General features: G+C 68.3%; 52 protein-coding genes (2 of these 52 running past the window's edge). 18 read left to right on the plus strand and 34 right to left on the minus strand.

The features are described 5' to 3' along the window. The 6 genes from EOW66_RS05810 to ccoN all read right to left on the minus strand — a co-directional run. On the minus strand, positions 1 to 143 hold the start of the coding sequence (locus tag EOW66_RS05810; RefSeq protein ID WP_128155503.1) for a FixH family protein. Its footprint begins 313 nt before the window's first position; the window shows 143 of its 456 coding nt (coding positions 1-143); its start codon is at positions 141 to 143; its stop codon lies off the left edge, out of view. A gap of 10 nt (positions 144 to 153) precedes the next feature. After that, complete coding sequence (ccoG, locus tag EOW66_RS05815) at positions 154 to 1,596, minus strand: cytochrome c oxidase accessory protein CcoG (RefSeq protein ID WP_128155504.1); 1,443 nt, start codon at positions 1,594 to 1,596, stop codon at positions 154 to 156. A gap of 267 nt (positions 1,597 to 1,863) precedes the next feature. Beyond that, positions 1,864 to 2,757 (minus strand): cytochrome-c oxidase, cbb3-type subunit III, encoded by an 894-nt coding sequence (ccoP, locus tag EOW66_RS05820; RefSeq protein WP_128155505.1) that lies wholly within the window; start codon positions 2,755 to 2,757, stop codon positions 1,864 to 1,866. A 12-nt stretch (positions 2,758 to 2,769) separates the two neighbouring features. Then, positions 2,770 to 2,985: a cbb3-type cytochrome c oxidase subunit 3 gene (locus EOW66_RS05825; RefSeq protein ID WP_121533778.1), complete on the minus strand. Its 216-nt coding sequence runs from the start codon at positions 2,983 to 2,985 to the stop codon at positions 2,770 to 2,772. Positions 2,986 to 2,996: 11 nt separating this feature from the next. After that, a complete protein-coding gene (gene ccoO, locus EOW66_RS05830) occupies positions 2,997 to 3,725 on the minus strand; it encodes a cytochrome-c oxidase, cbb3-type subunit II (protein WP_128155506.1) in 729 nt (242 codons plus the stop codon). A 12-nt stretch (positions 3,726 to 3,737) separates the two neighbouring features. Beyond that, positions 3,738 to 5,339 carry a cytochrome-c oxidase, cbb3-type subunit I gene (gene ccoN / locus EOW66_RS05835; RefSeq protein WP_128155507.1) on the minus strand — a complete coding sequence of 534 codons (1,602 nt, stop codon included), beginning with the start codon at positions 5,337 to 5,339 and terminating at the stop codon, positions 3,738 to 3,740. A gap of 252 nt (positions 5,340 to 5,591) precedes the next feature. Here ccoN and EOW66_RS05840 point away from each other — a divergent pair, with 252 nt between their 5' ends. Beyond that, entirely contained in the window at positions 5,592 to 6,431 is an 840-nt protein-coding gene (locus EOW66_RS05840; RefSeq protein ID WP_128155508.1) for a universal stress protein, read from the plus strand. Between the two features lie 59 nt (positions 6,432 to 6,490). On the opposite strand, the gene EOW66_RS05845 is transcribed toward EOW66_RS05840, so the two are convergent. Together EOW66_RS05845 and fnrL are read right to left on the minus strand one after the other, a co-directional pair. Then, positions 6,491 to 6,817 (minus strand): YnfA family protein, encoded by a 327-nt coding sequence (locus EOW66_RS05845; protein ID WP_128155509.1) that lies wholly within the window; start codon positions 6,815 to 6,817, stop codon positions 6,491 to 6,493. Between the two features lie 31 nt (positions 6,818 to 6,848). Beyond that, positions 6,849 to 7,595 carry a transcriptional regulator FnrL gene (fnrL, locus tag EOW66_RS05850; protein WP_128155510.1) on the minus strand — a complete coding sequence of 249 codons (747 nt, stop codon included), beginning with the start codon at positions 7,593 to 7,595 and terminating at the stop codon, positions 6,849 to 6,851. Positions 7,596 to 7,653: 58 nt separating this feature from the next. Here fnrL and hemN point away from each other — a divergent pair, with 58 nt between their 5' ends. Then, positions 7,654 to 9,009, plus strand: coding sequence for an oxygen-independent coproporphyrinogen III oxidase (gene hemN, locus EOW66_RS05855; RefSeq protein ID WP_128155511.1), 1,356 nt, complete (start codon positions 7,654 to 7,656; stop codon positions 9,007 to 9,009). 165 nt (positions 9,010 to 9,174) lie between these two features. Here the strand turns inward: hemN and EOW66_RS05860 are convergent, their stop codons facing one another. The 6 genes from EOW66_RS05860 to EOW66_RS05885 all read right to left on the minus strand — a co-directional run bounded on the left by EOW66_RS05860 (position 9,175) and on the right by EOW66_RS05885 (position 16,838). Continuing rightward, entirely contained in the window at positions 9,175 to 10,401 is a 1,227-nt protein-coding gene (locus EOW66_RS05860) for a glycosyltransferase (protein WP_128155512.1), read from the minus strand. Then, positions 10,398 to 11,990, minus strand: coding sequence for an ABC transporter ATP-binding protein (locus EOW66_RS05865; protein ID WP_128155513.1), 1,593 nt, complete (start codon positions 11,988 to 11,990; stop codon positions 10,398 to 10,400). Before EOW66_RS05865 ends, EOW66_RS05860 begins: the two co-directional genes overlap by 4 nt. After that, entirely contained in the window at positions 11,987 to 13,093 is a 1,107-nt protein-coding gene (locus EOW66_RS05870) for an ABC transporter permease (RefSeq protein ID WP_128155514.1), read from the minus strand. The genes EOW66_RS05865 and EOW66_RS05870 overlap by 4 nt, the downstream gene beginning before the upstream one ends. Further along, a complete protein-coding gene (locus tag EOW66_RS05875) occupies positions 13,093 to 14,244 on the minus strand; it encodes a microcin C ABC transporter permease YejB (RefSeq protein ID WP_113899586.1) in 1,152 nt (383 codons plus the stop codon). The genes EOW66_RS05870 and EOW66_RS05875 overlap by 1 nt, the downstream gene beginning before the upstream one ends. A 31-nt stretch (positions 14,245 to 14,275) precedes the next feature. Further along, a complete protein-coding gene (locus tag EOW66_RS05880) occupies positions 14,276 to 16,165 on the minus strand; it encodes an extracellular solute-binding protein (protein WP_128155515.1) in 1,890 nt (629 codons plus the stop codon). 139 nt (positions 16,166 to 16,304) lie between these two features. After that, positions 16,305 to 16,838 carry a c-type cytochrome gene (locus tag EOW66_RS05885; protein WP_128155516.1) on the minus strand — a complete coding sequence of 178 codons (534 nt, stop codon included), beginning with the start codon at positions 16,836 to 16,838 and terminating at the stop codon, positions 16,305 to 16,307. A 201-nt stretch (positions 16,839 to 17,039) separates the two neighbouring features. On the opposite strand from EOW66_RS05885, the gene EOW66_RS05890 reads away from it, so the two are divergent. Continuing rightward, positions 17,040 to 17,888, plus strand: coding sequence for a prephenate dehydratase (locus EOW66_RS05890; RefSeq protein ID WP_113899583.1), 849 nt, complete (start codon positions 17,040 to 17,042; stop codon positions 17,886 to 17,888). Here the strand turns inward: EOW66_RS05890 and EOW66_RS05895 are convergent. Both EOW66_RS05895 and nudC read right to left on the minus strand, forming a co-directional pair. Further along, positions 17,858 to 18,385: an SRPBCC family protein gene (locus EOW66_RS05895; protein ID WP_128155517.1), complete on the minus strand. Its 528-nt coding sequence runs from the start codon at positions 18,383 to 18,385 to the stop codon at positions 17,858 to 17,860. The genes EOW66_RS05890 and EOW66_RS05895 overlap by 31 nt on opposite strands. A gap of 67 nt (positions 18,386 to 18,452) precedes the next feature. Further along, positions 18,453 to 19,445, minus strand: a complete 993-nt coding sequence (nudC, locus tag EOW66_RS05900) for an NAD(+) diphosphatase (RefSeq protein WP_239017530.1) — start codon at positions 19,443 to 19,445, stop codon at positions 18,453 to 18,455. 278 nt (positions 19,446 to 19,723) lie between these two features. Here nudC and EOW66_RS05905 point away from each other — a divergent pair, with 278 nt between their 5' ends. The 5 genes from EOW66_RS05905 to EOW66_RS05925 all read left to right on the plus strand — a co-directional run bounded on the left by EOW66_RS05905 (position 19,724) and on the right by EOW66_RS05925 (position 25,436). Further along, positions 19,724 to 21,643 (plus strand): bifunctional 2',3'-cyclic-nucleotide 2'-phosphodiesterase/3'-nucleotidase, encoded by a 1,920-nt coding sequence (locus EOW66_RS05905; RefSeq protein WP_128155519.1) that lies wholly within the window; start codon positions 19,724 to 19,726, stop codon positions 21,641 to 21,643. A gap of 177 nt (positions 21,644 to 21,820) precedes the next feature. Further along, positions 21,821 to 22,840: an ABC transporter substrate-binding protein gene (locus EOW66_RS05910; RefSeq protein WP_113899667.1), complete on the plus strand. Its 1,020-nt coding sequence runs from the start codon at positions 21,821 to 21,823 to the stop codon at positions 22,838 to 22,840. 46 nt (positions 22,841 to 22,886) lie between these two features. After that, positions 22,887 to 23,675 (plus strand): ABC transporter ATP-binding protein, encoded by a 789-nt coding sequence (locus EOW66_RS05915; RefSeq protein ID WP_128155520.1) that lies wholly within the window; start codon positions 22,887 to 22,889, stop codon positions 23,673 to 23,675. Beyond that, positions 23,675 to 24,439, plus strand: a complete 765-nt coding sequence (locus EOW66_RS05920) for an ABC transporter permease (RefSeq protein ID WP_113899578.1) — start codon at positions 23,675 to 23,677, stop codon at positions 24,437 to 24,439. Before EOW66_RS05915 ends, EOW66_RS05920 begins: the two co-directional genes overlap by 1 nt. 160 nt (positions 24,440 to 24,599) lie before the next feature. Continuing rightward, positions 24,600 to 25,436, plus strand: a complete 837-nt coding sequence (locus tag EOW66_RS05925) for a DMT family transporter (RefSeq protein ID WP_128155521.1) — start codon at positions 24,600 to 24,602, stop codon at positions 25,434 to 25,436. On the opposite strand, the gene EOW66_RS05930 is transcribed toward EOW66_RS05925, so the two are convergent. The 4 genes from EOW66_RS05930 to fsa all read right to left on the minus strand — a co-directional run bounded on the left by EOW66_RS05930 (position 25,433) and on the right by fsa (position 28,649). After that, positions 25,433 to 26,131, minus strand: coding sequence for a CDP-alcohol phosphatidyltransferase family protein (locus EOW66_RS05930; RefSeq protein WP_128155522.1), 699 nt, complete (start codon positions 26,129 to 26,131; stop codon positions 25,433 to 25,435). The genes EOW66_RS05925 and EOW66_RS05930 overlap by 4 nt on opposite strands. Before the next feature lie 85 nt (positions 26,132 to 26,216). Then, a complete protein-coding gene (locus EOW66_RS05935) occupies positions 26,217 to 27,143 on the minus strand; it encodes a tyrosine recombinase XerC (protein ID WP_128155523.1) in 927 nt (308 codons plus the stop codon). Then, positions 27,140 to 27,844, minus strand: coding sequence for a DUF484 family protein (locus EOW66_RS05940; protein ID WP_128155524.1), 705 nt, complete (start codon positions 27,842 to 27,844; stop codon positions 27,140 to 27,142). Before EOW66_RS05940 ends, EOW66_RS05935 begins: the two co-directional genes overlap by 4 nt. Before the next feature lie 151 nt (positions 27,845 to 27,995). Beyond that, positions 27,996 to 28,649: a fructose-6-phosphate aldolase gene (fsa, locus tag EOW66_RS05945; RefSeq protein ID WP_128155525.1), complete on the minus strand. Its 654-nt coding sequence runs from the start codon at positions 28,647 to 28,649 to the stop codon at positions 27,996 to 27,998. Positions 28,650 to 28,855: 206 nt separating this feature from the next. Here fsa and EOW66_RS05950 point away from each other — a divergent pair, with 206 nt between their 5' ends. The 4 genes from EOW66_RS05950 (at position 28,856) to EOW66_RS05965 (ending at position 33,866) form a co-directional block, all read left to right on the plus strand. Then, complete coding sequence (locus EOW66_RS05950; RefSeq protein WP_128155526.1) at positions 28,856 to 31,045, plus strand: primosomal protein N'; 2,190 nt, start codon at positions 28,856 to 28,858, stop codon at positions 31,043 to 31,045. A 113-nt stretch (positions 31,046 to 31,158) separates the two neighbouring features. Then, positions 31,159 to 31,782 carry a GcrA family cell cycle regulator gene (locus tag EOW66_RS05955; RefSeq protein WP_128155527.1) on the plus strand — a complete coding sequence of 208 codons (624 nt, stop codon included), beginning with the start codon at positions 31,159 to 31,161 and terminating at the stop codon, positions 31,780 to 31,782. 94 nt (positions 31,783 to 31,876) lie between these two features. Next, positions 31,877 to 33,283: a 30S ribosomal protein S12 methylthiotransferase RimO gene (gene rimO, locus EOW66_RS05960; RefSeq protein ID WP_128155528.1), complete on the plus strand. Its 1,407-nt coding sequence runs from the start codon at positions 31,877 to 31,879 to the stop codon at positions 33,281 to 33,283. Between the two features lie 97 nt (positions 33,284 to 33,380). Beyond that, positions 33,381 to 33,866 carry a CAP domain-containing protein gene (locus tag EOW66_RS05965; protein ID WP_128155529.1) on the plus strand — a complete coding sequence of 162 codons (486 nt, stop codon included), beginning with the start codon at positions 33,381 to 33,383 and terminating at the stop codon, positions 33,864 to 33,866. Positions 33,867 to 33,926: 60 nt separating this feature from the next. Here the strand turns inward: EOW66_RS05965 and EOW66_RS05970 are convergent, their stop codons facing one another. Together EOW66_RS05970 and EOW66_RS05975 are read right to left on the minus strand one after the other, a co-directional pair. Next, positions 33,927 to 34,343, minus strand: a complete 417-nt coding sequence (locus tag EOW66_RS05970) for a hypothetical protein (protein WP_128155530.1) — start codon at positions 34,341 to 34,343, stop codon at positions 33,927 to 33,929. 100 nt (positions 34,344 to 34,443) lie between these two features. Further along, positions 34,444 to 34,860 (minus strand): hypothetical protein, encoded by a 417-nt coding sequence (locus EOW66_RS05975; RefSeq protein ID WP_128155531.1) that lies wholly within the window; start codon positions 34,858 to 34,860, stop codon positions 34,444 to 34,446. Between the two features lie 257 nt (positions 34,861 to 35,117). Here EOW66_RS05975 and ettA point away from each other — a divergent pair, with 257 nt between their 5' ends. Then, positions 35,118 to 36,773: an energy-dependent translational throttle protein EttA gene (ettA, locus tag EOW66_RS05980; protein WP_128155532.1), complete on the plus strand. Its 1,656-nt coding sequence runs from the start codon at positions 35,118 to 35,120 to the stop codon at positions 36,771 to 36,773. Positions 36,774 to 36,848: 75 nt separating this feature from the next. Then, entirely contained in the window at positions 36,849 to 37,463 is a 615-nt protein-coding gene (locus EOW66_RS05985) for a type VI secretion system-associated protein TagO (RefSeq protein WP_128155533.1), read from the plus strand. Positions 37,464 to 37,537: 74 nt separating this feature from the next. Here the strand turns inward: EOW66_RS05985 and EOW66_RS05990 are convergent, their stop codons facing one another. The 4 genes from EOW66_RS05990 to EOW66_RS06005 are packed head-to-tail and all read right to left on the minus strand — an operon-like array spanning position 37,538 to position 44,278. Continuing rightward, positions 37,538 to 39,631 carry a hypothetical protein gene (locus EOW66_RS05990; RefSeq protein ID WP_128155534.1) on the minus strand — a complete coding sequence of 698 codons (2,094 nt, stop codon included), beginning with the start codon at positions 39,629 to 39,631 and terminating at the stop codon, positions 37,538 to 37,540. Further along, positions 39,628 to 42,366: a DUF4159 domain-containing protein gene (locus EOW66_RS05995; RefSeq protein ID WP_128155535.1), complete on the minus strand. Its 2,739-nt coding sequence runs from the start codon at positions 42,364 to 42,366 to the stop codon at positions 39,628 to 39,630. Before EOW66_RS05995 ends, EOW66_RS05990 begins: the two co-directional genes overlap by 4 nt. After that, positions 42,363 to 43,274, minus strand: coding sequence for a DUF58 domain-containing protein (locus EOW66_RS06000; protein ID WP_239017519.1), 912 nt, complete (start codon positions 43,272 to 43,274; stop codon positions 42,363 to 42,365). The genes EOW66_RS05995 and EOW66_RS06000 overlap by 4 nt, the downstream gene beginning before the upstream one ends. Then, on the minus strand, positions 43,271 to 44,278 hold the full coding sequence (locus EOW66_RS06005) for an AAA family ATPase (protein ID WP_128155536.1): 1,008 nt from the start codon (positions 44,276 to 44,278) through the stop codon (positions 43,271 to 43,273). Before EOW66_RS06005 ends, EOW66_RS06000 begins: the two co-directional genes overlap by 4 nt. Positions 44,279 to 44,348: 70 nt before the next feature. Here EOW66_RS06005 and EOW66_RS06010 point away from each other — a divergent pair, with 70 nt between their 5' ends. Beyond that, the gene (locus EOW66_RS06010) at positions 44,349 to 44,954 is read left to right on the plus strand and encodes a DUF1285 domain-containing protein (RefSeq protein ID WP_128155537.1); all 606 of its coding nucleotides are present in this window, start codon (positions 44,349 to 44,351) and stop codon (positions 44,952 to 44,954) included. Positions 44,955 to 45,041: 87 nt separating this feature from the next. Here the strand turns inward: EOW66_RS06010 and EOW66_RS06015 are convergent, their stop codons facing one another. From EOW66_RS06015 to EOW66_RS06035, 5 genes are all read right to left on the minus strand, one after another. After that, positions 45,042 to 45,971: a cation diffusion facilitator family transporter gene (locus EOW66_RS06015; RefSeq protein WP_128155538.1), complete on the minus strand. Its 930-nt coding sequence runs from the start codon at positions 45,969 to 45,971 to the stop codon at positions 45,042 to 45,044. A 70-nt stretch (positions 45,972 to 46,041) separates the two neighbouring features. Continuing rightward, entirely contained in the window at positions 46,042 to 48,891 is a 2,850-nt protein-coding gene (polA, locus tag EOW66_RS06020) for a DNA polymerase I (RefSeq protein ID WP_128155539.1), read from the minus strand. A 136-nt stretch (positions 48,892 to 49,027) separates the two neighbouring features. After that, entirely contained in the window at positions 49,028 to 49,222 is a 195-nt protein-coding gene (locus EOW66_RS06025; RefSeq protein ID WP_128155540.1) for a zinc-finger domain-containing protein, read from the minus strand. Positions 49,223 to 49,319: 97 nt separating this feature from the next. Next, the gene (locus tag EOW66_RS06030) at positions 49,320 to 49,700 is read right to left on the minus strand and encodes an HIT domain-containing protein (protein WP_113899558.1); all 381 of its coding nucleotides are present in this window, start codon (positions 49,698 to 49,700) and stop codon (positions 49,320 to 49,322) included. 10 nt (positions 49,701 to 49,710) lie between these two features. After that, the gene (locus EOW66_RS06035) at positions 49,711 to 51,285 is read right to left on the minus strand and encodes a DUF5928 domain-containing protein (RefSeq protein ID WP_128155541.1); all 1,575 of its coding nucleotides are present in this window, start codon (positions 51,283 to 51,285) and stop codon (positions 49,711 to 49,713) included. Between the two features lie 149 nt (positions 51,286 to 51,434). Here EOW66_RS06035 and EOW66_RS06040 point away from each other — a divergent pair, with 149 nt between their 5' ends. Continuing rightward, on the plus strand, positions 51,435 to 52,253 hold the full coding sequence (locus EOW66_RS06040; protein WP_128155542.1) for a sulfotransferase family protein: 819 nt from the start codon (positions 51,435 to 51,437) through the stop codon (positions 52,251 to 52,253). 17 nt (positions 52,254 to 52,270) lie between these two features. On the opposite strand, the gene EOW66_RS06045 is transcribed toward EOW66_RS06040, so the two are convergent. From EOW66_RS06045 to nth, 3 genes are read right to left on the minus strand one after another with little or no spacing between them, the layout of a single operon-like run. Continuing rightward, the gene (locus EOW66_RS06045) at positions 52,271 to 52,936 is read right to left on the minus strand and encodes a class I SAM-dependent methyltransferase (protein ID WP_128155543.1); all 666 of its coding nucleotides are present in this window, start codon (positions 52,934 to 52,936) and stop codon (positions 52,271 to 52,273) included. Positions 52,937 to 52,950: 14 nt separating this feature from the next. After that, positions 52,951 to 53,937, minus strand: a complete 987-nt coding sequence (locus EOW66_RS06050; RefSeq protein WP_128155544.1) for an adenosine kinase — start codon at positions 53,935 to 53,937, stop codon at positions 52,951 to 52,953. Continuing rightward, on the minus strand, positions 53,934 to 54,578 hold the full coding sequence (nth, locus tag EOW66_RS06055; protein ID WP_128155545.1) for an endonuclease III: 645 nt from the start codon (positions 54,576 to 54,578) through the stop codon (positions 53,934 to 53,936). The genes EOW66_RS06050 and nth overlap by 4 nt, the downstream gene beginning before the upstream one ends. A gap of 149 nt (positions 54,579 to 54,727) precedes the next feature. Between nth and EOW66_RS06060 the strand changes: the two genes are divergently transcribed. Beyond that, the gene (locus tag EOW66_RS06060) at positions 54,728 to 55,660 is read left to right on the plus strand and encodes a Hint domain-containing protein (RefSeq protein WP_164881042.1); all 933 of its coding nucleotides are present in this window, start codon (positions 54,728 to 54,730) and stop codon (positions 55,658 to 55,660) included. A gap of 129 nt (positions 55,661 to 55,789) precedes the next feature. Next, positions 55,790 to 56,012: the beginning of a methylated-DNA--[protein]-cysteine S-methyltransferase gene (locus EOW66_RS06065; RefSeq protein WP_164881061.1), read on the plus strand. 689 nt of this gene lie beyond the right edge of the window; only the first 223 of its 912 coding nucleotides appear in the window; the start codon lies at positions 55,790 to 55,792; its stop codon lies off the right edge, out of view.

The following is a 56,012-nucleotide window of genomic DNA, read 5'->3' on the forward strand; positions in this document are numbered from 1 at the left end:
GACGCGACGTAGGAGTTCGAGACCTCGAGCCCGGGGAAGGTCTTCACCGCCTTCACCGCCATGGTGACGTTGACGGCGATGACGATGCCGAAGAAGGCGAGTGCGATCAGCAGGACCTTCCGGCCGGTCAGGGGTTTGCCCATTCTGTGCTCCTCAGTGATGCTGTTCACGGCCATTGAACACTGCCTCGGCCGAAGCCCGGTCGGTGCCCTTCACGTCTTCGACCCAGATCTTGATCTCGGACCGGTCCTCGCGGGCCATCTTCGACCCGGCCGGCGCCTCGATGTAAAGACGCTGGGTCGAAAGCTGGTCGGCAGGTGCCGTCACCGTATCGCCCGGCTGGCCTTCGAGCGTCAGCGTCAGCGGCTCGCGCTCTTCATGGTCCTCCGTGGTGACCGAGATCCGGTAAGTGGTCGCCTCGCCATGCTTGTTGCGCAGCCGCAGCGTGTAGATGTTGCGGATCGAGCCGTCGCCCTGCACGACGTAAAGCGGGTCGCGGTTCGGGGTGACGTTGAAGTCGATCGGCGAGCGCATGAACAGCGCCACCACCAGCCCGATGCCGATGCCGGCCCAGAGGGTGAAGTAGAGGATCGTGCGCGGCCGGAAGACATGCTTCCAGACATTCGTCGGATGCTCGCCCGCGCGTTCCTTCGCCTCGTCCTTCAGCGCGATGTAGCCGATCAGCCCGTGCGGCTTGCCGACCTTGTCCATCATCTCGTTGCAGGCGTCGATGCACAGCCCGCAGGTGATGCATTCGAGCTGCTGGCCGTTGCGGATGTCGATGCCCATCGGACAGACGTTGAAACAGGCCTGACAGTCGATGCAGTCGCCGTTGCCGGCGACGCCCGGCTTGCCGCGCGGCTCGCCACGCCATTCGCGATAGGCGATGGTGATCGTGTCCTCGTCCATCATCGCCGCCTGGATGCGCGGCCAGGGGCAGGCATAGATGCAGATCTGCTCGCGCGCGAAGCCGCCGAAGGCGAAGGTGGTGGCGGTGGCGACGGCGATCGTGGTGTAGGCCACGGCCGAGGCGGAGCCATGCAGCAGGTCGTGCAGGAGCGTCGGCGCGTCGGTGAAGTAGAACACCCAGGCACCGCCGGTGGCGACGCCGATCAGCAGCCACAGCGTCCACTTCGTCATCCGCTTGCGGATCTTCTCGAAGTCCCACTTCTGCCGCAGCAGGCGGATGCGGGCGTTGCGGTCGCCCTCGACGATGCGCTCGACGAGGATGAACAGGTCGGTCCAGACCGTCTGCGGGCAGGCATAGCCGCACCACACCCGCCCCATCGCCGAGGTGAACAGGAAGAGCCCGAGCCCCGCCATGATGAGAAGGCCGGCGACGAAGTAGAATTCGTGCGGCCAGATCTCGATCATGAAGAAGAAGAAGCGCCGGTTCGCCAGGTCGACGAGCACCGCCTGGTCGGGCAACGCCGGACCGCGATCCCAGCGGATCCACGGGGTGATGTAGTAGATGCCCAGCATCAGGGTCATCAGCACCCATTTCAGGGTGCGGAAATGACCCTTCACGCGGCGCGGGAAGACGGGTTCGCGCGCGGCGTAAAGCGGGCCGGATTCACTCGGTTCGGTGGAGCTCACAGGTCTCTCTCCGTTGGCTGATCTCTCGGTTCCGGTCCCTTCTGCTATGGCAGGGCCGGAAAGGCTTTGACATGCGTCAAAATTGCAGATTTCTGATACAGGATAAGCCGGCCCGAGAAAAGAAGGCCCCGCACGCGCAGGCGGCGGGGCGATTGTATCGTCCGGCAGAAAGAACACCGGCGCCCCCAGGAAACGCGCGAACAGGACGGGGCGCCGGTGCCACCCGGGGGGCTTCGGATCGCTCCGCAGCCCCCCGAATTTCTTGTGTTACTGACCGCCGCCCAGCGAGTGGACGTAGGCCGCGACCGAACGGATCTGCGCTTCGCTCAGACGCGCGGTGCCGCCTTCGGGGGCATAGCTCCACGAGGGCATGACGCCCGCGCGGCCGAATTCGACGGTCTTGGTGATGGTGGCCTGGTCGCCGCCATAGAGCCAGATCGCGTCGGTCAGGTTCGGTGCGCCCATCTCCTGCATGCCCTTGGCGTCTTCGCCGTGACAGGCGGTGCAGTTGTCGGCAAAGACCTGCGCGCCGGCCGTGGCCTTGGCGGCATCGGCCTGCTGGCCCGAGATCTGCAGCACGTATTGCACGACGTCGTCGATCTGGGTCTGGTCGAGCAACCCGTCGGTCAGATGCGCCGGCATCGCCGCGGCCGGATTGGTGTCCGGATCCAGCGGATCACGGATACCGTGCTGCACGTCGGTGTAGATCTGTTCGATCGTGCCGCCATGCAGCCAGTCGCTGTCGAGCAGGTTCGGGAAGCCCGGGTTGCCGCCCGCGCCCGCGCCGTGGCACTGCGCACACCAGGTGCGGAATACCGCGCCGCCGGCGTTGCGGGTGAAGTCGACCAGTTCCGGATCGTTGGCGATCTGGTTCAGGTCGGTCGCCACCAGCTTTTCCTCGATCGGCTTGTTGGCGTCGGCATACTTCTGGATGTCGACCGCGACATCGGCGCGGGTCGAGCTGTGCAGAAGCCCGGGCGTCGCCCCCGAGGCGAAGATCGGCCAGGCCGGCATCGCGATCGAGTAGGCCACGCCCCAGACGATGCAGGCGTAGAAGGTCCACAGCCACCAGCGCGGCAGCGGGTTGTTGTACTCGGAAATGCCGTCCCACGAATGGCCCGTGGTCTCGACTTGCTTCTTGGTCGTCGGTTTTTTGCTCATGTCCACGCCTCCTTACAACGTGGCGCCGTCGTCCTTGCAGCAGCCGTCCTTGCAGCCGCCGCCAGAACAGGCGGGTTTGTCATCATGCCGGAAGGGGATGCTTGCCGTATCGTCGTGAACCCGGCGCGAGCCGGGGCGCAGCGCGAAGACGACAGCTCCCACGAAGACAAGGAGCATCGCCAGCGCAGCCCAGCTGTCGGCGAATTCACGGAAGATATGGTAGTCCATCCCCTGCCCCCTCAGCGACTTGCCACGGGTTCGAAGGTCGAGAAGTCGACCATCGTACCGAGAACCTGCAGATAGGCGATCAGCGCATCCATCTCCGAAATGCCGGGCTGGCCGTCGAAGTTGCGGATGTTGACCTTGGCGCCGTACCGCGCGGTCAGGCCCTCGGTATCGCCGTCAGGATTGACCTGCGCGGCGAAGTCGGCCTTCGCGTTGGCGATCATCTCGGAGGTGTAGGGCACACCCACGAGCTGATCGGTGTTGAGACGGTCCTCGATGTAGGTGGGTTCGATCATGCGGGTCTTGAGGAACCCGTATTTCGGCATCACCGATTCCGGCACGACCGATTGCGGGTTCGTCAGGTGGTCCACATGCCACGCATCCGAGTAGCGGTTGCCGACGCGGGCGAGGTCGGGCCCCGTCCGCTTCGAGCCCCACTGGAACGGGTGGTCATACATCGACTCGGCAGCGAGCGAGTAGTGACCGTAACGTTCCACCTCGTCGCGCATCGGACGGATCATCTGCGAGTGGCAGACATAGCAGCCCTCACGCACGTAGATGTCGCGGCCCGTCAGCTCGAGCGGGGTGTAGGGACGCACGCCTTCCACCTTCTCGATGGTGTTCTCGAGATAGAACAGGGGCGCGATCTCCACGATGCCGCCGATGGTGACAACGAGGAAGGAGAAGATCAGCAGCAGCGTGGCGTTCTTTTCGATGACGCCATGTTTGTCCAGAAGTGCCATCTGCGGATCTCCTTATTCGGCCGGAACTGCGGCAACCGAGGCGGCGGCAGCGCGCGGCTGCTTGGCGACGGTGGCCCACAGGTTGTAGGCCATGATGCAGGCGCCGGTGAGATACATCACCCCCCCCAGACCACGCACCACATACATCGGATGCTTCGCGGCGACGGTGTCGGCGAAGGCGTTCACGAGGAAGCCCTGGCTGTCGACTTCGCGCCACATCAGACCTTCCATGATGCCCGTCACCCACATCGAGGCGGCGTAGAGCACGATGCCGATGGTGGCGAGCCAGAAGTGCCAGCTCACGAGCTTGGTCGAGTAGAGCCGTTCACGCGACCACAGTTTCGGCACCAGGAAGTAGAGGGCACCGAAGGTGATCATGCCGTTCCAGCCGAGCGCGCCCGAGTGCACGTGACCGATCGTCCAGTCGGTGTAGTGCGACAGCGAGTTCACCGCCTTGATCGACATCATCGGGCCTTCGAAGGTCGACATGCCGTAGAAGCCGACCGAGACCACCATCATCCGGATGACCGGGTCGGTGCGCAGCTTGTCCCAGGCGCCCGAGAGCGTCATCAGGCCGTTGATCATGCCGCCCCACGAGGGCATCCACAGGATCACCGACATCACCATGCCGAGGGTCGAGGCCCAGTCCGGCAGAGCGGTGTAATGCAGGTGGTGCGGACCGGCCCAGATGTAGAGGAAGATCAGCGCCCAGAAGTGCACGATCGAGAGCTTGTAGGAATAGACCGGGCGTTCGGCCTGCTTCGGCACGAAGTAGTACATCATGCCGAGGAAGCCCGCGGTCAGGAAGAAGCCCACCGCGTTGTGGCCATACCACCACTGCGTCATCGCGTTCTGCACGCCCGAGAACACCTGCACCGACTTCGAGCCGAAGATCGACACCGGGATCGCGAGGTTGTTCACCACATGCAGCATCGCGATGGTCACGATGAAGGACAGGTAGAACCAGTTCGCCACATAGATGTGGGGTTCCTTGCGCTTGAAGATGGTGCCGAGGAAGGTGATCAGATAGGTGACCCAGACGATCGTGATCAGCCAGTCGACGTGCCATTCCATCTCGGCGTATTCCTGCGACTGGGTCGCGCCGAGAATGTAGCCCGAGGCCGCGGTCACGATGATCAGCTGCCAGCCCCAGAACACGAACCAGCCGAAGGCCGTGCCACCGAAGAGACGCGCCGCCGAGGTGCGCTGCACCACGTAGAACGAGGTCGCGATCAGCGCGTTGCCACCGAAGGCGAAGATCACCGCCGAGGTGTGCAGCGGCCGCAGCTTGCCGAAGTTCAGATAGCCCTGGGCCCATTCGAAGTTGAGCGCCGGAAAGGCGAGCTGGAAGGCGATGAGGACGGCGACGAGGAAGCCCACGATTCCCCAGAACACCGTCGCGATCACGCCTGCACGGATCACGCCGTCGAAATATTCGGTTTCAGAGGGTTTCGGCCCCCCCATGGTGCGCAGCACCCAGATGAACGCGATCGCTGCTGCCAGCATGATCTCGATCGCGTTCACCATGTACGGAAGATCGCGCGCGTAGTTGGCCGCGATGGCGGCCAGTACCGCCACCAGACCAAGCGCGATCAGCTTGATATAATCCCACATGTTGTGCGTCCCTTCGTCTTGTCTTCCCCCCGTTCCCAGAATCGGTCGATCCGGGGCGGGAAGTTTCGACTATCGCTCTTGTGGTCTCAGGGTATGCCTGATGCCTTGATCTGTATCAAATCAATCACGAGGGGGTGAGCTCATTCGCCGCAGGATCGTCCCCGGCCAGCAACACACTTGATCGGGATCAAGGTATTCCCCATGTCATAGAGCTAGTTTGCGCGCAGGAAGCAGACGCGGAGGACAAAAACCATGGCTTACAAGACCTTGTTGACGATCGTGACGGATGTTGCGGCCGCCAAGGCACAGCTGGATGCGGCGGTCGCCGTGGCCCGGCAGGAGGATGCGCATCTCGACGTTCTGTGCATGGGCGTCGACCGGACCCAGACGGGGTATTACTACGCCGGGGCAACCGCCTTCGTGCAGCAGGAGACGCTCGACCGCGCCCAGGAAGAGGCGCGCGAGATCGAGACCGCGGTGAAGGCCCGTCTCGAGGCCGAGGACATCCGCTGGAGCGCGGAAGCGGTCGTGGTGCAGATCGGCGCGATCGCCACCGTGGCCGGGCTGCGCGCCCGCTTCGCCGATCTCGTCATCATGGGCCGGCCCTACGGCAAGGGCCGTGGCCAGGAGATCGAGGCCGCGATCGAGGCCGCCCTCTTCGAGGGCCAGGTGCCGGTGATGATCGTTCCGGACGGCTATACCGGCACGCTCGGGGCGCGGCGCGTGGTCGTCGCCTGGAACCAGTCGAACGAGGCGATGAGCGCGATCCGCAAGGCCATGCCCTTCCTGAAGGCGGCCGAGCTGGTCGACATCACGGTGATCGACCCGCCGCCGCACGGCCCGGAACGCTCGGACCCGGGCGGCCAGCTGAGCCAGATGCTCGCCCGCCACGGCGTGCATGCCGAGGTCTCGGTGCTGGCGAAGACGATGCCGCGGGTGTCGGATGTGCTGAACCGCCACGTGCGCGAGACCGAGGCCGACATGATCGTGATGGGCGCCTATGGCCACTCGCGCTTCCGCGAGGCGATCCTCGGCGGCGCCACCCGGCACATGCTGGAACTGGCCGAGGTGCCGGTGCTGATGGCGCATTGACGCAAGCCACTCCGCGAACGGAAGCGGCGCCCCGCGGGGCGCCGTTTTCACCTTCCGGCTCAGGCGGAGCGCGGCGCCCAGAGGATGATCGCGGCGCCGAACAGGCAAAGCGCCGCCCCCAGCAGGTCCCAGCCATCTGGCCGCTGCCCCTCGACAAGCCACAGCCAGCCGAGCGAGGCGGCGATGTAGACCCCGCCATAGACCGCATAGGCCCGCCCCGCCGCATCGGCCGGGCTGCGCGTCAGCACCAGCGCGAAGAGCATCAGCGACAGGGCCCCGGGCACAAGCCACCAGACACTGCGGTCCTGGCGCAGCCAGATCCAGACGGCGAAACAGCCGAAGATCTCGCACAGCGCGGCGGTCAGATAGATCGCGAAGGCCGGCATCCCCTGCCCTTCCGGTTGCCCGACACGGGTCTCAGACGAGAAGGCCGCCGTCGCTGTCGTCGCCCGCCTCGATCAGCAGCCGGTCCATGTCGGGCACGGTGACATGGCGCTTGCCCTCGAGCTCGATCACCCCGTCGCGCTTCAGCGCCGAGATCTGCCGGCTCACCGTTTCGAGCGTCAGGCCCAGATAATCGGCCATCGCCTCGCGGGTCAGCGGCAGGTCGAAGGTCATCCGCCCGGCCGACGCGCGCAGCTTGATCGAGGCATCGCGGCGCGCCACGATCGACAGGAGCGAGGCAATCTTCTCCCGCGCCGTCTTGCGCCCCAGCAGCAGCATCCATTCGCGCGCCGCATCCAGCTCGTCGAGGGTCATCTGCAACAGCCGCTGCGCGATATGGGGCGTGCGCTCCATCATCTCCTCAAAGGGCTTGCGGCGGAAGCAGCACATCAGGATATCGGTGGTGGCCGAGACATTGTAGGTCGCGCTCTCGCGCCCCGGCCGGCCGACGAAATCCGAGGGCAGCAGCAGCCCCACCATCTGCGTGCGCCCGTCCTCGAGCGTCTGCGTCAGCGTCGCGATACCCGAGACCACCGAGGCCACGAAATCCATCTTGTCGCCCGACCAGATCACCGTCTGGCCGGCCTCGAAGCTGCGGTAATACTTGATCGATTCGAGTTCTTCGAGCTCGTCCGTCTCACAGCGAGCGCAGACGGCACGGTGCCGAATCGGACAGTCCCCGCAGGCGAGGGAGACCGGATGCACGTCGTCGTGAGCCATCGTTGCCACTTGATTTGGGTCAATTCGCGTTTCGTTTTCTCCTCCTAAAGATAGGCGCATGGAACAGGAATCGCAACTCACCCGGCTCGGGCTCTTCGACGCACGGGTGCCCCGCTATACGAGCTACCCGACTGCGCCCCATTTCTCGACCGAAGTGGGGCCGTCGCTTTTCGCCGAATGGATCGAGGCGATCCCCGCCGGATCGCAGATCTCGCTCTACATGCACGTCCCCTTCTGCCGCCGGCTGTGCTGGTTCTGCGCCTGCCGCACCCAGGGCACGCAAAGCGACGAGCCGGTGCGGGCCTATGCCGAGACCCTGCTGGCCGAGCTGAAGATGCTGAAGGAACGGCTTGCCCCCGGGGTGACACTCTCGCGGCTGCACTGGGGCGGCGGCACGCCGACGCTGATGCCCGCCGACATGATGCGCCGCGTCGCGGCGGCGGTCTTCGACGCCGTGCCGATGGGCGAGGGCGCCGAGTTCTCGGTCGAGATCGACCCGAACGAGATCGACGCCGCGCGGATGGATGCGCTGGCCGAAAGCGGGCTCAACCGCGCCTCGATCGGGGTGCAGGATTTCGACCCGCAGATCCAGCAGGTGATCGGCCGCGAGCAGAGCTACGAGGTGACGAAGGCCGCCGTCGACATGATCCGCGCGCGCGGGATCCGGAGCCTGAACGCCGACATCCTCTACGGGCTGCCGCACCAGACCCCGACGAAGATCGCGGAATCGGTGCAGAAGCTGCTGTCGCTCGGGCCGGACCGGGTGGCGCTTTACGGCTATGCCCATGTGCCGTGGATGGCGCGGCGGCAGACGATGATCCCCTCGGACCACCTGCCGACGCCGCAGGAGCGGCTGGAACTCTTCGAGGTCGCCCGCAAGCTCTTCGTCGCCGACGGCTATGACGAGATCGGCATCGACCATTTCGCGCTGCCGACCGACGGGCTTGCGGTCGCGCAGAAGGCGGGCCGGCTGCGGCGCAACTTCCAGGGCTATACCGACGACCTCGCCGAGGCGCTCGTCGGCATGGGGGCCTCGTCGATCTCGCGCTTCCCGCAGGGCTATGCGCAGAACGCCTCGGCCACCGGCGCCCATACCGGCGCGATCCGCGACGGGCATTTCTCCACCGCGCGCGGCCATGTCTTTGCCGGCGAGGACCGGATGCGCGCGCGGCTGATCGAGGCGCTGATGTGCGACTTCCGCGTCTCGACGGCCGAGCTGGTCACCGAGTACGGCGCCGATCCGGCCGAGCTGAGCACGCTCTTCCGCAGCTGTGCCGCGAAGTTCGAGGACATGGTGAAAGTGACCGCTGCGGGGCTCGAGATCCCCGAGAAGGGCCGCCCCCTCACCCGGATGATCGCGCGCCATTTCGACGCCTATGACCTGTCGAAGGCGGGCCACAGCTCGGCGATTTAGGATACCCCCGAGGGGCTGGCGACGGGGCCTTTCCGGTTTCGCCCCTCCCCTGCCCCGGCCGCGGGTGCCTCCGGCGGGAGTATTTGGGCCAAGAAAAAACCGGCGCCCTTTTTCTTGGCCCAAATACTCCCGGGGGTGCGGGGGCAGGCAGCCCCCGCCGCGGTCTCAGCCGGCGCGCCCGGCGGCCTCGACGAAGTCCACCAGCCGCGGCAGGCAGACGCTTTGCAAATCGTATGTCTCGAGGATCGTCCGGCGCGCGGCCGCGCGCAGCGGATCGTAGCGCGCGGGATCGGCCAGCGCTTCGCTCAGCGCGGCAGACCAGCCCGCGACATCGAAGAAATCGACAAGCCGCCCGTTCACCCCGTCGGTGATCACCTCGCGCAAGGGCGCGGTGTCCGACGCGATCACCAGTGCCTGCGCCGCCATCGATTCCATCAGCGACCAGCTCAGCACGAAGGGATAGGTGAGATAGGCATGCACCCGCCCGACCTGCAGGATCGAGACGAAATCAGTGTAGCTGACGCGGCCGAGGAAATGCACCCGGCTCATGTCGAGCCGGTCGCCGACCTCGGCCAGCATCTTCTGCTTCCAGCTCGCGGCGTCCTTCGGCGCGCCGCCATAGCTCTGCCCCTCCTCGCCGACGATCAGCACCTGCGCCGCGGGGCGTGCGGCCATCACCGCGGGCAGCGCCCGCATGAAGGTGTGAAAGCCGCGATAGGGTTCGAGCGAGCGGCTGACGAAAGTCAGCACCTCGTCGCCCGGGCGGAAGGTCTGTGTCGTGCCCGGCACGGTGAAACGCGCCGCGGGGTCGGGTTTCACCCGCTCGGTGTCGATGCCGTCATGGCACACGGTGATCTTCGCGCGCAGCTCGGGCGGGAAGGTGCCGGCCTGAAACGCGGTCGGCGAGAGCGCGGCATCGGCCTGCACCATCGCCTGGATCAGATGCGCCGAGCGCGCGGTGGTGGAGATCCGGCTTTCCAGCCCCGGACGGGCGAATTCCGGGTCGAAATCGGTGTCGAGCCCGGTGGTGCGATACATCAGCTCGGCATAGACGAGCAGCTTCGCCTCGGGCCAGACCTCTTTCAGGTAAAGCGTCTCGCCCCAGCCGGAATGGCCGAAGATCACGTCGGGCACATAGCCGTGGCGCTCGCGCAGGGAACGGGCGGCAAAGGCCGCGCGCAGGCCGCGTTCGCTGACCTCGGCATACATCCGTGTCAGCCGCGGTTCGATCGTCACCGCGCCGGGCTTGCGGTATTTCACCACCCGCACCGGCGAGGTGCGGCTGTTCGTCTCGGCGGTCAGTGCCAGCACCTGATGGCCGCGCGCCTGAAGCGCGGGGGCAAGGCGGGGAAACTGGCCCGGGAAATTCTGGTGAACAAACAGGATCTTCAAACAGTCTCTCCAAGCGCGGCCGCCATCAGCGCCCGGGTGTACTCGGTCTTCGGTGCGGCAAAGATCTCGGCCGTGGTGCCGGCCTCGACGACATCGCCGCGGCGCATCACCAGCACCTTGTGCGACAGCGCCCGCACCACGCGCAGATCGTGGCTGATGAAAAGATAGGCAAGGCCGTGGCGGCGCTGCAGCTCGCGCAACAGCTCGACGATCTGCACCTGCACCGTCATGTCAAGCGCCGAGGTCGGCTCGTCGAGCACAACCAGCCGTGGCCGCAGGATCATCGCCCGGGCGATGGCGATGCGCTGGCGCTGCCCACCCGAGAATTCATGCGGGTAGCGTTCCATCATCGCCGGGTCGAGCCCGGTCTCGGCCATGATCTCGGCCACCATCTCGCGCCGGTTGCGGCCCGGCTCGACGCCGTGCACGGTCAGCCCCTCGGCGATGATCTGCTCGACCGTCATCCGCGGCGACAGCGCGCCGAACGGGTCCTGGAAGACGATCTGCATGTCGCGGCGCAAGGGCCGCAGCGCCCGCGCCTGCCAGTGCGAGATCTCCTGCCCGGCGAAGGTGATCGGCCCCTCGCTCTCGATCAGGCGCATCAGCGCGAGCGCGAGCGTGGTCTTGCCGGACCCCGACTCGCCGACGATGCCGAGCGTCTCGCCCGCGCGCACGCTCAGCGTCGCGTCGTTCACCGCCTTCACATGGCCCACGGTGCGGCGCAGGAAGCCGCGCTTGACCGGAAACCAGACCTTCAGATGCTCGGCCCGCAGCAGCTCGGCCGCGCCCTCGGGCACCGGCTCGGCCCGGCCCTTCGGCTCGGCCGCCAGCAGCTTGCGGGTATAGGGGTGCTGCGGGTTGGCGAAGATCTCGGCCGCCGGGCCCTGTTCGACGATCTCGCCCTGGCTCATCACGCAGACCCTGTCGGCGATGCGCCGCACCACGCCCAGATCGTGCGAGATGAACAGCAGCGACATCCCTTCCTCGGCCTTCAGTTCGGCCAGAAGCTCGAGGATCTGCGCCTGGATCGTCACGTCGAGCGCGGTTGTGGGCTCGTCGGCGATCAGGAGCTCCGGCCCGTTCGCCAGCGCCATCGCGATCATCACCCGCTGGCGCTGCCCGCCCGAGAGCTGGTGCGGATAATCGGCAAGCCGGCTCTCCGGGTCCTGGATGCCGACCCGGGTCAGGAGTTCAAGGATGCGCGCGCGCGCGGCCGGGCCGCTCAGCCCCTGATGCAGCGCCAGGCTCTCGCCGATCTGCTTCTCGATCGTGTGCAGCGGGTTGAGCGAGGTCATCGGCTCCTGGAAGATGAAGCTGATGTCATTGCCGCGCACCCGGCGCAGCTCGGCCTCGGGCGCGCCGATCATCTCGGCGCCGGCATAGCGCACCGAGCCCTCGAGCACCGCGTTCGGACCGAGCAGCGCCACCGTCGACAGCGCCGTCACCGACTTGCCGGACCCGGACTCGCCCACCAGCGCCACGGTCTCGCCCTTGTTCACGGCAAAGCTGACCCCCCTCACGGCAGGCACAAGCCGGCCATCGGCGCGGAAGGAGATGCGCAGGTCCTCGACCTGAAGGACGGGGCTCATTTGAACACCTTTCTGGGGTCGAAGGCGTCCCGCACGCCCTCGAACACGAAGACGAGCAGCGAAAGCATGATCGAGAAGGTGAAGAAGGCGGTGAAGGCAAGCCAGGGCGCCTGCAGGTTCTGCTTGCCCTGCAGCGCCAGTTCCCCAAGCGAGGGCGCCGAGCTTGGCAGGCCGTAGCCCAGATAGTCGAGCGAGGCGAGGGTCGAGATCGCGCCGGTGATGACGAAGGGCAGCATCGTCAGCGTCGCCACCATCGCATTGGGCAGGATGTGGCGGAACATGATGACCCGGTCGGCAACACCAAGCGCGCGGGCGGCGCGCACGTATTCGAAATTGCGCGCGCGCAGGAACTCGGCCCGCACCACGCCGGTCAGCGCCGGCCAGCCGAAGAGGATGACGATGAAGACCAGCAGCCAGAACCCGCGCCCGAGGATCGCGAAGAGGATGATGATGACGTAAAGCGAGGGGGTCGAGGACCAGATCTCGAGCAGGCGCTGCAAGATCAGGTCGGTGCGGCCGCCGAAATAGCCCTGCACGGCGCCGGCCGCGATCCCCACCACCGAGGAAATCGAGGTGACGATCAGCGCGAAAAGAACCGAGGTGCGGAAGCCGTAGATCACCCGGGCGAGCACATCGCGCGCGGTGTCGTCGGTGCCAAGCCAGTGTGCGCGATCCGGCGCCGAGGGCGCGGCGCCGACATTGTTGATGGTGCGGTAATGATAGGGGATCGGCGGCCAGATCATCCAGCCGCGCTCGATTTTCTCGCCGCCGACGGTGCCGGAGGTCTTGGCCTCGGCCATCGTCGCCTCGGGCGTGTCCCAGCATTCCTCGCGCCCGCCGGTGACGATCAGGCATTGCACCGAGGGGTCGCGATAGATCGCCTCGGTGCGGAAGTCGCCACCGAAGGCGGTTTCGGGGTAGAAGTGATAGGCCGGCACGAAGAACGCGCCGCGATAGCGCACGAGGATCGGCTTGTCGTTCGCGATCACCTCGGCAAAGAGCGACAGCACGAACAGCGTGGCAAACAGCACCAGCGCCCAGAAGGCGCGCCGGTTGGCGCGGAAGTTGCGCCAGCGCCGGGCGTTCAGCGGCGACAGGATCATCAGCCGGCCCTCCGCTCGAAGTCGATGCGCGGATCGACGAAGACATAGGTCAGGTCACTGAGGATGCCGACGACGAGCGAGATCAGCCCGAAGACATAGAGCGTGCCGAAGATCACCGGATAATTGCGCTCGACCGCCGCCTGAAAGCCCAAAAGCCCCAGCCCGTCGAGCGAGAAGATCGTCTCGACGATGATCGAGGAGCCGAAGAAGACGCCGAGGAAGGTCGCCGGAAAGCCCGCAATCACGATCAGCATGGCGTTGCGGAAGACATGGCCGTAAAGCACCTTGCGCTCGCTCAGCCCCTTCGCCCGCGCGGTCATCACATATTGCTTGTTGATCTCGTCGAGGAAGGAGTTCTTCGTCAGCAGCGTCATCGTGGCAAAGCCCGAGATCGTCATCGCCACCGTCGGCAGGGTGATGTGCCACAGGTAGTCGAGCGCCTTGCCCGCCATGCTGAGGCTGTCGAAATTGTCCGAGGTCAGGCCGCGCAGCGGGAAGATCTTCCAGAAGCTGCCGCCGGCGAACAGCACCATCAGCATCACCGCGAACAGGAACGACGGGATCGCATAGGCGACGACGATCACCCCCGAGGTCCAGGTGTCGAAGGGCGAGCCGTCCTTCACCGCCTTGCGGATGCCGAGCGGGATCGAGATCAGATAGGCGAGCAGCGTCGACCACAGCCCGAGCGAGATCGACACCGGCATCTTCTCGACCACCAGCTCGACCACGGTCTTGTTGTGAAAGAAGCTCTTGCCGAAGTCGAAGGTCAGATAATCGCCCATCATCGTGACGAAGCGCTTCCACGCCGGGATCTTCTCCTTGCTGCAGGCCGGGTTCTTCAGATCGGGCACCACACCCTCGGGGCAGCGGATGCGCGCAAAGCCCATCTGCACCTCGAGCTGCGCCAGCAGCTCGGGCGAGATCCCGCGCGCGCCCTGATAGCCGCCGTCCTCGACGCCGCCCTGCCCCTGCGTGCCGGCATCACCGCCACCCGAGAGGTTGCGCATCGTGTCGGCCTCGCCCTGCACCCGGGCGATGATCTGCTCGATCGGCCCGCCGGGGACGAATTGCGTCAGCGTGAAGTTGATCAGCATGATCCCGAACAGCGTCGGGATCACCAGAAGCAACCGCCGCAGAATATAGGCACCCATGCCTGCCCGCCCTTTCGTGCTGCCTGCTGGCTCAGAACGCCCCGGCCGCTTTCAGCTTTTCGCCCTTTTCGGCGTTGTACCACCAGAAGTCCAGCTCACCGAGCGCGTGCGGCGGCAGCGCGGCGGGGTGCTCGTACATGTCGTAATAGGCGACAGTGTAGCTCGCCTTGAACCATTGCGGCACCCAGAAGTGGAAGGCCCGCAGCGCGCGGTCAAGCGCATGCACCCGCGGCGTCAGCTGGTCTTGCGTCTGCGCCCCCTCGACCAGCCGCACCAGCCCGTCGATGCCCGGGTTCGCAAGCCCCATCGCGTTGAACACGTCCCCGGCCCCGGCCGAACCGAAATACTGCTGCAGATCGGCGCCCGGGATCTCGTTCTGGCCGAGCGCGGCGGTGATCATGTCATAGTCATGCGAGCGGCGGCGGTTTTCATATTGCGCGTCATCCACCCGCGCCATCGCGGCATCGACGCCAAGGGCGCGCAGGTTCTCGACATAGGGGTTGATGACGCGATCGAAGGTCTGAGAATCGTTCAGGATCTCGACCTTCAGCGTCTCGCCCTTCGCGTTGCGCCGCATGCCGTCATCGGCCACCGGCCAGCCCGCGGCATCGAGCAGCGCCGCCGCCTTGCGCAGGTTGCCGCGGTCAAGCTGGCGCTTGCCGGACACCGGCGCCATCGCCACCGGATCGGTCAGCACGCCCTCGGGCAGATCGGCGGCGAAGGGTTTCAGGATCTCGGCCTCCTCGGGCGTGGGCGTGCCGGTCGCAGCGAGCGGCGAGTTCTCCCAGATCGAGTTCACCCGCGCGTAAAGCCCGTAGAACAGCGTCTCGTTCGACCATTCGAAGTTGAACATCAGCCCGAGCGCCTCGCGCACGCGGATGTCCTGGAACCGCTCGCGCCGCAGGTTGATCGCAAAGGCCTGGCCCGAGGCGACATTGCCGTTCGGCAGTTCCGCCTTCACCACCTGGCCCTTGGTCAGCGCCGGGAAGTCATAGCCCGTCGCCCAGGCAAGCGAGCTTGCCTCGTTGCGGAAGGTATAGCTGCCGGCCTTGAAGCCCTCGAAGGCGGCCTGATAATCGCCGTAATACTCGACGCGGATCTTGTCGAAGTTGTAGCGCCCGACGTTGATCGGCAGTTTCGCGCCCCAATAGGCGGGGTTGCGCTTCCACACCACGGTGCGGCCGTTCTTGGCGCTGTCGAACATGTAGGGGCCCGAGCCGATCAGCGCCACCGGCGAGGATTTCGCCAGGTCGATGCCGTCGCGCGCGAACTGCGCCTTCGAGAACACCGGCAGCCCGCCCGCCGACTGGATGATGTCGCGCCGCGGAGAGCCCGGCACGAAGGTGAATTTCACCCGTTTCGCATCGAGCACCTCGACCGAGGCGATCTGTTGCGCCACCACCGCGCGGAAGCTCGACAGCCCCTTGTCGCGCAGCTGCTCATAGGAAAACAGCACGTCCTCGGCAGTCAGCGGCGTGCCGTCCGAGAAGGTGATGCCGTCGCGCAGGGTGAAGATCACCCAGTCCTTCGATGCCGGGTATTCGAGGCTTTCGCACAGCAGGCAATAGGCCTCGCCCACGGTGTCGTCGGTGCCGGTCAGCATCGATTCCAGCGGGACGGAAGACAGCGCCGCCGCCCGCCCCTCGAGCGTGTAGGGGTTGAAATTGTCGAACCCGCCCGGCGCCCATTCCGAAATCTCGCCGCCCTTCGGCGCCTCGGGGTTGACGTAGTCGAGATGGGCGAAATCGGGGCCGTATTTCAGATTGCCCAGCGTCGAGATGGCGGGGGCGGTGATCGTCTCCTCGGCCCGGGCCCCGGCCGCGAGCCCCGTCCAGAGCGCCGCGCCCAGCAGCAGTGCCCCGACCATCCGCCCCGCACCGATGTCCTGCATCCGCCGCGCCGCGACCATTGCCCTCGTCATCCGTCTCTCCCCTTCATTGCCCGACCAGCTAAAGGGGCATCGCGCCGGGGTGCAAGTTGCAACTGCGTGAGAGCATGGCAAAAGGGCCGCCCCCGCGGGACGGCCCTTCCGGAACGCGATCCGATCGGCCTTTCGGCGATCAGTTGCTCAGGCTTTTCAGATAGGTGATGACGTTGTTGCGGTCTTCCGCCTTGGGCAGGCCGGCGAAGGACATCTTGTTGCCCGGGATATAGTCCTTCGGGCCGCTCAGCCACTGGTTCAGCGCCTCGAGCGTCCATTCGCCGCCATGCGCCTTGAGCGCGTCGGAATAGCCGAAGCCCTCGACCGAGGCGACCGGACGACCGACGACGCCGTCAAGATGCGGGCCGGTGGCATTGGTGCCGTCGACCTTGTGGCAGGCCTTGCACTTGCCAAAGACCTTGGCGCCCTTCTCGGCGTCGCCCTCGCCCAGCACGATCTGGACTTCTTCCGCCGGCGCGGCCGCCGCAGCGTCGCCGCCGCCCGCCCCGCCCGGCGCAGCGGTCATCATCGCGACCTCGGTGCCGTCGGCCGCGACATGCGTGCCGGAGACGAGCGAGAACAGCTTACCCGAGGCGCTATTGGCGACGAGGAAGAACAGGAAGGCGCCCAGCACGCCGCCCGCAGCCTTGGTGATCGTGGTCGAATTGAGCATGACTCGCCCCTGAGTTTCTCTGTCCAGTTGCCGGCACTTACCCGGTTTGCCCCCTTCCTTTCAAGATTTTTTGAAGAAAGCCCTGAATTCGGCGCCTTTTGTCGCGCCCGGGCGGGTTTTCGGCCGCCCCGCCGGCGCGATCCGGCTTTTCCTGTGCGCGCGCGCGGTATAGGCAGACCGCAACTGCAGACGGAGGAACCAATGAGCATTCAGCGCAAGGGCGTGATCGCATTCCAGGGCGAACCGGGCGCCTATTCGCACGAGGCCTGCCGCGAGGCGCGCCCGGACATGGAGGCCCTCCCCTGCAACACCTTCGAAGAGGTGATCGAGGCGGTGCGCCGGGGCGATGCCGATCTCGCGATGCTGCCGGTCGAGAACTCGACCTATGGCCGGGTCGCCGACATCCACCGGCTGCTGCCGGAATCCGGACTGCACATCCTCGACGAGCTTTTCGTGCGGGTGCGGATCTGCCTGATGAGCGTGCCGGGCCGCAAGCTCGACGAGATCACCGACGTGCGCGCGCATCTGGTGCTGCTGCCGCAATCGGCGCGCTTCCTGCGCGAGCACGGCATCGCGGGCCATGCCGCCGCCGACAGCGCCGGCGCCGCGGCCGAACTCGCCCACACCCGCACCCCGGGCGAAGGCGTTCTGGCCTCGGCGCTTGCCGCCGAGATCTACGGCCTCGAGGTGCTGGCCCATGACATCGAGGACCACGCCCACAACACCACCCGCTTCCTGGTGATGGGCCGCGAGCCCGACCTGAAGCGGCGCGGCCACGGCCGGATGATGACCACCTTCGTCTTCCGCGTGCGCAACATCCCGGCCGCGCTTTACAAGGCGCTTGGCGGCTTCGCGACGAATGGCGTGAACATGACCAAGCTCGAAAGCTACATGGTCGACGGCAATTTCACCGCGACGCAGTTCTATGCCGACGTCGAGGGCCACCCCGACGACAGCAACCTGCGTCTCGCGCTCGACGAACTCGACTATTTCACCTCGAACATGGCGTTGCTCGGCGTCTATCCGGCCGACCCGCGCCGCCACGGCTGAGCCTGCGGCGCCACCCCGTCGCGGGTGCCAGACCGCGCCGCCGCGAAGCGCGTGTAGAGCGCCGCACCGAAAGTTGCGACGCGCTCTTCGAAGCTGCGCTCGAGCCGGCTGCGGCCGAGCTTTGCCGATTGCAGCAGCAGCCGCGCGCCCAGCGTGCGCGGCCGCGCGTCGAGTATCACATGCAGCCGCGAGCGCCCGGGCGCGAGCACGGTGATCTGCAGCGAGAGCAGCAACTCGAAGCCGTGTGACTTGCCGCTGTAGTCGATCGCCGCGGGGCGTTCGAAGCGGATGATCTCGGCGGTCAGCTGGCGCAAGCGGCCGCGGAAGTGAAAGCCGACCTCCCACGACATCCCCGGCCCCGGCACCGCAAGCGCGTCGATCCGGCGCAGGCTGACGCCGCGGCGCCGCGCCGCATGCTCGAAGGAGGCAAAGTCGGCGATCTGGTCGAAGACGAACTCCGCCGGGGCGGCGATGTCGACACGGCTGGAGAACTTCATGCCGGGGCTCCTTGAACGGTCGCTGCCCGGTGGGCTCGGGCGAAATGAATATGGCGGCAGCGTGCAGTCAATGCCGCCGGTCTGCAAGCCACTGCCGCAGCATCCAGCCCGCAATTGCCCCCGAGCGTGGCGCACGGATCACGGGATCGGCACCGGCAAAGACCGCCGCGAGCCGCTCGCGGCTGATCCAGAGCGCATCCTCGATCTCGGTCGGATCGCAGGTGATCTCGGTGCTCACGGCCTCGGCGGCGCAGCCGATCATCAGCGAGGCCGGGAACGGCCAGGGCTGCGACACCAGCAGCCGCACCGGCCCGACCCGCACCGCGGTTTCCTCGAACACCTCGCGGCGGACGGCGGATTCGACCGGCTCGCCCGGCTCCATGAACCCCGCGAGACAGGAATACATCCCCTCGGGCCAGCCCGGCGAGCGGCCAAGCAGCACCGAATTGCCGCGGGTCACGCACATGATGACGCACGGATCGGTGCGCGGGAAATGCTGCGCGCCGCAGGCCGGGCAGACCCGCTGCCAGCCGGCAAGCGCGGGCGTGCTCGCCGCGCCGCAGGCCGAGCAGAAGCCATGCGTGCCGTGCCAGTTCAGCAGCGCCCGTGCCGTTGCCGCAATCTCTGCCGCGCGCGGGTCGAGCCGCATCATCGCGCCGCGCAGGTCTGCGAAGGCCGTGCCCGCCGGCAAGTCCGGATGATGCTGCGCGCTGTCATCGAAGAAGGCGCCGAAATCGGGCTCGGGCCCTTCCGGCACCCAGGCCGAGATATCGGCGGCAAAAACCGGCGCGCCGGCGGAAAGGCCGAGGAAGATCCACCCGCCCGCCGCGTGCGACAGCAGCGCCGCCCCCGGCGCGAGCCCGGCAAGCCCCGCACCGAGCGCCGGATCGGCCGGTGTTTCCGCGCCCGCCAGCAGCGGCCGGCCGCGCCAGAACGGCACGATCCGGGCGGCAGGATCGACCGCCATCCGGGCAAGCGCCGCGGCATCGCCGCGCAGAGAGGCCGCGCGATCGAGACCCGAGCCCGCGAAGGCAAGGCCCGGGCGGGCATCGACCGCCATCACGGCGGCATCGGAACGGACATCTGGGGAACGGGCGTCTGACATGGGGGCTCCGGCACGGCGCGGGACGGCCTGCCCCGCCCCTTCCTTTTGCCATGCCGCAGCGATGAAAGGCCAGCGGCGTTGCGCCTCCGCATCATCGCCCGGGCGATCCCCCTGCCCGCCCGAAAAGGCGCAACCGGTGGTTGAAACTCGGAAAATTCTGCTTAGGCTGGCACTCCGTCGTTCCGGTCGCCGACGCATTTTTGTAGCTCCGGGCGATATCGAAGGGATCGGACATGGCGCAAACGGCAGAGCGGGGGGCTTCGAGCGGTGCGGAAGCGGGCCGGGTGCTGCTGCGCGTGCTGGCGACGACCGATGTGCACGGCTATCTGCGCAGCCACGATTACGGCCAGGATCAGCCCGGCACCGACTGCGGCCTGACCCGGATCGCGAGTCTGGTGCAGGCGGCACGCGCCGAGGTGGCGAACACGCTGCTCTTCGACAATGGCGACATCTTGCAGGGCACGCCGCTCGTCGATCACTGGGCGCGGCGCGGCCTGCCCCCGGGCGAGGTGCACCCGGTCTTCGAGATGATGAACGCGCTCGGTTACGACGCCGGCACGATCGGCAACCACGAGTTCAACTTCGGCCTCGACTACCTCTGCCGCGCGATCGAGGGGGCGGGCTTTCCGCTCGTCTGTGCCAATGCGGTGCGGCGCGCCGGGGCGACGCCGCTCGAGGATGAGACGCTGCTGCCGCCCTGGGCGATCCTCGAGCGCGCGCTGAGCGATGCGGAGGGGCAGCTCCATCGGCTGAAGATCGGGGTGATCGGCTTCGTGCCGCCGCAGATCCTGATGTGGGACCGGCTGCAGCTCGAGGGCCGGCTGAGCGTGCGCGGCATCAATGAGGCGGCGCGCGCCCATGTGCCGGCGCTGCGCGCGGCGGGGGCCGATGTCGTCATCGCCCTCGCCCATACCGGGATCGAACCGCACCTGCCCCCGGGCCTGCCCGACCGGGCGACCGAGCATGCCGCCGTGCCGCTTGCCGCGGTGCCCGGGATCGACGCGCTGATCTGCGGCCACAGCCACCTGTCCTTCCCCGGCCCCGACACCGCCGCGACCGAGGTCGTCGATCCCCGGCGCGGCCTGCTCCACGGCAAACCCGCGGTGATGCCGGGCCGCTGGGGCTCGCATCTCGGCGTGATCGACCTGACGCTCGCCCCGGACGGTGCCGGCGGCTGGGGGGTGGTCGAAAGCCGCGCCGCGCTGCGCCCGGTGCTTGAGGCCGCCACCGGCCGGCCGGTGCCCGAAGCCCCCGCCCTCGTCGCCCGGCTCGCCCCGGCGCATGAGGAGGTGATCTGCGAATTGTCGCAGCCGGTCACCCGGCTCGCCGGACCGATCCAGAGCTTCTTCTCGATGGTCGCCCCCGACGCCGGGCTGAGCCTGATCGCCGCGGCGCAGACTGCCCATGTCCGGGCCCGGCTCGCCGGCCGGCCCGAGGCGGCGCTGCCGGTGCTGGCCGCGGTGGCGCCCGGCAAATGCGGCGGGCGCGGCGGCCCGGGCTTCTTCACCGACATCCCCGCCGGGCCGCTCTCGCGCCGCCATGTGCTCGAGATGAGCCTGTTCCCGAACACTGCCACGGCCGTGCTGGTGCGCGGCGCCCAGCTTGCCGACTGGCTCGAGCGCGCGGCCTGCGTCTTTGCGACCATCACCCCGGGACAGGCCGACCAGCCGCTGCTCGACCCGGCCTTCCCCTGCTACAACTTCGACGTGCTCGCCGGGCTGAGCTACGAGATCGACCTCAGCCGCCCGGCCCGCTTCGCCCCCGACGGCAGCCTCGCCGCCGACAGCCGCCGCATCCGCGACCTGCGCCACGCCGGCCAGCCGGTCGACCCGACCGCCGCATTCGTGATCGCCACGAACAGCTATCGCAGCGCGGGCGCGGGCGGCTTTCCCGGCGCGGCGGAGGGGGCGATCGACCTCGGCCCGCCCAAAAGTTCGCGCGTCGTGCTGTTTGAGCTGCTGGAACGGCACAGCCCCCTGCAGCCGGTGGCCGAGCCGGTCTGGCGCTTTGCCCCGATCCCGGGCGCAAGCGCGCTCCTCGAAACCTCGCCGCGCGCTGCCGGACGTCTGGCCGAGGCCGGCCCCACCGCCGCGCGGCTCGAGGAACTCGGCCTGAACGCCGCCGGCTTTCTTCAGATTCGGGTGCATTTCTGACCAGATTGCGCAAAGTCCTTCATCAGATGCGCAAAATTCAGGCCAATTACGAGTGATCGGTCAAAATTTGACCACTCGGCCCATATCTGCCGCGACGTGCGGCGCATGGCGCATTCCCCCCACCCGACGGATGGGCGCAGGATCGGCCCGACCTCAGAACCCGGGAGTTTGACCGACATGTTTCACCGCACCCTGACGGGACTGGCCGCCGCCGCAACGGTGCTGGGCTTCACCGCCCCGGCGCTGCACGCCGAAACCACCGTGCCTTTCGCCCTCGACTGGAAGTTCGAGGGCCCCGCCGCGCCCTACACGCTTGCCGTCGACAAGGGCTTTTACAAGGCAGAGGGCCTCGACGTGCAGGTGACCGAGGGCGCGGGGTCGCTCGACGCGATCCCGAAGGTGGCGACCGGCGCCTTCCCGCTCGGCTTCACCGACATCAACTCGCTGATGAAATTCCTCGACCAGAACCCCGGCGCCCCGGTCACCGCGGTGATGATGGTCTATGACAAGCCCGCCTTCGCCGTCGTCGGGCGCAAGTCGCTCGGCATCGAGACGCCGAAGGATCTCGAGGGCAAGGCGCTCGGCGCGCCGCCGCCGGACGGGGCCTGGGCGCAGTTCCCGATCTTCGCCAAGGAACAGGGCCTCGACATGTCGAAGATCACCGTCGAGCCGGTGGGTTTCCCGGTGCGCGAACCGATGCTGGCCGAGGGCAAGGTGGCCGCGATCACCGGCTTCTCCTTCACCTCGACGCTGAACGCCGAACGCCTCGGCGTGCCGGCAGACGATCTGACCGTGCTGCTGATGGCCGATTATGGCGTCGCGCTTTACGGCAATGCGATCATCGTCAACACCGACTGGGCGAAGGCCCATCCCGAGATGGTGACGGGCTTCCTGCGCGCCACCGCGAAGGGCTGGAAGGAAGCGATCGCCGATCCCGCCGCCGCGGTCGAGACGCTGGTGAAGCGCAACCCGGCCGCCGATGCGGGGCTCGAGACGAAGCGCCTCGAACTCGCCATCGCCGGCAACGTGCTGACCGACTACGTCAAGGAACACGGCATGGGCGGTATCGACACGGCCCGTTTCGCGAAGTCGATCGAGCAGCTCGGCACCACCTACGAATTCAAGACCACGCCCGAGGCGAAGACCTTCTTCGACGCAGAGTATCTGCCCACTGACGGCAGCCTGATGCTGCAATGACCGGACCGGGGGCCTTCGGGCCCCCGTCCTCGCGCAAGGTGGGACCATGCAGAAATTCATCGACATCCGCGGCGTGAAACACGCCTACAAGACGAAGAACGGCCCGCTGCCGGTTCTCGACGGGCTCGACGTGGGCGTGGGCGAGGGCGAGTTCTGCGCCGTCGTCGGCCCCTCGGGCTGCGGCAAGTCCACGCTGACCCGGCTCGTCTCGGGGCTGATGCGGCCCGACGAGGGCGCGGTGATCCTCGACGGGCAGGAGGTATCGAGCCCGCGCAAGACCGTGGGCATGGCGTTCCAGAACCCGGTGATGCTCGAATGGCGCACGATCCTCGAGAACGTGATGCTGCCGCTCGAGATCGTCGCCCCGGGCATGGGGCGCGCCGAGAAGGAGGCCCGCGCCACCCATCTGCTCGAGATGGTCGGGCTGAAGGGCTTCGAGAAGAAGCGCCCCTCGGAGCTTTCGGGCGGCATGCGCCAGCGCGCCTCGCTGTGCCGCGCGATCGTGCACAAGCCGCAGGTGCTGATCATGGACGAGCCCTTCGGCGCGCTCGACAACTTCACCCGCGAGGACCTGTGGCAGACGATGCGCGACCTGCGCGCGGCCGAGCCCTTCACCTGCGTGCTCATCACCCATGACCTGCGCGAAAGCGTGTTCCTCGGCGATCAGGTGATCGTGCTTTCGGGCCGCCCGGCAAAGACGCAATACGTGCTCGAGGTCGATCTGCCGGCCGACCGCACGATCGACATCCTCTATGAACCGAAGGCGGTCGCGATGCTGCACCTTCTGCGCGAGCAGATCCGCATCGCCCAGGGCCGCGACGGAGACCTGCACTGATGGACCGCGCGCAAAAAATCCTCGTGCCGCTTGCGGCGATCGTGATCTTCCTCGTGCTGTGGGAGTTCGTCGTCTGGGTGAACGGCTGGCCCGATTACAAGATGGCCGCGCCCTCGGACCTGCCGCCGGCGTTCTGGAAGTTCCACACTCTGTTCCTGACGATGGGCTGGCAGACGCTGTGGCGCACCGTGCTGGGGCTCGGCCTCGCCGTCGTCTTCGGCACCTTCCTCGGCATGGTGATGGGCTTTTCGAAGATCGCCCGCGACGGGCTCTATCCCCTGCTCGTCGGCTTCAACGCGATCCCGAAGGCGACGCTCGTGCCGGTGATCGCGCTGATCTTCATCGGCCAGCACGATTTCAACACCGTGCTGATGGCCTTCCTGATCTCGTTCTTCCCGATCGCGGTCTCGGTCGGCATCGGGCTCAGCACACTCGAACCCGAATACCGCGACATCCTCGCCGCGCTCGGCGCCTCGAAATTCACGATCTTTCGGAAAATCGCCCTGCCGAAGACCCTGCCCGAGTTCTTCGGTGCGCTGAAGGTCGCGGTGACGCTCGCCTTCATCGGCACCAACCTCGTCGAGATCGTCAGCCCGCATGGCAAGGGGCTCGGCGCGCTGTTCCTGTCGGGGCAGACGAACTCCGACTATCCGCTGATGTTCGCGGTGCTGATCGCCCTCGCGATCCTCGGCATCGTGCTCTACTACGCCGTCGTCGCGCTCGAGAAGATCTTCGCCGGCTGGGCCGAGCGCAGCCCGGGCTGAGGAGGCGCCCGTTGCGCGTCCAATCGCCCGAAATATCCCGGGGGTGAGGCCGAAGGCCGAGGGGGCAGCGCCCCCTCCCTGCCCCGCCGCCAGAGCCCAGCTTGCAAGGCCGCGCCGCCCGCGCTAGGGGCAGGGATCTGCCCCGGCACCAAGGTGTGCAATGTCCCTGCCGATCTTCTTCGCGGTGCTGGCCGCGGCCCTCCTGCATGCGCTCTGGAATGCCCTCGTCCGCCTCGGCGGCTCGAAGATCCGGGCAATGGCGATGCTGTCGCTCGCCGAAGTGGGGGTGGGGCTTGCGATCGTGCTCTCCCGCCCGCTCCCCGCCGCCGCGGCCTGGCCCTGGCTGATCGCCTCCTGCGCGCTGCAGGTCGCCTACAAGACCTTCCTCGCCCATGCCTACGAGGCCGGCGATCTCAGCCGGGTCTATCCGATCTCGCGCGGCACCGCGCCGATGCTGGTGGCGATCGTCTCGGCGCTGTTCGCGATCGACCCGATCGCGCCTGCGGGCTACCTCGGCGTCGCCGTGCTCGCCTCGGGGATCCTCTTCATGACACATGGTGTCTTCACCGATGGCGAAAGCCGCCGCCTCCTGCCCTTCGCCCTCGGCGCCGCGCTCTCGACGGCCAGCTATACTCTCGTCGACGGCATCGGCGCGCGGGTCTCGGGCGATGCGGCGGGCTATGTCGGCTGGCTGATGATGGGCAGCGGGCTCATCTTCGCCCTGGCGGCCCCGGTCTGGCGCGGCCCGGCGATGCTGCGGGGCTCGGCGCGCGACTGGCTCTTCGCCGCGCTCGGCGCCGCGGCCTCCTACGGCGCCTATGCGATCTCGATCTGGGCGATGACCCGCGCCCCGATCGCCCTCGTCGCGGTGCTGCGCGAGACCTCGATCCTCTTCGCGGTGCTGATCGGCTGGCTCGTCTTCCACGAACGGATGACGCGGACGAAGGCGGTGGCGGCGGCGCTGATCGTGACCGGCGTGGTGCTGACCCGGCTCTAGGCGGCGCGGCGCTCGGGCACGATCTGCTGCACGATGCCGACGAAGAGCAGATAGAGCGAGGTCACCACCAGCCCCCAATGCGCCCAGCTGAGCGGGTGGAAATGCACCACCGCCGCCCAGGCCGCGAACACCGTCCAGGCGAGCGACATCGGCAGCGACAGCGCGCGCCAGCGCCTGGTGCGGGTCGGGTGGATGAATTTCAGCGGGAAGAACATCGCCACCGCCAGCACCAGCACCACGCCGAGGATGACCCAGTAATCGGGTTTCAGCGCGAACAGCACCAGCACCACCATGTTCCAGCACGCCGGAAAGCCCGAGAAGGAATTGTCCTTCGTCTTCATCCGGGTATCGGCGAAATAGATGACGCTCGCATAGGTGATCGCGATGATCGCGAGCCAGCCGGTCCAGCCCGGCAGCAGGCCGGACTTGAACAGCGCATAGGCCGGCACGAAGACATAGGTCAGATAATCGACGATCAGGTCCATCAGCACGCCGTCATAGGTCGGGCAGTTGTGCTTGACGTCGTAATGGCGGGCGAGCGGCCCGTCGATGCCGTCGACGACGAGCGCGACGACCAGCCACAGGAACATCAGCGACCACTTCTGCTCGACGGCGGCCAGCATGGCAAGCATCGACAGCACGGCGCCGGTGGCGGTGAGCAGATGCACGGAAAGGGCTTTGATACGGAGGGTCATGGGGTCTTCCTGCCGCAATCGGGCCAAAGGCGCAAGCGCCGCCGCACCGCCTCCCGCCAATTGCCGCAACCGTTGCCACCCGCCCTCAGGCACGGGGATGGGCGGCCTGATAGACCTGCATCAGCCGCGCCGTATCGACCGCGGTATAGACCTGCGTCGTGGCGAGGCTCGCATGGCCCAGAAGCTCCTGGATCGCGCGCAGATCGCCGCCCGCCGCCAGCAGATGGGTGGCAAAGCTGTGGCGCAGCGCATGCGGCGTCGCCGTCGCCGGCAGGCCAAGCGCGTTGCGGGCGAGCTCCATCGCCTTCTCGATCTGGCGCGGGTTCAGCGCGCCGCCGCGCACGCCGCGAAAAAGCGGCGCCCCGGCCTCGGCCGGCCAGGGGCAAAGCCGGACATAGCCGGCCACCGCCTCGCGCGCGGCGGGCAGCACCGGCACCAGCCGCTCCTTGTCGCCCTTGCCGCGGATGCGCAGCACCTCGGGCAGCGGATGGGCGGCGCCGGTCAGCCCCAGCGCCTCCGAGATCCGCAGCCCGCAGCCGTAAAGCAGCGTCACCACCGCCGCGTCGCGCGCCGCTACCCAGGGCTCCATCGCCTGCAGCTCGACCTGCTCGATCACCGCCTTCGCGGCATCGACGGCAAGCGGTCGCGGCAGCTTGCGGCTGTATTTCGGCGCCCGCGCGGCCAGCACATGGGTGGCGTCAAAACCCTCGCGGTCGGACAGCCAGCGGATGAAGCTTTTCACCGAGGACAGTGCCCGGGCGAGCGAGCGCGCCGAGAGCCCCCTGCCCCGCTCATGCGCCATCCAGGCGCGCATGTCGGACTGTTCCAGCGCGCCAAGCCGGGCCACCCCGAGGCTTTCGCCATGGTGGCCGTGCAGGAACCCGAGGAACCCGGCCACGTCCGTGCGATAGGCGGCAATCGTGTGCTCGGAGGCGCCGTCGAGCGCCCGCATCTGCTCAAGCCAGCGCACCAGCGCATCGCCTGTCGCGGGCGAGAAGCCCGGCTGGGTCATGCCAGCCAGCGGCGCATCGCGCGCTCGAACACCCCGCCGAAGAAGCCCAGAAGGTCGGTGCCCTGCGTCGGCTTGAACTGGTGCGGGTCCTCGGCGCCGAAGACCAGCATCCCGGGCAGCCGCCCCGCGCCCAGATCGAGCGCCAGCGCCGCCTCCGAGCGGATCCAGGCCGCCGCCTCGCCATAGATCGCCTCGGATTGCGGCTGGCACTGGCGCAGCACCACCTGCCGCGGCTGGCCGCCGCGGGCGGGCCGCATGTATTCGGCGACGAAGCCCGGCTCGGCCACGCACAGCACCTCGCCCAGCCGGCGCAGGACCGCATCCTCGCCGCCATGCAGGCTTTCGAGGACAAGCCGCACCGTGTCGACGCGCAGCACCTCGGCGACCTCGGTGGTGAGGTTCTTGAGGAAGGCCTCGAAATCGACGGGATCGAGCAGCGCCAGCACCGCACGGTGGATCTGGTTGGTGCCGGCCAGATTCTCATAGGCCGCGGCGATCACCGAGCGATGCGTGTCCTCGAGCCGGTCGAGCCGGCGCTCGAGCCGCGCCATGGCGACGCCGCGCAGATCGACGATATTCGCCCCCATCGCGCGCTCGTTCGCGGCGACAAGCGCGCGCATCAGGTCGCGGTCCTCGAGGATCACGTCGGGATCGGAAATGATCTTGTCGCGCAGCTGCTGCGCGAATGCGGTATCGCTCATGCCTGTCTCGTGCCCGGTGGTTCGCGGTCTTTTGCGCGATCCTACACGCGATCGTGGTCAATTGCAGGTGAATTCTGCCCGCGGACCACGGCGCCGAAACGAAAACGGCCCGCCGAGACGGCGGGCCGGTGCACGGGATCTGCAGCTCGGATCAGACGATCTTCTGCCCGGTCTTCGCCCAGTCCTTGAGGAACTGATCGAGCCCCTTGTCGGTCAGCACGTGGTTCGCCATCGCCTTGATCACGGCGGGCGGCGCGGTGATCACGTCGGCGCCGATCTTCGCGCATTCGGTGATGTGGTTCACGTTGCGGATCGAGGCGGCCAGGATTTCCGTTTTGTAATCGTAGTTGTCATAGATCGTGCGGATGTCGTCGATCAGCTCGACGCCGTCGAGGTTGATGTCGTCGAGACGGCCGATGAAAGGCGAGATGAAGCTCGCCCCGGCCTTCGCCGCGAGGATCGCCTGCGCGGCCGAGAAGCACAGCGTGACGTTGACCATGTGGCCTTCGGATGCGAAAGCCTTGCAGGCGGTCAGGCCATCCCAGGTGAGCGGCACCTTGATCGCGATGTTGGAGGCGATCTTGGCAAGCTTCAGACCCTCGGTGATCATGTCCTTCGCCTCGGTGGCCACGACCTCGGCCGAGACCGGGCCCGCAACCATGTCGCAGATCTCCTTCGTCACCTCGAGGATGTCGCGGCCCGATTTCAGGATCAGCGAGGGGTTGGTGGTGACACCGTCGACCATGCCGAGATCGTTCAGTTCCTTGATCGCCGCCACATCGGCGGTATCGACGAAGAATTTCATGGGAAGCCTCCAGAGCAGCAATTGCGGGCCAGATAGCGCAAACGCCGGGCTTTGGCGAGAGGGGATCGGGCCGGACAAGACCGGGCAGAGGGGGGCGCTGCCCCCCGGCGGCAAGGCCGCCTCCCCCCGGAGTATTTCGGCCAGGAAAAAGCCCGGGGCCTTTCCTTGGAAAAATACTCCCGCCGGAGGCATCGAAAGTCTGTCGCATGGCTGAGGTCGGGTTTTTTCCGGAAGGCAGCCGCGTCGCGGTGCTGACCGCCGAGCCGATCGGCCGGCCGCTCGACTATCTCGCGCCCGAGGGCGGCTGTTTCCCCGGCGCCTTCGTCGAGGTGCCGCTTGGCCCGCGCAAGGTGATGGGCGTGGTCTGGGGGCCGGGCGACGGGCGCTTCGACGCGGCCCGGCTGCGCGCGGTGGCGCGGGTGCTCGACGTGCCGCCGATGCGCGCCGAGCTGCAGGCCTTCCTGATCCGGATGGGCGCCTATACCATGACCTCGCTGCCGGCGGTACTGCGGCTCGCGACCCGCACGCCGGGCCTCTTCGACGCGCCCGGCGCACGCAAGGTCTATCGCCGCGGTGCGGGCGCGCCCGGCCGGCTGACCGAGGCGCGCGAGCGGGTGCTCGAGGTGCTCGATGCGCATGACGGCGGCGGCTTCTACCTGACCGAGCTCGCGCAGCTGGCGGGTGTCACGCCGCAGGTGGTGAAGGGGCTGGTCGCGACCGGCGCGGTGGCCGAGCTCGAACAGCCGCGCGACCAGCCCTTCCCGCGGCTCGACCCCGCCTTGCCGGGCAAGGTGCTGTCCGAGGATCAGGCAAAGGCGGCCGCGGCGCTGCGCGCCGGCATGGGCGGGTTCGGGGTGACGCTTTTGAAGGGCGTCACCGGCTCGGGCAAGACCGAGGTCTATCTCGAGGCCGTCGCGGCGTGCCTCGCCGCCGGCCGGCAGGCGCTGGTGCTGCTGCCCGAGATCGCGCTGACCACCGAATTCATCGCCCGCGTCGAGGCGCGCTTTGGCGCGCGGCCGGGCGAGTGGCATTCGGGCGCGACACAGGGCGAGCGGCGGCGGCTGTGGCGGATGTGCGCCGAGGGCGGGGTGCAGATCGTGGTCGGCGCGCGCTCGGCGCTGTTCCTGCCGTTCCGCGACCTTGGCCTGATCGTCGTCGACGAGGAGCATGACGGCTCCTACAAGCAGGAAGAAGGCGTGCTTTACAACGCCCGCGACATGGCGGTGTTGCGCGCCTCCTTCGCTTCGGCGCAGGTGGTGCTGGCCTCGGCCACGCCCTCGCTCGAAAGCTGGGTGAATGCGGAAAGCGGCAAATACGCGCGCATTGATCTCGCCGCGCGGTTCGGCGTGTCGGAGCTCCCGGAGATGCGGGCGATCGACCTGCGCGCGGAGCGGATCGAGAGCGCGCACTGGATCTCGCCCACCCTCGTCGGCGAGGTGGTGAAGCGGCTTGGCAGCGGCGAGCAGTCGATGCTGTTTCTGAACCGGCGCGGCTATGCGCCGGTCACCATCTGCCGCGCCTGCGGCCATCAGATCGGCTGCGACCATTGCGACGCGCGGATGGTCGAGCACCGGTTTCTCAAGCGCCTCGTCTGTCACCAGTGCGGCGAGACGAAGCCGATCCCCACCGCCTGCCCGAACTGCGGCGTCGAGGGCAAGCTCGCCCCCGTCGGGCCGGGGGTCGAGCGGCTGGCCGAAGAGGTCGCAGAACGCTTCCCGACGGCGCGGCTTTCGGTGCTGAGCTCGGATCTCTTCGGCTCGGCCCGCGCGCTGAAGGAGGCGATCGCCGACATCGCGGCGGGCGGCGCCGATATCATCATCGGCACGCAGATCGTGGCGAAGGGGCACAACTTCCCGCGGCTGACGCTGGTCGGCGTGATCGACGCGGACCTTGGGCTTCAGGGCTCCGACCTGCGCGCGGCCGAGCACACCTTCCAGCTGATGCGACAGGTGGCGGGGCGCGCGGGGCGGGCGGAAAAGCCCGGCCTTGCGCTGTTGCAGACCTGCCAGCCCGAGCACCCGGTGATCCGCGCGATCCTCGGCGGCGACGAGGAGGCGTTCTGGCGCGCCGAGGCCGCGGCGCGGCGCGCGCAGGGCGTGCCGCCCTTCGGCCGGATGGCCGGGATCATCCTGTCGGGGCCAGAGGTGGCGCCGCTCTTCGAGATCGGCAATGCGCTCGCGCGCGCGCCGGCGCCGCTCGCCCGCATCGGTGCACAGGTCTTCGGCCCGGCGCCCGCGCCGATCGCGCGGGTGCGCGGCCGGCACCGGGTGCGGATGCTGGTGAAGGCCGAGAAGGGCGCGCCGCTGCAGGACGCGCTGCGCGTCTGGCTGCGGCAGGTGAAGCTGCCCGCGCAGGTGCGGCTCGCCATCGACATCGACCCGCAGTCGTTCCTGTGACGCCGCGCGGCCTTGAAATCCGGGGGCGGCGCTTGTATCTCCCCCTGTCCCCACCGTAGAATGGGAAGAACAGCCGGGGCCACTCCCCCGGCAGGACCGATGAAAGGGTGCCCATGTCCTGGACCGATGAACGCGTCGAACTTCTGAAGAAGATGTGGTCCGAGGGTCAGTCCGCGAGCCAGATCGCCAAGGAGCTCGGCGGCGTCACCCGCAACGCCGTGATCGGCAAGGTGCACCGGCTCGGCCTGTCGAACCGTGCCGGCGCGGAAGGCGCCGCGCCCGAGGCCGAGGCCCCCGCGGCGAAACCTGCCGTCGACCCGGCGCCCACGCCCGAACCCGTCGCCACCCGGCCCGAGCCCGCGCCCGAACCCGTGCGTGCCGCCCCCGCGCAGCCGGTGCGCCCCGCCGCCGCGCCGCGCCCCGAGCCCGTCGCCGCGGTCGCGACGCCCGCGATGCGCAAGCCCGTGGTGCCCGCCGGCCAGCCGCTGCCGCCGCAGCCCTCGCTGAACGAGATCAGCCCCGAGACCCTCGCCTCGGTGCGCGAGGTCGAGAAGCGGTCGCGCAAGATCTCGCTGATGGAGCTGACCGAGCGCACCTGCAAATGGCCGATCGGCGACCCGGCGACCGACAACTTCTATTTCTGCGGCCTGCCGAGCCAGCCCGGCAAACCCTATTGCGAGGCGCATGTCTCGGTCGCGTTCCAGCCGATGAGCACCCGGCGCGACCGACGGCGGTGAGCGGGCGCGCGGGGCCCTGCCCCGCACCCCGAGGTATTTTCAGCAAGATGAAAGGGCGGGTCGCGCGGCCCGCCTTTGCCGTCGAGAGGGCGAGATGAGCCAGAACCCCCCGAACCTGCGCCCCGATCTGGCGCCGCATCCCCGTTTCGACGAGCCCCGCCGCGAGGGCCAGCCGACGATCGGCATGGTCTCGCTCGGCTGTCCGAAGGCGCTGGTCGACAGCGAGCGGATCCTGACCCGGCTGCGCGCCGAGGGTTATGCGATCTCGCCCGATTACACCGGCGCCGATGCGGTGATCGTCAACACCTGCGGCTTTCTCGACACCGCCAAGGCCGAGAGCCTCGAGGCGATCGGCGAGGCGCTGACGGAAAACGGCAAGGTGATCGTGACCGGCTGCCTGGGCGCCGAGCCCGAGTTCATCACCGGCGTGCACCCCAAGGTGCTGGCAGTGACCGGGCCGCAGCAATACGAGCAGGTTCTGGATGCCGTGCATGGCGCCGTGCCGCCCGCGCCCGATCCGTTCATCGACCTGCTGCCTTCGACCGGGGTCAAGCTGACGCCGCGGCACTACAGCTATCTGAAGATTTCCGAGGGCTGCAACCACGCCTGCAAGTTCTGCATCATCCCCGACATGCGCGGCAAGCTGGTCTCGCGCCCGGCGCATGCGGTGCTGCGCGAGGCCGAGAAGCTGCTCGAGGCCGGGGTGCGCGAGCTGCTGGTGATCTCGCAGGATACCTCGGCCTATGGCCTCGACCGCAAGCATGACCTCAGCCCCTGGAAGGGCGCCGAGGTGCGCGCCCATATCACCGATCTCGCCCGCGAGATGGGCCGGATGGCGCGCGAGGCCGAGGCCTGGGTGCGGCTGCATTACGTCTATCCCTATCCGCATGTGCGTGACCTGATCCCGATCATGGCCGAGACCGGCGCGGGCGGCGGCGTGCTGCCCTATCTCGACATCCCGTTCCAGCACGCCCACCCCGATGTGCTGAAGCGCATGGCGCGGCCCGCCGCCTCGGCGAAGACGCTCGACGAAATCGCCGCCTGGCGCGCCGCCTGCCCCGGGATCGTCCTGCGCTCGACCTTCATCGTCGGCTATCCCGGCGAGACGGAAGCGGAATTCCAGTATCTTCTGGACTGGATGGACGAAGCCCAGCTCGACCGCGTCGGTTGCTTCCAATACGAGAACGTCAAGGGCGCGCGCTCGAACGCGCTGCCCGACCATGTGCCCGAAGAGGTCAAGCAGGACCGCTGGGAGCGCTTCATGGAAAAGGCGCAGGCGATCTCGACGGCGAAGCTCGAGGCGAAGATCGGCTCGCTGCAGCAGGTGATCGTCGACGAGGTGGACGCCGAGGGCGCCACCTGCCGCACCCGCGCCGACGCCCCCGAAATCGACGGCAACCTGTTCATCGATGAAGATTTTGAAGGACTGCAGCCGGGCGACATGCTGACCGTCGAGGTCGAGGACGCCTCGGAATACGATCTCTGGGGGCGGCGGATCTGAGCGGCGGGCGGTTTTTCGCCGCATGCCATGATCGCGCCCGATTTGGGGCGGACAGTGGCCTCCGTTTGCGGCAGGTTCGCCGCAACCGGAGGATGAAATGACCCTGACCCGCCCTGCCCTGCTGCTGCTGTTGTCCCTTGCCGTGCCGCAAACCGCGGGCGCGGTGACCAGCCAGGGCGCCTGCACCGTCTCCGAGCCCGTCGTGTCGCAGATGGCGCAGCTGGTGAATGCCGAGCGTCGGGCAAGCGGCCTGCCGCCGCTGAAGGTCGACGCCAAGCTGAACCGGGCCGCCCAGGCCCACGCCTGCGACATGGCGGCGAAGGGCTATTTCGACCATGTCGAGCCGAATGGGTCGACGCCGAAGGTCCGGGTCAAGCGCGCCGGTTTCCGCACCTGCCTGACCGCCGAGAACATCTCGCTCGACTGGAAAAGCCCGGAACGGGCGATGCAGGCGCTGATGGTCTCGCCCGGGCACCGCGCCAATATCCTGCGCCGCGGGGTGACGGCGCTCGGCATCGGCTATGTGCCGCGGCAGGGCAATGCCGGCCCGTGGTTCGTGCAGGTCTTCGCGAAAGGCTGCTGAGCGGTATGCAAAAGGGCGGCCCGAAGACCGCCCCTGTTGCCTGATCCCTTCCGGGTCGGCTCAGCTGTCACGCCCCATCGCGACCTGCGGGTTCACGATGGTGTTGCGGTTCTGGTGCGAGACGACGAAGTTCACTGTCTGCAGATCGCCGTCGCGCTGCGCCTGCTGCACGCGGATCAGCTCGGCCGTGGTGTATTCGGCCGGGTTCAGACCGACCTGCGCCGCGATCTGCGCCTTGCCGGCGGTGACGGCCGCAGCTTCGGTCGCGCCCACGCGCTTCAGGAAGTAGTCGTAGCTGCTCTGGTCGCCCGCATCGCGCGCGCCGAGCAGCTGGTGCAGCTCCGTCGCGCTGTAGGCGCCGGCATCCACGCCGAGGTAATCGGCGATCTGCTGCAGGCCCGGGTTCACATCGGCCGCCGAGGCCACACCCGCCGAAAGCACCAGCGCAAGCGCCGAATAAGCCATGTTCCGTTTCATCTTTTCTCTCCGTTCATGCGGGGCACCGGGGCGGCCATCGCCGCATCTGCCCGGAACCCGTCAATCCGTGTTGTCATTCCGCCGTCCGTGATCGGCCGGCTTACTTGTCGTGCCCCATCGCGACCTGCGGGTTCACGATGGTGTTGCGGTTCTGGTGCGAGACAACGAAGCTCACCGTCTGCAGATCGGCGTCACGCTGCGCCTGCTGCACGCGGATCAGTTCGGCCGTGGTGTATTCGGCCGGGCTCAGGCCGACCTGCGCCGCGATCTGCGCCTTGCCGGCGGTGACGGCCGCAGCTTCGGTCGCGCCCACCCGCTTCAGGAAGTAGTCGTAGCTGCTCTGGTCGCCCGCATCGCGCGCGCCGAGCAGCTGGTGCAGCTCCGTCGCGCTGTAGGCGCCGGCATCGACGCCGAGGTAATCGGCAATCTGCTGCAGGCCCGGGTTCACATCGGCCGCCGAGGCCACACCCGCCGAAAGCACCAGCGCAAGCGCCGAATAAGCCATGTTCCGTTTCATCTTTTCTCTCCGTATCCTCGACTTTTCAGTCGGTTATCTGTCCGCTTCGGGGTTCCCCGTCGCTGTGAGACTGAGATAGGCCTGTTCGAATAAATTGAAAACGCCCACGAATAAACATGACAATGCGCATTCATGCACAGATCTCGCCCCTTGAAATTTCACCGGGGCAGAAGAGGGGGCGGGGCAGAGGCCCTTCCCTCGGGGGGGTGTTTCGCCTATCTAGCGGAAAACCCGAATTTCCCCGAAAGGTGCGCTGAATGGCCTCGTATCAATACGTCTATCACATGGACGGCGTCTCGAAGACCTATCCGGGCGGCAAGAAATGCTTCGAGAACATCCGCCTGAACTTCCTGCCCGGCGTGAAGATCGGCGTCGTCGGCGTCAACGGCGCCGGTAAGTCGACGCTCCTGAAGATCATGGCCGGCATCGACAAGGACTTCCAGGGCGAGGCCTGGGCCGCCAAGGGCGCCAAGGTCGGCTATCTCGCGCAGGAGCCGCAGCTTGATGACGCCAAGTCCGTGCGCGAGAACGTCATGGAAGGCGTCGCGGAAAAGACCGCCAAGCTCGAACGCTACAACGAGCTGGCGATGAACTACTCGGACGACACCGCCGAGGAGATGGCGCGGCTGCAAGACGAGATCGACGCCGAGAACCTGTGGGATCTCGACAGCCAGGTCGACATCGCGCTCGAGGCGCTGCGCTGCCCGCCCGATGACGCCAATGTCGCCACCCTCTCGGGCGGCGAGCGGCGCCGCGTGGCGCTGTGCAAGCTCCTGCTCGAGGCGCCCGACATGCTGCTCCTCGACGAACCGACCAACCACCTCGATGCGGAAACCATCGCCTGGCTGCAAAAGCACCTGATCGATTACAAGGGCACGATCCTGATCGTCACCCACGACCGCTACTTCCTCGACGACATCACCTCGTGGATTCTCGAGCTCGAGCGCGGCCGCGGCATCCCCTATGAGGGCAACTACTCCGCCTGGCTCGAGCAGAAGGCGAAGCGGCTCGAACAGGAAGCCCGCGAGGACAAGGCCAAGCAGAAGGTCATGGCCAAGGAACTCGAATGGATCCGCGCCGGCGCCAAGGCGCGTCAGGCGAAGTCGAAGGCGCGTATCTCGGCCTATGAGAAGATGGCGGACCAGTCCGAGAAGGAACGGGTCGGCACCGCGCAGATCATCATCCCGAACGGCCCGCGCCTTGGCGGCAAGGTGATCGAGCTCGACGGCATCTCGAAGCATTACGGCGACAAGCAGCTGATCGAGAACCTCTCGTTCTCGATCCCGCCCGGGGCGATCGTCGGTGTGATCGGCCCGAACGGCGCCGGCAAGTCGACGCTGTTCAAGATGATCACCGGCCAGGAGGCGCCCGACGCCGGCACCGTCACCATCGGCGAGACGGTGAAGCTGTCCTATGTCGACCAGTCGCGCGACGCGCTCGACCCGGAGAAGAACGTCTGGGAAGAGATCTCGGGCGGGGCCGAGCTGATCCAGCTCGGCGAAGCCACGGTGAACTCGCGCAGCTATGTCGGCGCGTTCAACTTCAAGGGCTCGGACCAGCAGAAGAAGGTGGGGCTGCTTTCGGGCGGTGAGCGCAACCGCGTGCACATGGCGAAGCTGCTGAAATCGGGCGGCAACGTGCTGCTCCTCGACGAACCGACGAACGACCTCGACGTGGAAACGCTGCAGGCGCTCGAAGCGGCGATCGAGGATTTCGCCGGCTGCGCGATCATCATCTCGCACGACCGCTTCTTCCTCGACCGGCTCTGCACCCACATCCTCGCCTTCGAGGGCGAGGCGCATGTGGAATTCTTCGAAGGCAACTTCGAGGATTACGAGAACGACAAGATCCGCCGCATGGGCCCCGATGCCGCCGAACCGAAGCGGGTGAAATACAAGAAGTTCAGCCGCTGAGCTCTGGCCGCGCCGCGCTTGCGCGGCGTCCGCCCTGCCTCTAGCCTCTGCTCGTTTCACCGAGCAGAGGCTTTCATGTTTTTTCAGCGCATTTCCACAGCCACCTTCGCCCTTTTTTGTCTCGCCCTCCCCGCTCTCGCCGAACAGGACTGCACGGCACTCAGGGACGATGCCGCCCGCCTGTCCTGTTACGACCTGCAAAGCGGCTACAAGCAAATCGACGGTTCAACACCCCCCGGGACCGGCAAGTGGACGGTCCGCATCGAGACGTCACCGATGACGGACCAGACGGATGTCTACCTGCATCTCGAAAGCGAAACCCTCCTGCCTGCACGCTTTGGCTCCGGGAATGCCCCGGCCGATCTTTTCGTGCGATGCCGCGAGAACACGACCTCGGCCTTCTTCGTGTTCAACAATCATTTCATGTCGGACATCCAGGGATACGGGCAGATCGAATACCGCCTCGACAAGAACGCGATGTCAAAGGTCGGCACCGATGCGAGCACCGATAACAAGGCCCTCGGCCTGTGGTCGGGCGCGCGCGCGATCCCCTTCCTCAAATCGCTCTTCGCGCATGATCAGCTGATCGTCCGCGCCACGCCCTACAATGAATCGGCGCTCACCGTCACCTTCGATATCCGCGGGCTCGAGGCCGCCTCGGAAAAGCTCCGCGACGCCTGCAAGTGGTAGGCCCCTGCTTTCTCCTTGCCGAAAATACCTCGGGGTGAGGCCGCAGGCCGAGGGGCAGCGCCCCTTGACCGCGCTCAGCCCCGGCGCCGCCCCCGGCCCTCGGAAAGCCAGGCCGCCACGCTCAGCAGCGCGGCGAGTGCGAGCCAGGCCCAGGCGGGCAGCACCGGGCTCACCCGGATGTCGGCCACCGCCGCCGCACCGCGCGGCGTGATGCCGATCCAGCCGCGCCCGGCCGAGAGCCGCCCTTCGCGCACCGTGCGCACCGCGGGGATGCCGTCTTCGAGCCGGCTCACCCCGCCGCCCGAGGCCTGCACCGCGGCGCTCAGCGGGCCGGCGCTCGCGATCGTGCCCTCGAACTCGCGCGGCGCGGCGGGGCCCAGCGCCACCACCCGCTCGAGATCGCCCTGCTTCAGCCGGTAGAGCCCCGGCCCCGGCGCCTGCCAGCGCGCGCTGAACCGGCCCGGCCCCGCCTCGCTCAGCGCCAGATCCTGCGTCGAGCCATCGGGCAGCGTCACCGTGACCGGCCCCGGCGCCTCCTTCATCGTGCGCCGCGTCACGGTCAGCGACAGGCTGCCCGGCTCGACCTCGGCGATCAGCGCCTCTTCCTCGAGCTCGGGCTCCTTCATCTCCCAATGCGCGATCCGGCGCAGCAGCTCAAGCTGCGGCCCGCCGCCCTCGAAGCCGCGATCCCACAGCCACGGGTGATCCGAGGCGAGCAGCGCCACCCGCCCCTTGCCGGCATGCGCCAGCACCAGCAGCGGCTTGTCCTCTGCGCCCTTCATCACCACCTCGCCGGTGGCGTCGGTCAGCTCGATCTGGCGCAGCCAGCGGCCCCAGTGCTTCGGCCCGGGCTCGCCCTCGGGCGGTGGCGCGCCCTCGAGCCCCGCGGTCACCGGATGGCGCAGGCCAAGCTCGGTCGGGCGCGGCAGATAGGCCTCGGACAGCACCCGCCCGGTCGGCCGCGCCGGCATGATCTCTCCAAGCGGCGTCTGCCACAGGCTCTCGACGGTGGCGAATTCGGGCCCGGCCGAGATCAGCACCGCGCCGCCGCGTTCGACGTAATCGCGGATATTGGCGAAATAGGCGGGCGGCAGGATGCCGCGCTCGCCGTAGCGGTCGAAGATGATCAGGTCGAACTCGTCGATCTTGTCGATGAACAGCTCCTGCGTCGGGAAGGCGATCAGCGACAGTTCCGACACCGGCACGCCGTCCTGCTTCTCGGGCGGGCGCAGGATGGTGAAATGCACGAGGTCAACGCCCGCATCGGATTTCAGCAGGTTGCGCCAGGTGCGCTCGCCCGCGTGCGGCTGGCCCGAGACGAGCAGCACCCGCAGCCGGTCGCGCACGCCGTTGATCTGCACCACCGCGGCGTTGTTGCGCGCGGTCAGCTCGCCCGGCACGGGGGCAAGGCTGAACTGCACGACGTTCTGCCCGCCGTGTTCAAGCGTCAGCGGCAGTTCCAGATCCTGCCCGACCTCGACGCGATAGCTGCGCGCCTCGCCGCCGTCGATGGCGATGGTCAGATCGGCCTCGGTCCCCGCGGCTTTCGGCACCGCGCCCTCGTCGAGCACCTTGAGCCGGATCCGCGTCTCCTCGCCGATGATGCCGAAGGCGGGCGCCGTCTCGATCAGCAGCCGCCGGTCCCAGTCTTTCGCATGGCCGGTCAGCACCAGCTGCAGCGGCGCGGGCAGCGCGGGGGCAAGGTCCGCGTCATGCGCCTGCCCGTCGGTGACGACGATGGCGCCGGCGACGCGGGCGCGCGGCTCGGCCGCCAGCGCCTCGGCGAGCGCCGCGCCGATCTGGGTGCCGGCGTTCTTCGCGCCGTCGGGCACGGTGATCCGGCGCAGCTCGGTGTTGGGCAGGGCCTGCACCTCGGCCGCAAGGCGCGCCACCGCCGCATCGGTCCGCGCCGCACGGTCGGACAGCGTCTGCGAGGCGGTGCGGTCGTCAATCAGCAGCACGATGTCCGAGAGCGGCGTGCGCTCCTCGCGCTGCAGCGAGGGCTGCGCAAGCGCGCCCAGCAGGGCGAGGGCGGCGAGCGCGCGCAGCGCCCAGCCCCGCAGCCCGCGCCACAGCGCCAGCGCCAGCAGCAGCGCCGCCAGCCCCGCGCCGGCGGCGATCACCGCCCAGGGCAGCAGCGGCGCGAAGATCACCGAAAGCCCGCTCATTGCCCCAGCCTTTCCAGCAAAGCCGGCACATGCACCTGGTCGGATTTGTAATTGCCGGTCAGCACATGCATCACCAGGTTCACGCCGAAGCGCCAGGCGATCTCGCGCTGGCGCTCGCCGGCCGAGCCGCGGCCGAGCGGAAACATCGGCTCGCCCACGTCATCGACCGCCCAGGCCGCGGCCCAGTCGTTGCCACCGATCACCACCGGCGTCACGCCGTCGTTCAGGTTGCGAAAGGGCATGCCCTCGGTGGTCTCGGCCTCGGCCGCAGCTTCCACCCAGATCGGCCCGTCATAGCGGCCGGGGAAGGTCTGCAGCAGATAGAAGCTGCGGGTCAGCACATGATCGGCCGGGATCGGTTCGAGCGGCGGGATCTCCAGCGGCGCGGCCAGCGCCTGCAGCCGCCGCCCGGCATCGGTCGCGGTGCCGATGCCGGCCAGATCGGCGTCGCGGGTGTCAAAGAGGATCATCCCGCCGCCGCGCAGGAAGCGGTTGAGTTTCGCATAGGCCGCGGCCGAGGGGGCGGGTTCGTCCGCCGTCACCGGCCAGTAGATCAGGGTGAAGAGCGCCAGATCGTCGGTCTCGAGGTTCAGCTCCATCGGCGCCGAGGGCTCGACCGTGGTGCGCCGGGTCAGCACCTGCGTCAGCCCGCGCAACCCCGCCATCGACACCCGGTCGATCGCCGCATCCCCGGTCGGCACATAGGCCAGAACCACGTTCGAGGCGGCCTCGACCGCGCGCGCGATCGGCATCGCGTCCTCGGCGCGCGCCTGCGGCGCCATGCCAAGGGCCGCCGCCAGAACCAGCACCGCCGTGCCCGCGCGCGGGCCGCGCAGCCGGCCGGCGAGGGCGAGCGAGGCGAGGATGTCAATGAGCAGCGCCAGCAGCGCCGCCGCCAGCAGCGCGCCCTTGAGCGGCATCTGCCGCGGCGCGGCCAGCCCCTCGAGCGTCACGCCGAGCGGCCAGCTGGCCGGCGCCAGAACCCGCCCGCGGGCGAGCGCATCAAGCGCGACACTGCGCGCATCGGCGGCATAGATGCCGGGCGGCAGGTCGGGGCCCGGGATCGCCTCGGCCAGCACCTCGCCCGGCACGCCGGCGGCCGCCTCGGCGGTCTCGATCCGGCCAAAACCATCGAGTCGCTTCACCGGCACCCAGGTGCGGCCGGCAAGGTCGGCGGCGGTGGGGGCGGCAGCGCGGCTCGACACCGCGAGGCGGTCGAGCATCTGCGGGAACAGGCCCGAGAGCGGCAGGTTCGACCAGTCGGCATTTGCGGTGACGTGGAACAGCACCACCTCGCCCGCGCCAAAGGCCGCGCGGGTGACGAGCGGCGTGCCATCGGCAAGCGCGGCGATGGTCCGCCCGGCAAGCTCGGGACCGGGCTCGGCCATCACCTGCTCGCGCACCGTCACATCCTCGGGCACGGCGAGGCCCGCGAAGGGCGAGGCCTCGGGGAAGGGCGCAAGGCGGCGCGGCTCGCCCCAGCTCATCGTGCCCCCGACCGAGCGGCCGCCCTGCCGCAGCCGCACCGGCAGCAGGACATCGCCCGCGGTATCGGCCGCCGCCATGCGCGGGCCGGCAAAGCGGATCAGCAGCCCGCCCTTCTCGACCCAATCAGCGAGCGCGTCGGCCTCGGCGACCTCGCCGACATCGGCCAGAATCACCACGTCGGGATTGGCGACGAGTGCGTCTTCGAGCGTGCCCTCGATCAGATCGGCGGTCGGCGCCAGCGCCTGCTGCAGGTAATGCAGCGGCGACAGCAGCTCGAGCCCCTCGCGCGGCGCGGCGGCGGAAATCAGCGCCACCTTGCGCCGCTTCACCGCGTCATCGGTCAGGCTGACCGCACCGGCGGAACGAATGCCGGCGATCTCGAAGCGGGCGACGCGGTTGCGCAGCTCGGGCGGCAGGTCGAAACGGGCGAGGGCCTCGGTCGCGTTTTGCGGGTGCACCGTCTCACGCGCCAGTTCCCGCTCGATCCCCGCGGGGTCGGGGCCGATCGCGGCGATCTCGTAGTCGCCCGAGACCGGGGTGGCGGACAGAAGCGGCAGCGTGACCACGCGCCCCTCGACCGTCGCAGGCCCAAGCGCCAGCACCGGCGTGCCCGGCTGCCAGACCCGCAGCGCGCCGCGCGCGGTGAGGGCGGCGACCAGCCCGGCGCGCCCGGCACGATCAAGCCCGTCCGAGAGCCACAGCGTGTCGAAGCGCCCGGCGGGCAGGATCTTCGCCGGGTCGAGATCGGGCGAGGGCTCCCAGGGTTTCGGGGCGAGGCCCGGCAGGCCGGCCTCAAGGTCCGCGGCATTGACGAAGGCGGGCGGCGCGGGCGGCGGATCGGCAAGCGAGACGAGCGCCACCGGGCGCCCGGCCGCCGCGGCCTCGGTCAGGGCGCGCGAAAGGCGGTCAAGCCGGCGCGGCCAGTCGCGGGCCGAGGGCCAGCCGCCATCCTCGACGATCAGCAACGGCCCCTGCCCCGGCGCGACCGGCACCGGGTGCAGCACCGGGCCGGCAAAGCCGAGGATCGCCGCGGCCAGCGCCGCCATGCGCAGCGCCAGAAGCCACCAGGGCGTGCGCTCGGCCTGCACCTCCTCGTCGGCAAGGCCCGCCAGCAACGCCACCCCCGGGAAGCGACGGCGCACCGGCGCGGGCGGCGTCGCGCGCAGCAGGAACCACAGGATCGGCAGCGCCGCGAGGCCCAGCAGCAGCCAGGGCGCAGTGAAGCCGAGAGGGCCGAAGACGGTCATCCCCGCCCCCGTTCCAGCGCCGCGTGCAGCCACAGGAGCGCCGCCTCGGGCGGCGTCGCGGTGCGGTGGGTCGAGAATTGCCAGCCCGCCTCGGCCGCCATCCGGGCGAGCCGCTCGCGCCGCTCGGCCAGCCGGGCGCGGTAGCGGGCGCGCAGGTCCGCGGCCTCGCGCGTCTCGTGGCGCAGCCTGCCGCCCATCGATTCGAAGATCGTGCGGCCGTCGAAGGGGAAGTCCTCCTCGGCCGGGTCGAGGATCTGCAGCATCACCCCGGTCACGCCGCGATCGGCAAGCGCGCCAAGCGCCGCGGCAATCGCCCCGATGTCACCGAAGAAATCGGACAGGAACACCGCCCGCCCCTGCGCGGCGATCCCCGCGACCTCGGGCGTGCCGTAATCGGGGCCGGGGGCGGCATCGTCGCCCAGCAGCGCAGCGAGGGTCATCAGCTGCGCGCGGCCCGGGCGCGGCGGGGCGAGCGGGCCGCTGAGCCCCACCCGTTCGCCGCCCCGCACCGCCAGCACGGCGAGCGCCAGAGCGAGCAGCCGGGCGCGCGCGCCCTTCGTCGGGCGTGCGGCCCGCCCCGTGGGGGCCCCGGTGAAGCGCATCGAAGCCGAGCCGTCGACCCAGAGCGACAGCGACTGCGCCAGCTGCCATTCCCGGTCGCGCACGAATTGCGTGTCGGAGCGCGCCGAGCGGCGCCAGTCGACGAAGCGCGCGGCATCGCCCGAATGGGCGGGGCGGTATTGCCAGAACTCCTCGCCCGGGCCGGCGCGGCGCCGGCCGTGGCCGCCCATCTGCACGGTGGCGGCCAGCCGTTCGGCCGCGACCAGAAGTGCGGGCAGCGCGCCCGCCGTCCGCTCCGCCTCGCGGCGCAGTGACAGCGCGGCGATCTCGGGGCCGGGAAGGCTCACGCAGCCGCCTCGATCTCGATTCCGGTCACCTCGGCCGCGACGCGGGCGATCACCTGCGACAGGGTCTCGCCGCGGGCACGGGCGGCAAAGCCGAGCGCCATGCGGTGGCTGAGCACCGGACGGGCGAGCGCCACCACATCCTCGACCGAGGGGGCGAGGCGGCCATTGAGCAGCGCGCGCGCCCGCACCGTCAGCATCAGCGCCTGCGCCGCGCGCGGACCGGGGCCCCAGGCAAGGGCCTCGCGCACCACCGGCAGCGCCTCGGGCTCGCCCGGACGGCAGGCGCGGACGAGATCGAGGATCGCCTCGACCACGCTTTCGCCGACCGGCATCCGCCGCACCAGCGCCTGCGCGGCGATCAGTTCCGCGGCCGAGAAGACGCGGATCGCCTCGGCCTCGGTCGCCCCCGTGGTGGCCAAGAGGATCTCGCGCTCGGTGTCGCGGGTCGGGTATTCGACGTCGACCTGCACGAGGAACCGGTCGAGCTGTGCCTCGGGCAGCGGATAGGTGCCCTCCTGCTCGATCGGGTTCTGCGTCGCGAGCACATGGAAGGGCGGTCCGAGCGGTCGGTGCACGCCCGCGACCGTCACCTCGCGCTCCTGCATCGCCTGCAGCAGCGCCGATTGCGTGCGCGGGCTGGCGCGGTTGATCTCGTCGGCCATCAGGAGCTGACAGAAGACCGGCCCCTCGAGGAAGCGGAAGGCGCGGCTGCCGTCGGGCGCGGTCTCGAGCACTTCGGAGCCGAGGATATCGGCGGGCATCAGGTCTGGGGTGAACTGGATCCGGCCCGGGTTCAGCCCCATCACCGTCGCCAGCGTGTCGACGAGCATGGTCTTGCCGAGCCCCGGCAGGCCGACCAGCAGCGCATGCCCGCCCGACAGCATCGCGGCGAGCACCAGCTCGACCACCCGCTCCTGACCGATGAAGCGGCGGTTGACCGAGGCCCGCGCCGCGCCGAGCCTGGCGCCGAGGCGCTCGATTTCGCTGACGAGGTCTTCGGTCATGACAGTGGCTCCCCTGGGCGTTATGGTCATCTGAACAGATATCCGCCCCCGACCCAATCGCAAAGAGCCGATGACCGAGACCGACGACTCACAAAAGACCGTGAAAGCCCCGAGTGCCGAGGGCATCGCCGCCGCGGCGACACAGGCGCACCGCAAGGGGCCGCCGCCCGTGCACCTGTGGAACCCGCCCTTTTGCGGCGATATCGACATGGAGATCCGCCGCGACGGCACCTGGTTCTATCTGGGCACTCCAATCGGACGGGCGCCGCTGGTGAGGCTTTTCGCTTCGATCCTGAAACTTGAGGACGGGAAATACTTTCTCGTCACCCCGGTCGAGAAAGTGGGCATCCGCGTTGTCGACGCGCCTTTCGTCGCGGTCGATTGCGAGGTCTCGGGCAGCGGCGCCGATCAGGCGCTGACCTTCACCACGAATGTCGGCGACGTGGTCACCGCCGGGCCAGAGCACAGGATCCGCGTCACCCGCGCGGCCGATGGCGAACCCAGCCCCTATGTCCACATCCGCCGCGGGCTCGAGGCGCTGATCGACCGCAAGACCTTCTATCGGCTGGTGGAGATCGCCACCCCCGCGCCGCATGAGGGGCGCGACTGGCTCGGCCTGTGGTCGGAGGGCGTCTTCTTCCCGATCATCCCGATGGCGGAGCTGAGCGGGATCTGAGCCCCCGGCCGGGCTGGGCGGGACGGCGCGGCGGGGGCTGCCTGCTCCCGCACCCCCGGGAGTATTTTTGCCAAGAAAAAGACGGCGTCAGGCGCAGCCGCCGGCCGCGGCCTGATCGGCGCAGCCGGCGGCGCGGGTCTCGGGCTCGAGCGTGGCGTGGCGGATGTCGAACTCGGCCGCGAGCATCGCCTTGGCCCGGGCGATGGTTGCGGCGTAATCCGCGCCCTCGGCCAGCACCAGATGCGCCTCGAGCGCGTCGCGCTTTTCGTCAAGCGCCCAGATGTGCAGATGGTGCACGCCCTCGACCCCCTCGATCGCGGCAAGGCGGGAGGCGACGTCGCCGCAATCGCATTCGGGCGGCGCGCCGAGCATCAGGATGCGCAGCACCGGCCGGATCTCGCCCGCGACATGCCACAGGATGATCGCCGAGATCGCGATGGTCAGCACCGGATCGACGAGGCGGAAATCCCACAGCAGGATCATCACGCCGCCGACGATCACCGCGACCGAGGCGCCGGCATCGGCCAGATTGTGCAGGAAGGCGGCGCGGATGTTCACGCTGTCCTTCGCCAGGCTGAAGGTCAGCGCCGCGGTGCCGAGGTCGATGGCAAGGGCGAGGAGCGCCAGCCAGACCACCGGCCAGCCCGCGACCGCGGGCGGGTTCGCCAGACGGCCCGCGGCCTCGGCCAGAAGCCACAGCGCGACGAGGATCAGCGCAACATAGTTCACCAGCGCCGCCACCACCTCGGCCCGGTCCCAGCCGAAGCTCATCGCGGGGCTCGGACCGCGGCGGGCGAGACGGCGCGCGCCGAAGGCAAGGACCAGCGCCGCCGCATCCGAGAAGTTGTGCACGCCATCGGCGATCAGCGCGACGGAATCGGCCATCCAGCCGCCGATCACCTGCGCGACGGTCAGCAGGACGTTGATCGCCACCGCCCAGACCACCAGCCGGTCGCCGGTCTCGGCGCTCAGCTGGGGATGGTGATGGCCGTGGTCGTGGGCGTGGTCGTGCGGCATGGGAGGGTCCGGTGCTGGCGCCGCCCGGGGGCGGACGGCCGCCTCATCCTTGCGCCACCTGCGGCCGGGGTCAATGCGCCTCGGCCCAGCTCGCCCCCTGCCCCGCCTCGACGACGAGCGGCACCGAGAGTTTCACCACCGGCTCGGCCGCACCCTCCATGATGTCGCGCGCGGCGCCCGTCAGTCGCGCGACATCGGCCTCGGCCACCTCGAAGATCAGCTCGTCATGCACCTGCAAGAGCATCCTGGCGTCGAGCCCGGCGATTGCCGCGGGCATCCGGATCATCGCGCGGCGGATGATGTCGGCCGCCGCGCCCTGGATCGGCGCGTTGATCGCGGCGCGTTTGGCAAAGCCCGCCCGCGGCCCCTTGTCGTTGATCTCGGGGGTGTGGATCTTGCGCCCGAACAGGGTGCGCACGAAGCCGTTCTCCTTGGCGAAGGCGATGGTGCTGTCCATATAGGTGCGGATGCCCGGGAAACGCTCGAAATAGCGGTCGATGAAGGCCTGCGCCTCGGCGCGCGGGATGCGCAGGTTGCGGGCAAGACCGAAGGCCGAGATGCCGTAGATCACCCCGAAGTTGATCGCCTTCGCCTGCCGGCGCACCATCGGGTCCATGCCCTCGATCGGCACGCCGAACATTTCGGAGGCGGTCATCGCGTGGATGTCGAGCCCGTGGAAGAAGGCGTCGCGCAGGGCCTGGATATCGGCCACATGGGCGAGGATGCGCAGCTCGATCTGGCTGTAGTCGAGCGAGACGATCCGCCGGCCCGCGGGGGCGACGAAGGCCTCGCGGATGCGCCGCCCCTCGTCCGAGCGGACCGGGATATTCTGCAGGTTCGGATCGGTCGAGGCGAGCCGGCCGGTGTTCGCACCGGCGATGCTGTAGGAGGTGTGCACGCGCCCGGTGTCGGGGTTCACATGGCCCTGCAGCGCGTCGGTATAGGTCGATTTCAGCTTCGAGATCTGGCGCCAGTCGAGCACCTTCGAGGCGAGCCGCGCGGCCTTCGGGTTGGTGTCCTCGAGCGTGGTGATGTCCTCGAGCACATCGGCGCCGGTCGACCAGGCGCCGGCCTTGCCGCGCGCGCCGCCCTCGACCCCCATCTGCTCGAACAGGATCTCGCCGAGCTGCTTCGGCGAGCCGACGTTGAAGGGCTGCCCCGCCACCTCCTGGATCTCGGCCTCGAGCCCGGCCATGCGCTGTGCGAAGACGTTCGACATCCGGGCAAGAACCGAGGTGTCGACCTTCACCCCCGCCATCTCCATCTCGGCCAGCACCGGCACCAGCGGGCGCTCGAGCGTCTCGTAGACGGTGGTCACCTCGGCGCGGTGCAGCATCGGCGCGAAGCGGCGCCAGAGCCGGAAGGTGATGTCGGCATCCTCGGCCGAATAGGGCACGGCCTTGTCGATCGCCACCTTGTCGAAGGTGATCTGCGCCTTGCCCGAACCGAGGAGCTCCTTGATCGGGATCGGGGTGTGACCGAGGTATTCCGTGCTCAGCGCGTCCATGCCGTGGCCGTGCAGGCCGGCGAACATCGCATAGCTCATCAGCATGGTGTCGGCGATCGGCGCGACGCGGATCCCCTGCCGGGCGAAGATCTTCCAGTCGTATTTCATGTTCTGGCCGATCTTCAGGATGGCCGGATCCTCGAGCACGGGCTTCAGCAGCGCCAGCGCCTCGGCCGGGTCCATCTGCCCTGCGGCGCGCTCGACCCCGCCGAAGAGGTCGTCGCCGCCGCTGCTGTGGCCGAGCGGCACATAGGCCGCCCGCCCGGGCGCGGTGGCGAGCGAGACGCCGACCAGATCGGCCTGCATCTCGTCAAGCGAGGTGGTCTCGGTATCGACGGCAAGAACCCCGGTCGCGCGCGCCTCGGCAAGCCATGCGGCCAGCGTTTCGCCGTCGCGGATGCAGACATAGGCGGCGGTATCGAAAGGCGCCTCGGGGACAGCGGCGGGCGCGGTGGCGCGCGCGCCGGCGCCGGCACGCTCGGGGGCGGTCTCGGACACCGCGGCCGGGGCCGCAACCGGCACCTCGAGGCCGAATTTCTCGGCCACCCGCTTCGTCAGGGTGCGGAATTCCATCTTGTTCAGGAACGCCATCAGCGCCGCGGGCTCGGGGTCCTTCACTTCAAGATCATCGAGGGTGAAATCGAGCGGCGCGGCATCGTCGAGGGTGACGAGGCGCTTCGACAGCCGGATCTGATCGGCAAAGTCGATCAGGGTCTGGCGGCGCTTCGGCTGTTTCACCTCTTCGGCACGGGCAAGCAGCGTCTCGACATCGCCGTATTCCTGGATCAGCTGTGCCGCGGTCTTGATACCGATGCCGGGTGCGCCCGGCACGTTGTCGACCGAATCGCCGGCGAGCGCCTGCACGTCGACCACCTTCTCGGGCGGCACGCCGAATTTCGCCTCGACCTCCTCGGGGCCGATCGTCAGGTTCTTCATCGCGTCGAGCATCTCGACGCCGCCGCCGACGAGCTGCATCAGATCCTTGTCGGAGGAGATGATGGTGACCCGCCCGCCCGCCTCGCGCGCCTCGCGGGCAAGCGTGGCGATGATGTCATCGGCCTCGAACCCTTCCATCTCCTTGCAGGCGATGTTGAAGGCGCGTGTCGCCTCGCGGGTCAGCGGGAACTGCGGGCGCAGATCCTCGGGCGGCGGCGGCCGGTTCGCCTTGTATTCAGGGAAGATTTCCGAGCGGAAGGTCTTCGAGGAATAATCGAAGATCACCGCCGCATGGGTCGGCGCGTCGCCGTTCTTGGCGTCCTCGATATAGCGGAAGACCATGTTGCAAAAGCCTGCCACAGCTCCCACCGGCAGCCCGTCCGACTTGCGGGTCAGCGGCGGCAGCGCGTGATAGGCGCGGAAGATGAAGGCAGAGCCGTCGATCAGATGCAGGTGGCAGCCTTTGCCGAAAGCCATGGGGTCCCTCCGTTCAGGCCCCCGTTGTGCCACAGCCGCGCCCGCCCCGAAACCCGAAACGCGGCCACGAATGCGAACGGGCGGCCCAAGGGCCGCCCGCATGCGCGCAAGGATGCGCACAAAAATGCATCAGGTCTCAGTGACCGGATTGCGCGTGATCACGGTCGATCACGTATTTCTTGTCGCAATAGGGGCATTCGACCCAGCCCGTGTCGTGCGGGATCGTCAGCCAGACGCGCGGATGGCCAAGCGCACCCTCGCCGCCGTCACAGGCGACCTTCCAGCTGGTCACGACTTGCGTCTCGGGGGCGTCGGGGGCGGTTGCGGTCATCTGCGGCTCCGTGAAATGCGGCGCGGTGGCGCCTTTGGCGGCATATTAGCGATTGCCGGGAACGGGGCAAGGGGCCCCGAACCCGCCGCCCTGCCCCTCAGTCGAGGTCGAGCATCCGGCCAAGCGAGCGGCCGCCAAGGATGTGCAGGTGGAAATGCGGCACTTCCTGCACCCCGTTCTCGCCGGAATTGGTGATCGCGCGGAAGCCCTTGCCGCCGTCCTTCGCCTCGATCCCGAGCATCGCGCAGACCTTGGCACAGGCGCGGGTGAAGTCGATGATCTCGGCATCCGAGGCTTCGGCGCAGAAATGGTCGTAGGTGACATAGGGCCCTTTCGGGATCGCCAGCACATGCACCGGCGCCTTCGGCGCGATGTCGCGGAAGACAAGCGTGTGCTCGGTCTCCAGCACGGTGTTGTTCGGAATCTCGCCGCGCAGGATGCGGGCGAAGATGTTGTTCGTATCGTAGACGTAAGCCACGGGTCTCTCCTCAGTCGACGAACAGATAATGGGTCGCCGCGATGTCCTGCGCAACCTCGGGTTCGACGTTCAGGAAACGGGCAAGCGGCGTCGCGTTCTCCTCGGCGCGCACGCTTTCGCGCATCCGCACGAACATCGGGAAGCGCGCGTCGCGCATCCGGTCGCTCTCGAATTTCAGATCGAAGCGCACCGTCGGCAAGAGCCGGTCGATCACGTCCTGCGGCGTGCTGTCACCGGCGAGACCGATGCGCCGGGCATGGCCGATGAGATAGTCATCGGTGAAGTCGCACTCGACCTCGAGGATGCGCACCGTCGCCTTGTCCGAGGCGAAATCCTGCATCATGTCGAAATCGGCCGGATCGACGCAGATGATCAGCTTGTCGGTGCGGAAATAGTCGAACAGCATCCGCACCAGCGCCCGGCGGTGGCGGTTGCGCTTTTCCACCGTGCGCTCGATGCCGCCCAGATGCGGCAGGCCGCCCTCTTCATGGAACAGGTACTCGACCGCGGGAATGCCGGTGCGCAGGCGGATCTGCTCGACCAGCCGCTTCGCCACATGCCACTTCTTGCACACCACCATCATCAGCGTGCGCTCGCGCCCGAGGCTCGCTTCCGTTTCCCAAAAGCGCGGCGCGAAGCGGCGCCCGATGCGGCCGCGGCCGGTCAGGAACTTGTAGAGCGACCGCCCCTCGTTCGAGATCGGGAAGCTGACGCCGGTCTGCGTCCACAGCTCGCCAAGCCGCTGCTTGAGCTCGGCCGCGTCGGCGCTGATCTTGCGCGCAAACAGGAAGTCCTGCGCCAGCAGCAGGTCGTAATGATCGTTGTAGAAGGTCACCGGCATGCCGTAGTCGGTGAACATCAGGAAGGTGAGGGTCCGGGTGCGGATCTCCTTCTCCGGCACGACATGGCGCACGATGGTCTGGAAGAAGGTCTCGTCGGGGATCCAGGTGGTGCGGAAGAAGCGCATCACGTCGGGCCGCTCGGTGCAGAAGGCCAGCACCGCCTCGATGGTGTGCCGGCGCAGGCACCACCATTGCGAGCCGATCATCATCTGGATGTCCTCGGGCACCGCCCGGGCCAGGCCAAGCGCCTTCTGCAGCTCGAAGCTGCGGTAGAACAGCCAGCTTTGCGTGCGCTCGTTGAACCAGTGGCGATAGATCAGCCGCTCTTCCTTGATCCCGGTCTTGATCCAGTCCGAGGCGAAGAAATCGAAGCTTTCGATATAGTCGACATCGGTCGCATCGAGGAAGGCATGGGCGAATTCGGCGGTCTTGATCTGCATGCAGTCGCCCGAGAGCATGTAGAAATGCGTCGCCTCGGGAAAGGCCGCGACCGCAGCCTTCACCGCCTCGAGCGTCGCCGCGACAAGGCTCCACTCGCCCCAGCCGCATTTCAGCCGCCGCGCCGCGAAGGTGACCGAGGGGTTGTCGGCAAACGCGCTGCGGATCTTCTCGAAATCGGCCGGTTTGGCGCGGGCGTCGAAATGGATCGAGACGTAATCGCCGGTTGCCGTCAGCCGCTGCGCCTGCGCGATGATCCCGTCCGGGTCCTTGTGCGTCAGCAGGATGAAGGCGATTTTAGCCATACCAGAAACAGTTCTTTCGCCCGTTACGTACTATCTGCCTTGATACCGTCAAAGAACATTGAAAAGACAGAGGTTCTTTGATCTGTAGTGAGTAAATATTTCGGCCACGACGTCAAGATGACGCCCGGTCGTTCAAGGAGGCAAGATCCATGGGTTTTCCAGGAACGTGGATGACGGAAAGCGAAAGCGTCGTCTATCGGGTGGTTCCGAAATGCGCCTGCTCGTCGATCGGGCAGATCATGTTCTACTCCGACCATGGCCGGTTCTTCGACGGCGATATCCATGATTCGACCTCCGGCCTGCACAAGTGGTCGCAGGAGGACAGCCAGAAGCTGATCGAGAAGAACGTGAAGGCGCACAAGAGCTATGCCTTCACCTGCGTGCGCAACCCCTATGCGCGGCTGCTCAGCTCGTTCTTCGACAAGATCGCCGGCATCCAGCGCAACGGCAAGCGCTACCGCGGCAATCTGGTGCCGCAGCTGATCCAGCGCTACGGCGTCGAGGTCGGCGCGCCCGAGGACAATTTCGAGTTCGACCAGATCAAGTCGTTCCGCCGCTTCCTGCTGTTCGCGCGCGACACCATCCGCTGGCGCCGGCCGATGGAACCCGACATCCACTGGTCGGCGATGTCGGGCCATATCTCGACCTTCATCGTGAACGGCGGGCGTTACGACAACATCTTCTTCACCGAGAAGTTCAACGAGGGCATGCAGTCGGTGCTCGACCACATCACCACGCCGGTGCCGGTCGATCTGGCCAAGGTGCCGAAGTTCAACGAATCGGAAGGCCACGGGCCGAAGCGCGCGCACAAGGTCAGCGAATATTTCGACGACCTGTCGCGCCACCTGATCTGGGAGATCTACAAGAAGGACTTCCAGCTGTTCCGTTACGATTTCGACAACCCGGACAACAAGTATCCGCTGGGCGAGGTCGATCTCGACGAGGTCCACGCCAAGCTCGGCAACTGAGCCCGACCGGCGCCGCCTCAGGCGGCGGCCGGCACGGCGGTGAACAGCACCTGCCCACGCGGCAGGCGCAGCGTCTCGCGTGTGGCGATCCAGCCGGTCTGCGCGGCAAAGCCGTGCACATCCGCCTCGAGCAGGTGATAGGGCGGGCGGATGTCATGGGTGACGACGCCATCGGGCTGCCGGTAGGGCTGCGCCGCGGTCACCGCATCGGGGGCGAGGAAGACGGTGAACAGGAACCGTTCCAGCCGCGAAAACCGCCGCAGCCCGGTCATCGCGCGCCGCAGCATCGCCATCGGCAGATGCGGGAAGACGGCGAAGGCGATGGCGTGGGTGATGGTGTCGGGCACGCCCGGAAAGTCGAAGCGCGCATCCTCGATCAGCTGCGCCGGATCGAGCCGGGCCGGATCATCCAGTTCCGCCGCATGGCCCGCCAGCAGGATCGCGCGCGAGGCATCCGTCGCCCAGTAATGGCCCGGCTCGAGATAGGGCACCGCCTTGCAGCCAAGCCGCAGCGAGCCCGCGCCGATGTCAAGGAGCGTGTGGCCGGGCAACAGCCCCGCCGCGCGCAACGCGCCCATCTGCGCCGCCCCCGTCTCGTCCCAGCGGCCACCGACGATCTCGCGGTGGCGCCCGCGCGCCAGCTCGCGCGCGTAGAAGGCGTCGTCATAGGGCGAGGCGGCCATGCTCCCGGCCCCGCTCAGATCAGGCCCTTCGCCCGGAACAGCGCCTTGATGTCGCTTTCGGGACGCGCGCCGTAATGGCTGATGACCTCGGCCGCGGCGACGCAGCCCATGGCGCCCGCCACCTGCAGGCTCTGCCCGGTGGCATAGCCATAAAGGAACCCCGCCGCGAACTGATCGCCCGCCCCGGTCGCATCGACCGGCACCACGCGGTGCACCGGCACCTCGACCCGCTCCGCGCCGCGGATCAGCACCACATCGGCGCCCGAGCGGGTGCAGACCACCAGCCCGCACTCCGACGACGCCTGCGCCAGCGCCGTCTCGAGATCGGTCTGATAGAGCGATTCCCACTCGTGCTGATTGCCGATGACGTAATCCATCTCCTCGGCCACCAGACGGCGGAAGCTTGCGCGGTGACGGTCGACGCAGAACGGGTCCGACAGTGCGATCCCCGCCTTGCCGCCGCCGCGGTGGCAGCCCTGCGCGGCCTTCAGGAACGCCGCCTTGCCGTAGTCCTTGTCGAAGAGATATCCCTCGAGGAACAGGATCTCGGTGTTTTCCACCACCTCGAGCGGCACGTCCTCGGTCGAAACCTCGGCCGAGATGCCGAGATAGGTGTTCATCGAGCGCTCGCCGTCCGGGGTGACGAAGATCATCGAGCGCGAGGTCGGCAGCTCGGCCGCGGCGACCGGCGGGTTCGGAAAGCCCGTGCCCTCGCCCTGCAGTGCCGCCTCGTAGAAGCGGCCAAGCGCATCGTCGCGCACCCGCCCGATGAAGGCAGTGTCGAGGCCGAGATTGCCGAGCCCGGCGATGGTGTTGCCGACCGAGCCGCCCGGCGCCTGCGTGCGCTCGCGCATCGCGGCATAGAGCACCTCGGCGCGCTCGCGCTCGATCAGCTGCATGATGCCCTTCTCGATGCCCATCAGCTCGAGGAAGCTGTCGTCGCATTGCGCGATGACATCGACGATGGCGTTGCCGATGCCGACAACCTGATAGTTCTTCACGCGGTTTTCTCCTCGAAGGCGCACAGGTCGCGGATCAGGCAATCAGCGCAGCGCGGCTTGCGCGCGGTGCAGATGTAGCGGCCATGCAGGATCAGCCAGTGATGTGCGTGTTGCTGGAATTCGACGGGCACGTTGTCCTCGATCGCGCGCTCGACCGCCTCGACATCCTTGCCCGGGCAGATGCCGGTGCGGTTGCCGATGCGGAAGATATGGGTGTCGACCGCCTGCGCGGGATAGTGGAACCAGATGTTCAGCACCACATTCGCGGTCTTGCGCCCCACCCCCGGAAGGCTCATCAGCGCGGCGCGCGAGGACGGCACCTCGCCACCGAAGCGCTCGACGAGGATCGCGCTGAGCTTCATCACGTTCTTCGCCTTCTGCCGGAACAGGCCGATGGTCTTGACGTGTTCGATCAGCCCCTCCTCGCCGAGGGCAAGCATCCTTGCGGGCGTGTCGGCGATCGGGAACAGGCTGCGGGTGGCCTTGTTCACCCCCGCATCCGTCGCCTGCGCCGAAAGCGCCACCGCGACGAGCAGGGTGAAGGCGTTGGTGTGCTCGAGCTCCCCCTTCGGGTTGGGCTCGGCCGCCGCGAAGCGGCGGAACACCTGCTGCATGGTTTCATAGTCGAACTGGCGTGCCATGCCCCCTTCTGCCCGCCCCGCCCCGCGCCGGCAAGGGGGCTGTGCCAGGGCCGGGAAATTTCGCGCCGGGGCGGTGCCGTTAACCCGACATTTTCTCTGTTGCGCGAAGATCGGCTGGGAATCGGCGCGCAAGACGGCAGGAGAGGATGATGCAGGTTGGCTACCCGGTGTCGGCGCTCAGCTTCGACCCGCAGCGCAAGGTCTGGTCGCTGGCCCCCGGCTTCGATCCGGGCACGATGCTGTGGCGGCTGGTCCAGACCGAAGACGGGGCCGAGCTGCGCGACGCGCTCGACCGCCCCATCACCAGCGGGATCGCCTCGTCCGAGCTGCCGCTGCTGCTGCGCGCGGCAAGCGGGCGGATGCTGCGGCTCGAGCGGATCGACATCGACGGGCAGCCCTGCCTCTTCATTGCCTCCGAACCGCTCGCTTCCGGCGCCGACTATGCCGAGCTGCCGCATCCCGCCACCGCCGGCCGCGCCGCCGGCCCCGAGGAGATCGCCCGCCTGCCCGCCCTCGGCCCCGGCACGATGATCGCCACCGCCGACGGGCCGCAGGCGATCGACTGGCTGCGCCCGGGCGACGAGATCCTCACCCGCGACCACGGGCTGAGGCCGCTGGTCTGGCTCGGCCATCATGTGATGCCGCTGCGCGCGCCCGCGGTGTCGCGCCCGCTGCGGATATCCGCCGCGGCCTTCGGCCCGACCCATCCCGAGCACGAGACCATCGCCTCGCCCGGGCTTGGCATCCTGCTCGCCGGCCCCGAGCTGAAATTCTGGTTCACCGAGGGCGAGATGTTCGGCCGCGTCGCCGAGATCTGCACCGCCCCGCGCCTCGAGGGGCGGCAGTCGCTCTACACCCTGCTGTTCGATGCGCCCGAAATCGTGCTGGCGAACGGGATCTGGGTGAGTTCGGTGCAACTCGACGCCGCCTATGCGGCGCTGCTGCCGGCCGAGCTGCGCATGACCTTGCGCCCGCGCCTTGCCGAGGCCCATGCCGAGGCGGCGCGGTCCTGGCTCGAACGCTGGGAGGTCGAGATGTTCTGCCGCGCCCGCAATGCGCGGCGCCGGGTGATCGCCGCCTGAGACGCCGAAAGCGCAGCTTTCGGGTCGCGTCGGCGCGCTGCCTCGGGATAGGATCGGTTGTCCCGTCCTGACCCGAGCCCGCCGATGTCCGACACTGCCCTTCCCCCCGCCGCCCTGCCCCCCGCCGCCCTGACCGACGCCGATGCCGAGGCGCAGCGGCAGGATTACCACTACCGCGTCATCTCGCGCGCGCTGCACGAGATCGACGCGGCCCGGGCCGAGGCGGCCGCGGGCGGGCACCGGCGCGAGCTGCCGCTGACCGATCTGGCGGCCCGGCTCGGCTTCTCGCCCGCGCATTTCCAGCGTGTGTTCTCGGCCTGGGTCGGGGTCTCGCCGAAGCGCTATCAGCAAT

Origin of the sequence: Paenirhodobacter huangdaonensis, from assembly GCF_004022465.1 — a bacterium.
Lineage (GTDB): Bacteria > Pseudomonadota > Alphaproteobacteria > Rhodobacterales > Rhodobacteraceae > Rhodobacter > Rhodobacter huangdaonensis.

Coding starts and splice junctions, on each gene's coding strand:
- ccoP (WP_128155505.1), bottom strand. CDS start 2,757: ATGAGCAAAAAACCGACGACCAAGAAGCAAGTCGAGACCACGGGCCAT.
- EOW66_RS05825 (WP_121533778.1), bottom strand. CDS start 2,985: ATGGACTACCATATCTTCCGTGAATTCGCCGACAGCTGGGCTGCGCTG.
- ccoO (WP_128155506.1), bottom strand. CDS start 3,725: ATGGCACTTCTGGACAAACATGGCGTCATCGAAAAGAACGCCACGCTG.
- ccoN (WP_128155507.1), bottom strand. CDS start 5,339: ATGTGGGATTATATCAAGCTGATCGCGCTTGGTCTGGTGGCGGTACTG.
- EOW66_RS05840 (WP_128155508.1), top strand. CDS start 5,592: ATGGCTTACAAGACCTTGTTGACGATCGTGACGGATGTTGCGGCCGCC.
- EOW66_RS05845 (WP_128155509.1), bottom strand. CDS start 6,817: ATGCCGGCCTTCGCGATCTATCTGACCGCCGCGCTGTGCGAGATCTTC.
- fnrL (WP_128155510.1), bottom strand. CDS start 7,595: ATGGCTCACGACGACGTGCATCCGGTCTCCCTCGCCTGCGGGGACTGT.
- hemN (WP_128155511.1), top strand. CDS start 7,654: ATGGAACAGGAATCGCAACTCACCCGGCTCGGGCTCTTCGACGCACGG.
- EOW66_RS05865 (WP_128155513.1), bottom strand. CDS start 11,990: ATGAGCCCCGTCCTTCAGGTCGAGGACCTGCGCATCTCCTTCCGCGCC.
- EOW66_RS05870 (WP_128155514.1), bottom strand. CDS start 13,093: ATGATCCTGTCGCCGCTGAACGCCCGGCGCTGGCGCAACTTCCGCGCC.
- EOW66_RS05875 (WP_113899586.1), bottom strand. CDS start 14,244: ATGGGTGCCTATATTCTGCGGCGGTTGCTTCTGGTGATCCCGACGCTG.
- EOW66_RS05880 (WP_128155515.1), bottom strand. CDS start 16,165: ATGACGAGGGCAATGGTCGCGGCGCGGCGGATGCAGGACATCGGTGCG.
- EOW66_RS05885 (WP_128155516.1), bottom strand. CDS start 16,838: ATGCTCAATTCGACCACGATCACCAAGGCTGCGGGCGGCGTGCTGGGC.
- EOW66_RS05890 (WP_113899583.1), top strand. CDS start 17,040: ATGAGCATTCAGCGCAAGGGCGTGATCGCATTCCAGGGCGAACCGGGC.
- EOW66_RS05895 (WP_128155517.1), bottom strand. CDS start 18,385: ATGAAGTTCTCCAGCCGTGTCGACATCGCCGCCCCGGCGGAGTTCGTC.
- nudC (WP_239017530.1), bottom strand. CDS start 19,445: ATGGCGGTCGATGCCCGCCCGGGCCTTGCCTTCGCGGGCTCGGGTCTC.
- EOW66_RS05905 (WP_128155519.1), top strand. CDS start 19,724: ATGGCGCAAACGGCAGAGCGGGGGGCTTCGAGCGGTGCGGAAGCGGGC.
- EOW66_RS05910 (WP_113899667.1), top strand. CDS start 21,821: ATGTTTCACCGCACCCTGACGGGACTGGCCGCCGCCGCAACGGTGCTG.
- EOW66_RS05915 (WP_128155520.1), top strand. CDS start 22,887: ATGCAGAAATTCATCGACATCCGCGGCGTGAAACACGCCTACAAGACG.
- EOW66_RS05920 (WP_113899578.1), top strand. CDS start 23,675: ATGGACCGCGCGCAAAAAATCCTCGTGCCGCTTGCGGCGATCGTGATC.
- EOW66_RS05925 (WP_128155521.1), top strand. CDS start 24,600: ATGTCCCTGCCGATCTTCTTCGCGGTGCTGGCCGCGGCCCTCCTGCAT.
- EOW66_RS05930 (WP_128155522.1), bottom strand. CDS start 26,131: ATGACCCTCCGTATCAAAGCCCTTTCCGTGCATCTGCTCACCGCCACC.
- EOW66_RS05935 (WP_128155523.1), bottom strand. CDS start 27,143: ATGACCCAGCCGGGCTTCTCGCCCGCGACAGGCGATGCGCTGGTGCGC.
- EOW66_RS05940 (WP_128155524.1), bottom strand. CDS start 27,844: ATGAGCGATACCGCATTCGCGCAGCAGCTGCGCGACAAGATCATTTCC.
- fsa (WP_128155525.1), bottom strand. CDS start 28,649: ATGAAATTCTTCGTCGATACCGCCGATGTGGCGGCGATCAAGGAACTG.
- EOW66_RS05950 (WP_128155526.1), top strand. CDS start 28,856: ATGGCTGAGGTCGGGTTTTTTCCGGAAGGCAGCCGCGTCGCGGTGCTG.
- EOW66_RS05955 (WP_128155527.1), top strand. CDS start 31,159: ATGTCCTGGACCGATGAACGCGTCGAACTTCTGAAGAAGATGTGGTCC.
- rimO (WP_128155528.1), top strand. CDS start 31,877: ATGAGCCAGAACCCCCCGAACCTGCGCCCCGATCTGGCGCCGCATCCC.
- EOW66_RS05965 (WP_128155529.1), top strand. CDS start 33,381: ATGACCCTGACCCGCCCTGCCCTGCTGCTGCTGTTGTCCCTTGCCGTG.
- EOW66_RS05970 (WP_128155530.1), bottom strand. CDS start 34,343: ATGAAACGGAACATGGCTTATTCGGCGCTTGCGCTGGTGCTTTCGGCG.
- EOW66_RS05975 (WP_128155531.1), bottom strand. CDS start 34,860: ATGAAACGGAACATGGCTTATTCGGCGCTTGCGCTGGTGCTTTCGGCG.
- ettA (WP_128155532.1), top strand. CDS start 35,118: ATGGCCTCGTATCAATACGTCTATCACATGGACGGCGTCTCGAAGACC.
- EOW66_RS05985 (WP_128155533.1), top strand. CDS start 36,849: ATGTTTTTTCAGCGCATTTCCACAGCCACCTTCGCCCTTTTTTGTCTC.
- EOW66_RS05990 (WP_128155534.1), bottom strand. CDS start 39,631: ATGAGCGGGCTTTCGGTGATCTTCGCGCCGCTGCTGCCCTGGGCGGTG.
- EOW66_RS05995 (WP_128155535.1), bottom strand. CDS start 42,366: ATGACCGTCTTCGGCCCTCTCGGCTTCACTGCGCCCTGGCTGCTGCTG.
- EOW66_RS06005 (WP_128155536.1), bottom strand. CDS start 44,278: ATGACCGAAGACCTCGTCAGCGAAATCGAGCGCCTCGGCGCCAGGCTC.
- EOW66_RS06010 (WP_128155537.1), top strand. CDS start 44,349: ATGACCGAGACCGACGACTCACAAAAGACCGTGAAAGCCCCGAGTGCC.
- EOW66_RS06015 (WP_128155538.1), bottom strand. CDS start 45,971: ATGCCGCACGACCACGCCCACGACCACGGCCATCACCATCCCCAGCTG.
- polA (WP_128155539.1), bottom strand. CDS start 48,891: ATGGCTTTCGGCAAAGGCTGCCACCTGCATCTGATCGACGGCTCTGCC.
- EOW66_RS06025 (WP_128155540.1), bottom strand. CDS start 49,222: ATGACCGCAACCGCCCCCGACGCCCCCGAGACGCAAGTCGTGACCAGC.
- EOW66_RS06035 (WP_128155541.1), bottom strand. CDS start 51,285: ATGGCTAAAATCGCCTTCATCCTGCTGACGCACAAGGACCCGGACGGG.
- EOW66_RS06040 (WP_128155542.1), top strand. CDS start 51,435: ATGGGTTTTCCAGGAACGTGGATGACGGAAAGCGAAAGCGTCGTCTAT.
- EOW66_RS06045 (WP_128155543.1), bottom strand. CDS start 52,936: ATGGCCGCCTCGCCCTATGACGACGCCTTCTACGCGCGCGAGCTGGCG.
- nth (WP_128155545.1), bottom strand. CDS start 54,578: ATGGCACGCCAGTTCGACTATGAAACCATGCAGCAGGTGTTCCGCCGC.
- EOW66_RS06060 (WP_164881042.1), top strand. CDS start 54,728: ATGCAGGTTGGCTACCCGGTGTCGGCGCTCAGCTTCGACCCGCAGCGC.